This window comes from Mumia quercus (assembly GCF_025506335.1).
GTDB classification, from domain to species: domain Bacteria; phylum Actinomycetota; class Actinomycetes; order Propionibacteriales; family Nocardioidaceae; genus Mumia; species Mumia quercus.
Genome location: NZ_JANZYO010000002.1, coordinates 335,356 through 392,301, shown reverse-complemented (window position 1 = coordinate 392,301; position 56,946 = coordinate 335,356). Strand labels below are relative to the sequence as shown.

Here is a 56,946-nt window from a genome sequence, read left to right as displayed (position 1 = left end):
GCGCGTACGTCGGCATCGACGAGACCGGGGTCGACGGTCCGGCAGCCACCACGGTCACGTTCGTGCTCCGCGGCATCATGAGTCCGTTCGCCCACCCGATGTTCACGGCCGCCTTCGGGATCGCCGTCGGGCTGTCGGTCCACCAGCGCTCCAAGGCGCTGCGTGGACTGATCTGGGGGGTCGGTCTGTTCGGGAGCATGCTCCTGCACGGCATCTGGAACGGCGGCGTGAGCTATCTCGGCGGCACGGGCTTCCTCCTCGCCTACGGCTTCACGGGGCTGCTGCTCGCGGGCACGATCGTCCTCGCCGTGCTGGCCCGGCGCGACCAGGGCCGCTACCTCGTCCGTGCGCTGACCGACATCGCCCGGCGCGGCTGGCTGGTCGCCGACGAGATCCCCTACATCGCCTCCCTCGCGTACCGTCGCAAGGCGGTCAAGCACGCCAAGCTCCACGGCGGCAAGACCTCGGCGAAGGCGACGAAGCGCTACCAGCGCGACGCCATCACGATGGCCTTCCTGTACGCCGGGGTGATGGACCGCCAGCCGAAGCCGCAGGCCCCGCAGCGCGTCGACGCGTTCCTCGCGGAGATGCGGGTGCTGCGCCCGTACGTGGTGCTGCCGCCGCCGCTGCGCTTCTCGTACGCGGGTGCCAGCGCGTACGGAGGACCGCCCGGCGGCGCCCGCCCGTACGCCGGCGGCACCCCGTACGGGGCGTCGCCGCAGGCGCCCTCGGCGTACCCGCCCAACACCCCGTACGGCGCGCGCCCGCGTTACCCGGCGCCCCCGGCCGGCCCCTCGAGCCCCGACATCCCGCCCCACGCCCCGCGGCAGCAACCCCCACCAGGGCCGCGCTCTCCGGAGCCCCGCGGGTGACCGCCGACACGTCCTCGGGGGTGCGCTGCGATCACGGTGCGTGATCCCTTCCCCTCTCCATTACGCTGAGGTCGGGCAACTACACCCCTTCTTCGGAGGTTCGAGTGTCGACGGACGGCTCCACTGCGACTCTGCTCGCTGCGCTGCTCAAGCTGCGCACCGAGCTGAGCGGTGCTGCCCTCGGGCTGGACATCCCCGGGGCGGCAGACGGACGTGACGCCCAGCGGGCGTTGCTGGCTCAGCTCGACGACTACGTGCTGCCGCGGCTGGTCCAGCTCGATGCGCCTCTCCTGACGGTCGTGGGCGGCTCCACGGGGGCCGGCAAGTCCACCCTCGTCAACTCGCTCGTCGGTCGTCGGGTGACCGAGTCAGGCGTCCTGCGGCCCACGACCCGCTCGGCGGTGCTCGTGCACAACCCCGCCGACGCGGACTGGTTCCAGCCCGACCGGATCCTTCCCGACCTGGCCCGCGCGAGCACCCAGTCGCACGACACCCGCTCGCTGACGCTGGTGGCCGCGCACACGGTGCCCAAGGGCCTCGCCCTCCTCGACGCGCCTGACGTCGACTCCATCGAGACCGAGAACCGCCGCCTCGCCACCGAGCTGCTCGCCGCGGCCGACCTGTGGCTCTTCGTGACGTCGGCCGCCCGCTATGCCGACCAGGTGCCGTGGGACTACCTGCGCGAGGCTGCCGACCGCAGCGCCGCGGTCGCGATCGTCCTCGACCGGACCCCTGACTCGTCGATGGGGGAGGTCCGCGGCCACCTCGCGCGGATGCTGACCGCCCGCGGCCTGAAGGACTCCCCGCTCTTCACGGTGCTCGAGTCCGAGATCGACGACGACGGCCTGCTGCCGCCGAGCGCGGTCGCCCCCATCCTCAACTGGCTGCACGACCTCGCCGCCGACCCGGAGGTCCGGTCCGCGATCGTGACCCAGACGCTCGATGGCGCGGTCCGCAAGATCGTGTTCGGGGCCTTCGACGTCGCGGACGCGGTCGCCGACCAGGGAGCGGTGATGAGCGCGCTGGTCGAGGACGTCGACCGTGCCTACACCGGCGCCGAGGCGGCGTTCGCCAAGGCCGTGTCCGACGGCACGCTCATGCACGGCGAGCTGACCGCCCGCTGGCGCGACTTCGCGGGATCCGGCGACCTGCTCCGCGGGGCCGACGACCGCATCGGCCGCATCCGCGACCGCATCGTCGACAGCGTCCGCGGCCGCCGCGCACGGGTCGCCGAGGTCCAGGAGAGCCTGGCGCGCAACGTCGAGCTGCTCCTGCTCGAGCAGGCCGAGGCCGGCGCCCACGGCGCGTACCAGGCCTGGGAGCAGAACCCCGCCGGCTCCCGCCTCATCGACGGGCCGGGCCGTGAGCTCGACCGGGCGACCCGCACGCTGCGCTCGCGCGCGGAGCGGATCGCCTCCGACTGGATCGAGGCGTGCACCGAGATCGTGCGCGCCGAGGGCGCCGACCGCCGGATGACGGCACGCTTCCTCGCGCTGGGCACGACGGGCTCGGCCGTGACGCTCGGCGTGTGCGTGGTCAACGAGCTCGCCCCTCGCGATGACGAGGCGGTCACCGGTGCTGCGACCGCCCGCCAGCTGCTCGTCGACGTGTTCGCAGACGCCACCGCGCGACGTCTCGTCGAGCTCGCCAAGGAAGACCTCCTCCGTCGGGCGGGCACGGTCCTGCGCGACGAGCGCCAGCGGTTCTATGACGTGCTCGCACGGACTGCCGCTGCACCCTCTGCAGCCGATAGCATTCGAGCCGCCGCTCGCGCAGCAGAGGACGCGCGGCACACCGACCTGATCCCCGAGGACTGGGACTGACGTGACTGACACCCCTCCCGCACCGCTGTTCAGCACGAGCGGCGGTGACGTCGCCGCACGTGTCGACGGACTCGCCCGCGCCGTCGAGGCGTCCGCCGGCAGGCTCGACCCCGCACTCGTCGAGGAGGGAGCGGCTGTCGTCCAACGTGCCAGCGCGCGCCTGCGCCTCGCCAGCGACCGTACGGTCGTCGCGCTCGCCGGCGCGACGGGCTCCGGCAAGTCGTCGCTCTTCAACGCCGTCGCCGGCGTCGAGCTCTCGGCGGTCGGCGTCCGTCGACCGACGACGTCGTGGGCGATGGCGGTGGCCTGGGGAGACGACGGCGGCCGCCCGCTGCTGGAGTGGATCGGCATCCCCGAGCGCCAGCAGATGTCTCTCGGGAGCCCGCTCGGGCTCGTCCCCGACGACACGAACCTCGACGGACTCGTCCTCCTCGACCTGCCGGACCACGACTCGACCGAGGTCGCGCACCACCTCGAGGTCGACCGCCTCGTGAAGTACGCCGACGTGCTGGTGTGGGTCCTCGACCCGCAGAAGTACGCGGACGCCGCCGTGCACGAGCGCTACCTGCGCCCGCTCTCGCGGCACGCCGAGGTGACCATGGTCGTCCTCAACCAGATCGACAAGCTGCCTCCTGAGCAGTGGGACGGCACGCTCCAGGACGTACGCCGACTCCTCGCGGAAGATGGCCTGGCGGGTGTTCCCGTCCTCGCGGTCTCCGCCCTGCGCGGCGACGGCGTCGACGACTTCAAGCGCGCGCTGGTGCGCCGGATCCGCGACAAGCAGGCCGCCGGGCTCCGTACGGGTGCCGACGTCGAGCACCTCGCGAAGGCCTTCGAGCAGCTCAGCGGCGACGCTCCCGCGATCGGGCTGACCGACTCCGACCGCGAGCAGTTCATCGACACGCTCGCGCACGCGGCCGGGGTCTCCGCGGTGGCGGACGCCACGGAGAAGACGCTCGTGTCGCGTGCGGTGTCGGCGACGACGTGGCCCCCGCTGCGGCTGATCGGCCGCTCCAAGTCCACGACCAACGGTCCCGCGCTGCAGGCCCTGGGAGGCGAGGGGAGTGCGGCGCGCGTCCAGCGCCCGGCCGTCGACGTCGCCGTCCGTGACGTCGCCGAGAAGGCCGCCATCGGCCTCACCCCGTCGTGGGTGCAGTCGATGCGACGTGCCGTGGTCCTGCCCAACCGTGACCTGGCCGACGTCCTCGACCTCGCGATCGCGCGTACGGGGTTGGGCACCGACAAGACGCCGGCGTGGTGGTCGTTCGTCAAGCTCGTCCAGTGGGTGGCGCTCGGTGTCACCATCGCCGGTGTCCTGTGGCTGCTCGCGCTCACCGGCGCCGAGCTCACCGGCTCGGCGTCCGCGCCGACGGTGGCGGGCGTGTGGCTTCCCGCCTACCTCGCCGGTGGCGGTCTGCTCGTCGGGCTGCTCCTCGCCCTCGTGACGACGGTGATGGCGAAGTCGTCGGCCTCACGTCGCGCCCATGGCGCGGAGGACCGCCTGCGCGCGACCATCGCCGACGTCGCCCGCGAACGCGTGCTCGCCCCGGTCGACAACGAGCTCGCGGCGTACGAGCAGGCGCGGCGCGGCATCGCTGCCGCGCTCGGCCGCAACGTCTGACCTCGGCTCGCTGCTCTTCGCTCGTCCACAGCGTCCGGTCGTCCTCAGGGCGACCGGACGTCGTGCGTCCACGGGCTCGTCGGACACACGCTGTTGGTGTCCCCGACGAGACAGGAGCAACCGATGAGCGACAACCAGATGATCGTGTACGGCAACCTCGGCACGGAGGTCGACTACCGGGAGAGCAAGGGCTTCGGGTGGGCGATGTTCAGGCTCGGGTCGACCCCGCGCATCTTCGACCGCAACCTGGGCCGCTGGCGCGATCTCGAGACCGTCTGGATCACCGTCAAGGCCAGCCGCACCTTGGGTCAGAACGTCGCGTCCTCGCTCAAGGTGGGCGATCCCGTGGTCGTGATCGGCCGGCTGCGCAGCCACACCTGGGAGGACAAGGACACCCGGGAGCAGCACCAGCGGCAGGTCCTCGAGGCGACGGTCGTGAGCCACGACCTCAACCGCGGCACCGCGGCGTTCACGCGCAACGAGCCGGCCCCGTCCCAGGAGCAGTCCACCTCCGACGGCGAGGCGGTCGCGGAGTTCGAGAGCAGCCATGCAGCCCCTCTGCCGGGGGCGCGAGCAGAGACGGTCCCGGCATAGCGGGGCGTCCGATTCACGCACAGCGTGGTCGAGCGCCTAGGCTTGAGTCACCATGGCTGACTACGTCTTCACCCTGCACAACGTCCGCAAGTCGCTCGGCGACAAGGTCGTTCTCGACAACGTGACGCTGTCGTTCCTGCACGGCGCCAAGATCGGTGTCGTCGGCCCGAACGGCACCGGTAAGTCCACGCTCCTCAAGTTGATGGCGGGCATGGAGCAGCCCAACAACGGCGACACCTACCGGGATCCCGAGGCCACCGTCGGGATCCTCCTGCAGGAGCCGCCGCTGACGGAGGGCAAGACCGTCCTCGAGAACGTCGAGGAGGCTGTCGCCGACATCAAGGGCAAGCTCGACCGCTTCAACGCGATCAGCGAGGAGCTGGCGAGCCCCGATGCCGACTACGACGCCCTCCTGGCGGAGATGGGCGACCTGCAGACCGATCTCGACCACGCCAACGCGTGGGACCTCGACTCGCGGCTCGAGCAGGCCATGGACGCGCTGCGCTGCCCGCCGCCGGACGCGATCGTCGACCACCTGTCTGGTGGTGAGCGGCGCCGCGTCGCGCTGTGCAAGCTGCTCCTCCAGCAGCCCGACCTGCTGCTGCTCGACGAGCCCACCAACCACCTGGACGCCGAGAGCGTGCTGTGGCTGGAGCAGCACCTCGCGAAGTACCCCGGCTGCGTCCTCGCCGTGACGCACGACCGCTACTTCCTCGACAACGTCGCGCAGTGGATCCTCGAGCTCGACCGCGGCAAGACGCACCCGTACGAGGGCAACTACTCGACCTACCTCGACACCAAGAAGGAACGCCTCGTCGTCGAGGGCAAGAAGGACGCCAAGCGCCAGAAGATCCTGGAGCGCGAGCTCGAGTGGGTCCGCTCGAACCCGAAGGCCCGCCAGGCGAAGAGCAAGTCCCGTCTCGCCCGCTACGAGGAGCTCGCCGCCGAGGCCGAGCGTCGTCGTTCCGTCGACCTGTCCGAGATCAACATCCCGGCCGGTCCGCGTCTCGGTGACGTCGTCCTGGATGCCAAGAACCTCACCAAGGGCTTCGGCGACCGGACGCTCATCAACGACCTCAGCTTCTCGCTGCCGCGCGCCGGCATCGTCGGCATCGTGGGACCGAACGGCGTCGGCAAGACCACGCTGTTCAAGATGATCGTGGGGGAGGAGGAGCCCGACGCCGGCAGCCTGACCGTCGGCAGCACGGTCAAGATCTCTTACGTCGACCAGTCGCGCGGCGGGATCGACCCGTCCAAGAACGTGTGGGAGGTCGTCTCCGACGGTCTGGACCACATCAAGGTCGCGAACTTCGAGATGCCCAGCCGGGCGTACGTCGCGTCGTTCGGCTTCAAGGGGCCCGACCAGCAGAAGCGTGCCGGCATCCTCTCCGGTGGCGAGCGCAACCGCCTCAACCTGGCGCTGACGCTCAAGATGGGCGGCAACCTGCTGCTGCTCGACGAGCCGACCAACGACCTGGACGTCGAGACGCTGCAGTCCCTGGAGGACGCGCTGCTCGAGTTCCCGGGCTGTGCCGTGGTGATCTCCCACGACCGGTGGTTCCTCGACCGTGTCGCCACGCACATCCTCGCGTGGGAGGGCGACGCCGAGAACCAGGCCAACTGGTATTGGTACGAGGGCAACTTCGCCGACTACGAGGCCAACAAGGTCGAGCGGCTCGGCCCGGAGGCGGCTCGCCCGCACGCCCTCACGTACCGCCGCCTCACCCGCGACTGAGCGGACGCAGGACCCGACGAAAGAACCCGACGTTCCACCCCCAGATCCGGGGTGGAACGCCGGGTTCTTCTGTCGGGTCGTACGTCAGCCCGTGGCGCCCGCGGGCAGCACCCTGATCGCGTCGACCACGAAGTCACCGGTGCCGGCGATCGGGTCGAGCCGGAGCTGGGTGAGCGACGCGTCCTGGCGGGGGATCGGGACCTGGTAGGTCCGTGTCCCGCCCGACTCGACCGTGAACCGGCCGCTGCGCGCCTCGGCGAAGCCGCCGTCGGTCGTCGCCCAGAACACCTGACCGCCGCCACCGGTCGTCGACGACATCACGACCTCGACGACGGCGCCGTCACCGAGCGGGACCGACACCTGCGGGCCCACGAGGTACGGGTCGCCGCCCACCGACGAGAACCGCAAGGCCCCGTCCGACGCCTCGAGTCCGTCGATGTGGTTCGCGCCGACCCAGCCCTCGGTGTCGCCGGCGGCCTCGAACTCCCACGCGGCGTACGACTGGACGACCTTCACCTCTGCCGTACGGACGATGCTGCGCCCGTCCGGCCCGTCGAGCGTGATCGTGACCTCGTGCACGCCTTCCGCAGCGTCGGCGGGCGGCGTGACCTCCAGGCCGACGCTGGTCCGCACCTGCGCCCCCGACGACGGCTCGGACACCTCGACGACCGCCGGGTCGGCCGACCAGCCTTCCGGGACCGCCGTGCGCAGCGTGGCCGTCAGGTCCTCGGGCGCGATGCCGGTCACCGTGGCGGTGAACCGGACAGCACGCCCCGGGGTGACGGACGCAGTGCCGGGCACCACGGCAAGGTCCATCGAGGTGACCTGCGTGCCGCGGGTGAGCGCGAGCTCGACGACCTTCTGCGGGCGCAGCGCCACGGGACCGAGCAGGCCGGAGGGCGCAGCGCTCCCGTCGACCGCGTTCGCCGAGGCGTTGGTCACCCGCACGGCGATCACGTTCTCCCCGTCGCGGAGGAGATCGGTGACGTCGACGGTGTACGGCGACCAGTCGAGCGAGCCCGCCGTACTGCCGTTGACCGTCACCTCGGCCAGCTCCCGGACGCGGCCGAGGTCGAGCTGGATCCGACGGTCGTCCGTACGGAACCCGTCGGGCAACGTGAACCTCTTCGTGTACGTGCCCGACCCGGAGTAGTCCCGATCGAGGTCCGTCCACGAGCCGAGGGGTCGCGTCACGGTCTGGGCGCCGTCCCGGTCGAACCGGAACGCCCAGTCACCTCCGAGCGCCAGCGGCTCGAGCGGGTCGTCGACGGTGGTCACCGCGCCGTACTCCTGCCCGCGGAACGCGCCGCGGGCGTAGACCTCGCCCGGGCGGTCGGCCACGAGCGTGGCACGCAGCTCGCCGCCGCGGAACGCGACGTCCTCTGTGTGGGCGTTCGTCGCGGTGAGGTGGGCAACCTTGCCGGTCGGGTGCGCCCCGGGACGGAAGGTGATCCAGCGCGCCTCGTACGGCTCCATCGTCAGCGGGACGACCGTACGGCCGCCGTCGCGGCGGAAGACCGGCGCGACCTCGGTGTCCCCGGTCTCGGGGTCCCAGTGCTCGGGCGTGCCGGCCACGTCGAAGCGTGCGGTGGTGCTGACCTCGCGACCGGACAGGTTCACGACCAGGAACGCGTCGTCGGCCTTGCGCTTCACGTGGCGGACGCGCAGGTCCGGTGCCGAGTCCAGGGTCACGCCCGGCGTCACCCGCGACGCGACCACCTCGGCCAGCCTGCTGCGGTCGGGCAGGTACGCCGCGAGCCCGCCGCCGCGGTGCTTCTTCGTCGAGGCCACGGGTGCTGCCGGATCGGTTCCGAACAGCGCCGTCAGACGCCGCTGGAGGGCAGCGTCGCGACCGGACGCCTCGCGGGTGGCCAGGCCGTCGACGGCGACGACGGTGCCGCCGTCGGCGACCAGGCGTTCCAGGGTCCGTACGGCGTCGAGCGAGAGCACCGTGGTCCGGGGGAGGACGAGCGCCTGCCACCGCTGGCGGTGCAGGGCCAGCTCGCCGTCGCGTACCTTTACCTCGACGCCGAGGTCCTCGTCACCGGCCAGCGCCAGCTCGTCGAGGTAGTCGAAGTCCAGCTGAGCACGCAACAGGTCGTTCGACGTGCCCTTCCACGAGTCGTCGACCGGTCCCAGCGCCGGCCCGTTGCCGGCGAACCCGCGGACGTCCCACGGCGTCCCCGTCGCCATCACCGACGAGCTCGGGTAGAGGACCCCGACCGGGTTCATGGCCACCGCGCCGCGCGCAGGCTCGGTGAGGCGCCCGACCATCTCGGCGTACTGGGAGAAGCGGGGCCAGAAGGTGTTCTGGAAGAACTGGCTCGGCGGGGACTCCGACGCGCGCTCGCCGTCGGTGGAGTAGTAGAACGCGTGGTTGTCGATGAGGTCGACCCCTCCCGCGGCTTCCCACGCGACGGTCCGCTTCATCTCCTCCATCGTCAAGTCCCAGCCGAACGCGCCGAACGTCTCGGCGAGGTTGCGCTTGCGGTCGAAGAGGTGCGCCACCGAGGAGTTGAGCTTCGGTGTGATCGCCGAGGTGTCGAGCCCGCTGATCAGGTCCATGCCCGGCAGCTGGTAGTGGCGGCTCATCTCGAACCAGCTCCCGCCCTCGATCAGCTTGTGGCTGCCGAGGTCCTCCTCCACGAGCGGGTTGGAGATCAGGGCGATGTCGTGGTCGGCCGCCCAGTCGGCGAGGGGCTTGGTGTGCGCCTCGTTGTAGCGGTCGGAGAGCGCGTCGTAGTAGTCGACCCGGGCGCGCGTCGTCGACGCACCGGCGTCGTACCAGATCCCGAGCAGGTCCTGCGTCAGGTCGTACCCGGCGTTCTCCTCGAGGTAGTCGCGGAAGCCGGGCGTCCAGGGGATCGACCCACGCGAGTCCAGCCCGCCGCGGTTGTCCGGGAAGTTGTTGTAGAACCCCGGCTCGTCGTTGAAGATCCCGGGGATCGTGGTCCCGAAGTGGGGCCCGAACCGCTTGGCGTACGTCTCGTGCGTGATGTCGATGAACTTCTCGGTCACGTCGGGGTTGAGCATGTCGACGTACGGCTCATCCGGCTCGAGGTCGGGGTGGTAGTTCTCGAGCGGACGCTGGACGAGGTGCACGACGCACCACGCTCCGGCGGGCGCCTCCCACGTCAGCCGGCCGTCCTTGATCCTGTCGGTCAGCTCGATCGTCGAGTCGCCGTCGAGCTGCGCGCCCCGGGCCTCACCATTGGTGGTGCAGGTCCCGTCGCCGGCCTTGCGCGCCGCCAGCGTCGCGACCAGCTCCGGCTGGGGAGCGTCCGTGCCGTCGCCCTGGCCCGGGACCTCCGCGTCGTACGTGGTCCCGCCTTCGACCTCGACCGCGCTCGGCGACAGGTACCACGGCACGTACGAGGGGTCGGCCTCGATGGTGCGCCCGTCGACGTCACCGCCACGGACGGTCCGCCCGCCAGCGAAGCCGCTCGGCCAGTTGAGGTCGTCGTACAGCCACGCCTTCATCCCGCGGCTGCGCGCCTCCTCGAGCACGAAGCCGACCTTGTCGAAGTAGTCGGTCGAGAGGTAGTACGCGTTCTCGGTCTTGCCGAACTCGCCGCCCAGACCCTGGCGGGGATGGATGAAGAACTCCTCCACGCCGTTGCCCTGCATCTCGTCGAGCTGGCGTTCGAGCTCGGCCTCGGTCAGCTTGCCGTTCCAGAACCAGAACGCGTGCGGGCGACTCGTGGACGGCGGGTCGGCGAACGCCGCCGGGTCGAGCCGGCCGGTCGCGTCGTCCCAGGCCGGCGGCGTGGGGGAGCGGTCGGTCGCGCTCGAGGCGCCGGTCAGCCCGAGCGTGAGTGCGGCGGCCGCGAGCCCGGCCGCTGCGGTGCGCGCGCGACGGCGCCAGACGGTGGAGTGCGGACTCATGCGTCCTCCTTCACGGTGAAGCGGTAGGTGCCCGAGCCGAGCTCTGCGACGACCTGTCCGTCCTCGACGCGGGCGTCGCTGATGCCGACGGCCTTGGTCAGCGGCCGGCCGCGCTCGGTGACCGCACGCAGGTCGGACGCCGAGAGCTTGACGGTGGCGGTGGTGTTCACCGGGACGGTCACCTCGAGCGTCAGGCGGCCGTGCTTGCGCTCCCACCGCGAGCGGATCTCGCCGTAGCCGGACTCGTACCGCGCGTCGGCGTGGTCCAGGCCGCCACCGGGCTGCGGGGCTACGGTGAAGTGCCGGTAGCCCGGCTGCTCCGGATCAGGCTGGATGCCGCCGATCGTCTGGTACATCCAGTTGCCGACCGCGCCGTAGGCGTAGTGGTTGAACGAGTTCATGCTGACGTCGCCGAAGCTGCCGTCGGGCATGATCGAGTTCCAGCGCTCCCAGATCGTCGTCGCGCCCTTCTCGACCTCGTAGCCCCAGGACGGGTACGTCCGCTGGTTGACGAGCTTGTAGGCCACGTCCGTGTGTCCGGTCCGGGTGAGCACCGGCAGCAGGTCCGGCGTCCCGAGGAAACCGGTCGCCAGGTGCCAGTCGTGCCGTTCGAGGTTGGCGACCAGACGGTCGGCGGCCGCGTCGACGAGCTCGTCCGGGATCAGACCGAAGGACAGCGCGAGCACGTAACCGGCCTGGGCGTCACCCGGGAGCGCGCCGTCGTCACCGACGTACTTCGCGACGAAGGCGTCGCGCACGGCGGCAGCGAGGTCGGCGTAGCGGTCGGCGTCGGCGTCCTTGCCGATCGCGTCGGCCATCTCCGAGACGAGCCTGGCGACGTGGGCGAAGTACGCGGTGCCGATCAGGTCGCGCGGCGTGTTGTCGTCGAGGTTCAGCCAGTCGCCGTACCCGGCGTCGGGTCGGATGTAGCCCTCGCTGTTCTTCTCGAGGTAGTCGATCCAGGCCGTCATCGACCCGTAGCTCTCCTCGATCACGGCTCGGTCGCCGTACGTCTGCCAGACGGTGTACGGCACCGTGACCGCCGCGTCGCCCCAGCCTGCGTTGCCCGCGCCGACCACCGGCACGTACGGGACGACGTCCGTGACGGCGCCGTCGGGTCGCTGGGCGTCGCGGAGGTCCTGCAGCCACTTGTCGCCGAGGAACGTCGAGACGTCCATGTTGAACGCGGCCGTCGGGGCGAAGACGTTGATGTCGCCAGTCCACCCCATGCGCTCGTCGCGCTGCGGGCAGTCGGTCGGCACGCTGAGGAAGTTGCCGCGCTGCGACCACACGATGTTGCTCTGGAGCTGGTTGAGCATGGGGTCGGAGGTCTCGAAGTGCCCGGTGATCGGGGCATCCGTGCCGAGCACCTTGCCCACCAGGTCCCGCTTGCCGGGCTTCTTCGAGAGCCCGGTGATCTCGACGTAGCGGAAGCCGTGGAAGGTGTAGCGCGGCTCGTACGTCTCGACGCGGTCGCCGCGGGCGGTGTAGTAGTCGATGACCCGGGCGCTGCGCATGTTCTCCGTGTAGAGCGTGCCGTCCGGGTTGATCTCCTCGCCGTACCGCAGCCGCACCTTCTGGCCCTCGGCGAGCCCGCGCAGCGTGACGGCCACCGTGCCGACCATGTTCTGGCCGAGGTCGAGCACGTACGCGTCCGGCGTGGGCTCGGTGATCTTCTGGACCGGCAGCTCCTGCGTGACACGGACCGGGGGAGCCGACTCCGCGACGAGCGCGGTCTCGACGTCGGTCTTCTCGACCACCGGGGCCCACGAGCGGTCGTCGAACCCGGGACGCGTCCAGCCGGGCGTCTCGCGGCGGGCGTCGTACTCCTCGCCGTCGAGGATGTCGGCGTGGGTCACCGGACCCGCGGTGCTCTTCCAGGAGGTGTCGGAGACGACGCGCTCGGTCGTGCCGTCGGTGTAGGTGATCTCCAGCTGGCTGAGCAGGCCGGGCAGCTTGCCGTACAGGTTCGGCCCGTAGATCGCGATCTTGCCGGCGTACCAGCCGGTCGACAGGCGGGCGCCGAGCGCGTTGGCGCCCCGCTTCACGAGCGAGGTGACGTCGTAGGTCTGGTACGGGGTGCGCTTGGCGTAGTCGGTCCATCCCGGCGCCCAGCGGTCGTCGGAGACCTCACGGCCGTTGAGCTGGAGGTCGTAGATGCCGAGCGCGGTCGAGTAGATCCGTGCGGACTTCACGTCCTTGCGTGCGGTGAACGTCGTACGCAGCTGGGAGGTCAGCTCCGCCGCGGCTTCGGTCGTCGGGTTCCAGCGGATGGTCCGGTCGCCCGTCGCGGGCTCGCCGTCGGCGTACGCGCGGCCTTCGGAGAACACGTCGTCGGTGTGGCTCCACCAGCCGGCGACGCCTTCGAGGTCGGACATCTCGAGGTAGTACTCGCCGGGCTCTGCCGGGGTCGCGAGGGTGATCTCGGCCCAGCTGTTGTCGGCGTGGTCGACGAACCGCTTCTCGGCGACGGCCTCACCGGTCGGCCCTCCGCGGCGGAGCGTCAGGGTGAAGTCGGAGTCGGCGGTGCCCCACGTCGGGAAGCTGCCCCCGATGCGGTCGAACGGCCGGTCCGTGGTGACGGACTGGCCGAGGGTCTTGCCCGCTCGGAGCGAGGCAGGCGTGTTCTGCTGCGAGTTGGACGTGGGCAGCGGGAGGTCGGTGTCGTGCGCGATCCACTGCGCGGACCAGTCCGTGGCATCGAGGAGGCCGGTCTCGAACCAGGTCGGCGCGCTCCAGGGGCCGGCGTGGCCGGTCACGTCCCAGGCCATCACCTTCCAGTGGTAGCGGGTCCGCGACTCCAGCGGCGGACCGCCGTACGGGACCTGCCGGGACTCGGTGGAGTCGACCTTGCCCGAGTCCCAGACGTCGCCCTTCCCGCGGGCGAGGAGCGCGGGACTGGAAGCCACCAGCACGCGGTAGGCGGACTGGGACTGGGCGCGCTCGCGCGACGTCAGCTGCCAACCGAAGGCCGGGAGGCGTTCACCGACGCCGAGCGGGCGGGTCTGGTGGTCGGTGGTGAGGGTCTGGGGGCGTACCTCGCCCGGCGGGGACGCCTGGGCGGGTGCGAACGGGAGGAGGAAGGCGGCGACCGTGAGTGCGACCGCAAGCTTGAACAGGCGTGAGCTCATCGAGCGGGATCCCTTCGGCGCGTGAGCGCGGAGACGAATCGGAGCCGAGCATGACGGTGTGACGGTGTTGAATCGTTTCACTGTGACCTTCGCAACACTTGGATGCGAAGGTCAACCACCGCGTCCGCTTTCGGCCACGCCGCAGGGATGTCGGGTCGGACGTCAGAAGCGCGCGCCCTCGAGGCTGGTCCGGATGCGCTCGAAGACGCGTCCGACCACCTCGAACTCCTCGTCCGTCGCGTTGTCGAGGAGGTAGCGGCGCACTCCGCCCACGTGGGTGTGGGCCGCCTCGCGGAGCTTCTCCATGCCCTCGTCGGTGAGCAGCGCGTTGACCCCTCGGCCGTCCGACGCGCACGAGCGGCGCTCGACCAGGCCGGCGCGTTCGAGCCGCGCGACCGTGTGGGTGATGCGGCTGCGGGAGTGGGCGACCTGGTTCGCGACCTCGGCCATGCGAAGGGTGTGGTCGGGTGCTTCCGAGAGCCGGACGAGGATCTCGTACTCGGGCATCGACAGGTCGTGCTCGCGTCGGAGGTCGCGGTCGAGCTGGTCGAAGAACACCGTCGAGCCGCCCAGGAACGACCGCCAGAGCGCCTGTTGGCGGTCGTCGAGCCAGCGCGTGTCCGGGGAGGCCTGAGTGGTCGAGGTCATACCAGAAGTGTACCGAGGGAATAGTTGTGAATTCAATTAGTTATGGCTAGGGTGTGGGGAGTTGGTTGAAAGCGCAACGACATGCGGCGCCAGCTCATCGACCTGCACGACATCCACCGATCACCTGGAGGGCATACAGCCATGGCACAGATCACCGCGGGAACCTGGAACTTCGACCCGACGCACACGGAGGTCGGCTTCACCGTCCGTCACCTCATGAGCAAGGTGCGCGGCAAGTTCGAGAAGTTCGAGGCCAGCCTCACCACCGCGCCGGACATCACGCAGTCCACGACCACGGCGACGATCGACCTCTCCTCGATCAACACCGGTACGCCGGACCGTGACGCGCACCTGCGCTCGGCGGACTTCTTCTCCGTCGAGAGCCACCCGACGATGACCTTCGTGTCGACCGGGGTCGTCCAGAAGTCCGACACCGAGTTCGTCGTCACCGGTGACCTCACCATCAAGGACGTCACCAAGCCCGTCGAGCTCGCGGTCGAGTTCCTGGGCGAGGGCGGCGACCCGTGGGGCGGCACCCGCGTGGGCGTCGAGGCCACGACGACGATCAGCCGCAAGGCGTTCGGCATCGACTTCAACATCCCGCTCGAGGGCGACAAGGTCATGATCGGCGACAAGATCAACGTCATCATCGCCGGCGAGGCCGTCCTCGCTCAGTGACCTCTCCGCGCTGAGGCGTCACCTGCGTCGATGCAAAGAAGTGGCCGCCCAGGAGCAGAAGCTCCGGGGCGGCCGCTCTGCGTCGTGGGTCAGCTCGTACGGGCCCCGACGGCGCGCAGAGCGAGATCGGCGTAGAGGCGTCCCACCGACTCCGGAGTCCGCGGCCCGTCCGGCTGGTACCAGCGGACGAGGTCGATCGCCATCGAGATGAGCGCCAGCGCGGTCCCCGGGACGTCGTCGACCTCGAAGACGCCCTTCGCGACCCCCTCGGCGACGGCGTCGCGGTAGATGCGCTCGATGTCGCGCCGGTAGCCCGCGACCTCCCGCCGGTGCTCGGGGGAGAGGGCCGCGAACTCGTACTGGACGACCCGTGCCTTGCGGCTGTGCACGGCGTGCCACTTGGTGAACTCGTACTGCATGGTGGCCAGGCGTGCGACCGGGTCGGCGGTCGAGGCGTACGCGTCGGCGATCATGTCGCGCGTCGAGCGGTGGCCGTCCGAGCTGATCTCGTACAGCAGCTCCTCTTTGGAGGAGTGGTGGACGTAGAGTGCGGCAGGACTCATGCCCGCCCGCGTCGAGATGTCACGGGTGGTGGTGGCGTGGAAGCCGCGGCTGGCGAAAGCCTCGACGGCGGCGTCCATCAACCGCTGGGGAGCGGGTACCTCGGTCATGGTCTCTCCTGCACGACGAGCCAGCGGAGGGCGAGGACCCTCCTCAACGCTAAGCGAGCGCTTAGTACACTCTAGGTGATCGCGACCCCTCACCCGGAGGCACTCCCATGAAGCGAGCCATCTTCGACGAGGACCACGAGGCCTTCCGCGGGTCCGTCCGTGAGTTCGTCGAGCGTAGCGTGCTCCCTCACGTCGAGCAGTACGCAGAAGACAAGGGACTCCCGCGCGAGTACTGGCTCGAGGCCGGCAAGCAGGGCCTCCTCGGGCTCGAGGTGCCCGAGGCCTTCGGCGGGTCCGGTGCTGAGGACTTCCGCTTCAACGCCGTGCTCGCCGAGGAGCTGTCGAAGGTCAACGCCGCGCTGCCGTCGTGCACGGGCATCCACTCGGACATCGTCGCTCCGTACCTCGTCGAGCTGACGACGGACGAGCAGAAGGAGCGGTGGCTCCCGCGGTTCGTCACCGGCGAGCTGCTCACGGCGATCGCCATGACCGAGCCGTCCGGCGGCTCCGACCTCGCCGCGCTCAAGACGACGGCGGTCCGCGACGGCGACGAGTGGGTCCTCAACGGCTCCAAGACGTTCATCACCAACGGCTGGTCGGCCGACCTGGTGGTCGTCGCCGCCCGCACCAGCCCGGAGAAGGGCGCGAAGGGCATCACGCTCTTCGCCGTCGAGACCGGGATGGACGGCTTCACCCGCGGACGCAAGCTCGACAAGGTCGGCCAGGCGGAGTCCGACACGGCGGAGCTCTTCTTCAGCGACGTGCGCGTCGGCGACGACCAGGTGATCGGCGAGATCGACCGCGGCTTCATCGCGATGATGGAGCGTCTCCCGCAGGAGCGGCTGACCTGCGCCGTCGCCAACGTGGCCCACGCCAAGCAGATCCTGCTGGAGACGATCGACTACGCGAAGGAGCGCCACGCGTTCAAGCAGCCGATCGGCGCCTTCCAGCACAACAAGTTCCTCCTCGCCGAGCTCGTCACCCGCATCGAGTCGGTGGAGGCGTACGTCGATGCGGCGGTGCTCGCCCACACCCGGCGCGAGCTCACCGCGATCGACGCAGCCAAGGTGAAGTGGTTGTCGTCCCAGGTCCAGAACGAGGTCCTGGACCACTGCGTCCAGCTGCACGGCGGGTACGGGTTCATGAACGAGTACCGCGTCGCCCGCGCGTGGCGCGACGCCCGTGTGACCAAGATCTGGGCCGGCTCGAACGAGATCATGAAGGAGCTCATCGGCCGCGACCTCGGTCTCTGACCTCGTCGGAGCCACCGCTCACCGCGCTGCACCTCTCGGGACACTGCCGTCGGAACGCCTCTCCAACCAGAAGGAAAGCTCATGACTGAAGCTGTCATCGTCTCCACCGCGCGGTCGCCGATCGGGCGCGCGTTCAAGGGCTCGCTCAAGGACATGCGTCCGGACGACCTCACCGCGCAGATGGTGCGGGCGGCGCTCGACAAGGTCCCCGAGCTCGACCCCCGCGACATCAACGACCTGATCCTGGGCTGCGGTCTGCCCGGCGGCGAGCAGGGCATGAACATGGGCCGCGTCGTCTCGGTGCTGCTCGGGTACGACTTCCTCCCCGGCACGACCGTCACGCGCTACTGCTCCTCGAGCCTGCAGACGACCCGCATGGCCTTCCACGCCATCAAGGCAGGGGAGGGGGACGCGTACATCTCCGCCGGCGTGGAGACCGTCAGCCGCTTCGTGAAGGGCAACAGCGACGCGATCCCCGGGCAGGAGCTCACCAACCCCGTCTTCACCGACGCGATGCAGCGGACGGAGGCGTTCACCGAGGGCGGCCAGAAGTGGAGCGACCCCCGTGAGGACGACCACCTCCCGGACGTCTACATCGCGATGGGCCAGACCGCGGAGAACGTCCAGCAGGTCCTCGGGATGAGCCGCGAGGAGCAGGACCGCTTCGCCGTCCGCAGCCAGAACCTCGCCGAGCAGCGCATCAAGGACGGCTTCTGGGCACGCGAGATCACGCCCGTCACGCTTCCCGACGGCACGCAGGTCACGGCCGACGACGGCCCGCGGCCAGGCACCACGTACGAGGCGGTGTCCCAGCTCAAGCCGGTCTTCCGCCCCGACGGGACGGTGACGGCCGGCAACGCGTGCCCGCTGAACGACGGTGCGGCCGCGCTGGTCATCATGAGCGACCAGAAGGCCAAGGACCTCGGCCTGACCCCGCTCGCGCGCATCGTCTCCACCGGCGTCACCGGTCTGTCGCCCGAGATCATGGGCCTGGGCCCGGTCGAGGCGATCCCGCAGGCGCTCAAGCACGCTGGCATGTCGCTCGACGACATCGACCTGTTCGAGATCAACGAGGCGTTCGCCGTGCAGTCGCTCGGGTCCGCGCAGCAGCTCGGCATCCCCGAGGACAAGCTCAACGTGAACGGCGGCGCGATCGCCGTCGGCCACCCGTTCGGCATGACCGGTGCCCGCATCACCGCGACGCTGATCAACTCGCTGCAGTGGCACGACAAGCAGTTCGGTGTCGAGTCCATGTGCGTCGGCGGCGGCATGGGCATGGCGATGGTCATCGAGCGTCTCTCGTGAGCGGGGACGCGAAGCGGTTCGAGGGTCGTACGGCGATCGTCACCGGCGCCAGCCGGGGGATCGGCCTCGGTATCGCCCAGCGCATCGTCGACGAGGGCGGGCGGGTCTGCCTCACCGCCCGCAACGACGAAGCGCTGCAGGAGGCGGTCATCCACCTCGGCGGCCCCGAGGTGGCGATCGGCGTCGCCGGCAAGGGCGACGACCCCGAGCACCAGGACGAGGCGGTCGCGAGGACGCTCGAGGCGTTCGGCTCGATCGACCACCTGGTCAACAACACCGGGATCAACCCCGTGTACGGCCGCATGATCGACATCGACCTCGCGGCGGCGCACAAGATCTTCGCCGTCAACGTGCTGAGCGCGCTGGCGTGGACCCAGAAGGTCTTCCGCACCTGGATGGACGAGCACGGCGGCACGGTGGTCAACGTCGCGTCGGTCGCGGGCATCAAGCCGGCGCCGGGCATCGGCTTCTACGGGGCCAGCAAGGCGATGCTGATCCACGTGACCGAGGAGCTCGCGGTCGAGCTCGGCCCGAAGGTGCGGGTCAACGCGGTCGCTCCGGCGGTCGTCAAGACGAAGTTCGCGACGGCGCTGTACGAGGGCCGCGAGGACGAGGTCGCCTCGGCGTACCCGATGAAGCGGCTCGGCGTGCCTGCCGACATCGCCTCCGTCGTCGCGTTCCTGCTGTCGGACGACTCGGGCTGGCTCACGGGGCAGAACCTGGTCGTTGACGGCGGGCTCACGCTCACCGGCGGGGTCTGACGTGCTGCCCGATCGTGCGGGTGTCGTCGTCACCGGCGGCGGCAACGGGATCGGACGGGCGATCGCTCACCGGTTGTACGCGACCGGTGCGCGGGTCGTCGTCAACGACCTCGATGCAGAGGCGGCCGAGCGGGTCGCCAACGAGGTCGGCGGTCTCGCCGTGCCGGGTGACGCGGCCACCGACGAGGGCGTACGCGCGCTGGTGGACGCCGCGCGCGGCCACCTCGGGTCGATCGACGTGTTCTTCGCGAACGCGGGCATCGCGCGCGGTGACGCCGCATCGGCGACGGACGCGGACTTCGAGGCGTCGTGGCAGGTCAACGTCATGGCCCACGTACGGGCCGCGCGGGCGTTGCTGCCCGAGTGGCTCGAGCGTGGTGAGGGTCGGTTCGTCGCGACCGCGTCGGCTGCTGGGTTGCTGATGATGCTCGGCTCGGCGCCGTACACGCTGTCGAAGCACGCGGCCGTCGCGCACGCCGAGTGGCTGTCGGCCACGTACCGGCACCGCGGGATCGTCGTGCAGGCGCTCTGCCCGCAGGGCGTGCGTACGGCGATGCTCGACGACACGGGGCCGGCCGGCGACGTGACGCTGAAGGACGCGGCGATCACGCCGGAGCAGGTGGCGGAGGTCGTGTTCGACGCGCTGCAGGACGACCGGTTCCTGATCCTGCCGCACCCCGAGGTCGCCGACTACGTCCGCGCGAAGGCGACCGACCCCGACCGCTGGCTGGGCGGCATGAACCGCCTCCAGCGCCGCATCGAAGAGCTCCGCTGACGCCGAGAGTTTGCCACGCCGGCGTGGGACGCTGCGGTTGGCGCGGCGAGCACGCCGCGCCAACCGCAGTCGTCCACGCTGGCGTGGCAAACCTCAGGGCAGGAGAGGGAGCCGAGGCTCAGAGGTGCTTGCGCAGCTCGGCCTTGGCGAGCGAGTTCTTGTGGACCTCGTCGGGGCCGTCGGCGAAGCGGAGCGTACGGATGCCCGCGAACGCCGCAGCGAGCGGGAAGTCCTGCGACAGGCCGCCAGCGCCGTGGACCTGGATCGCCTTGTCGAGGATCCACTCGACCGTACGCGGGGTGGCGATCTTGATCGCCTGGATCTCCGAGTGCGCACCCTTGTTGCCGACGGTGTCCATGAGCCATGCCGTCTTGAGCGTCAGCAGGCGCAGCTGCTCGACCTTGACCCGCGACTCCGCGATCCAGTCGCGGATCACGCCCTGCTCGGCGAGGGGTCGGCCGAACGCGACCCGCTCGTTCGCGCGCTTGCACATGAGCTCGATCGCACGCTCCGCGATCCCGATGGAGCGCATGCAGTGGTGGATGCGCCCCGGCCCCAGGCGCGCCTGCGCGATCGCGAACCCGTCGCCCTCGTGGGCGATGAGGTTCGAGGCGGGGACCCGTACGTCGGTGAACTCGATCTCGGCGTGCCCGCCGTGGTCGCGGTCGTCGTAGCCGAGCACGTGCATGCCGCGCTTGACGTTCACGCCCGGTGTGTCACGGGGGACCAGGATCTGCGACTGCTGGCGGTGCCGCGTGGCGGTCGGATCGGTCTTGCCCATCACGATGAAGATCTTGGCGGCGGGGTTCATCGCGCCGGTGATCCACCACTTGCGGCCGTTGATGACGTAGTCGTCGCCGTCGCGCACGATCGACGTGCCGATGTTCGTCGCGTCGGACGAGGCGACGTCGGGCTCGGTCATCGCGAACGACGACCGGATCTCGCCGGCGAGCAACGGCTCGAGCCACTGCTTCTTCTGCTCCTCGGTGCCGAAGTCGTGCAGCACCTCCATGTTGCCGGTGTCGGGGGCGGCGCAGTTGAGGGCGACCGGGGCGATCGCGCCGCTGCGGCCGGTGATCTCCGCCAGGGGCGCGTACTGGAGGTTGGTGAGACCCGCGCCCTCCTTGCTGGGGAGGAAGAGGTTCCAGAGGCCCTGCCTGCGCGCCTCCTCCTTCAGCCCCTCGATCATCGGCGGCGGACCCCAGCGGTCAGGGTTCGCCTCGACCTCGGCGTGGAACTGCGCCTCCGCGGGGTAGACGTGCTCGTCCATGAACGCGAGGAGCTTGTCGCGCAGCTCCTCCGTACGGGCGTCGAGTGCGAAGTCCATCGGTGCTCCGTTCTGGGGGTGAGGGAGAGGTCAGCGGCGCGCAGCCTCGAGGCCGAGGGCGATGAGCGGCTCGGTGACCTGGCCCATCCGGTCGAAGCCCTCGCCCACGGTCTGGCCCTGGGTGTAGCGGAAGTGGATGCCTTCGGTGATGATCGCGAGCTTGAAGAACCCGAGCGCGAGGTGGAAGCCGATGTCGGAGACGTCGCGCCCGCTGCGCGCCGAGTAGCGCTGGAGCACCTCGTCGACCGACGGGTATCCCGCCGCACGGGTCGCGTCGGAGACGGCGGCGGCACCGGCCGTACGTCCCATCTCCTGGTAGACGATCGACAGCGCGATGTCGGACAGCGGGTCGCCGAGCGTGGCCATCTCCCAGTCGAGGACGGCCGTGATGCGGTCGGCGCCCTCCTCCGTGGTGTCGACCAGGACGTTGTCGAGGCGGAAGTCGCCGTGCACGATCGCCGCGTCGGAGTGGGGCGGGACGTGCGAGCCGAGGTAGTCGCGCAGCTCGTGGTACCCCGCGAGCTCGCGGCTCTTGGACGCCTCGGCCTGCTTCGTCCAGCGCCGCACCTGACGTTCGAGGTAGCCGTCCGGGCGCCCGAACTCGCTGAGCCCGACGGACGCGGGGTCGACCGCGTGGAGGTCGGCGAGGGTGTCGATCAGACGGCCGACGAGGGCAGCGGTCCGCTCGGCACCGAGCGCGTCGAGCTCGGTGGCCTGCCGGATCGCGCGGCCCCTGGCCTTGCTCATCACGTAGAACGGCGCGCCGATCACGTCGGTGTCCTGGCACAGGGCGTAGACCCGGGGGACAGGGACGTCGGTCGGCGCGAGCGCGTCGATGACCGTGTGCTCACGGCCCATGTCGTGCGCGGTGGCGAGCACGTGGCCGAGCGGCGGGCGGCGGACGATCAGGTGCGTCTCGCCGTCGGTCACGTCGTACGTGAGGTTCGAGCGTCCGCCGGGGATGACCACCCCGGTGAGCGGACCGGTGACCAGGCCGGGCACGTCCTTGTCGAGGAAGGCGCCCAGCCGGTCGAGGTCGAGGCCCGGCAGGTCGTCGGCCACGGTCAGTCCTTCGGTCCGCCGGCGACGTAGATGACCTGGCCCGACACGAAGCCCGACTCCTCGCTGGTGAGGAAGGAGGCCGTCGCGGCGATGTCCTCGGGCTGGCCGACGCGCGCGACCGGGATCTGCTGGGCGCTGAACTTCTTGAAGTCCTCGTAGTCGACGCCGAGACGCTTGGCCGTCTCTGCCGTCATCTCGGTCTCGATGAAGCCCGGCGCGATCGCGTTGGCGGTCACGCCGAACTTGCCCAGCTCGATCGCCAGGGTCTTGGTGAAGCCCTGCATGCCGGCCTTGGCGGCCGAGTAGTTGGCCTGGCCCCGGTTGCCCAGCGCCGAGGTCGACGAGAGGTTGACGATGCGGCCGAACTTCGCCTCGACCATGAACTGCTGGGCGGCGCGCGTCATGAGGAAGGCGCCACGCAGGTGGACGTTCATCACCGCGTCCCAGTCGGCGACCGACATCTTGAAGAGCATGTTGTCGCGGATGATGCCCGCGTTGTTGACCAGGATGGTGGGGCCGCCGAGCTCGGCGACGATGCGCTCGAACGCGGTCGCGACCGCCTGCTCGTCCGAGACGTCCGCCCCGACGGCGAGCGCCTTGCCGCCGGCCTCGGTGATGGCGTCGACGGTCGCCGCGCAGGCGGCCTCGTCGAGGTCGATCACGGCGACGCTGTGGCCGTCGGCCGCGAGCCTCTTGGCGACCGCGGCGCCGATCCCGCGGGCCGCGCCGGTGACGATGGCAGTTCGCTGCTGGCTCACACGTACTCCTCGATGCTCTGCTGATGCTCTTCCTCGCCGCTAAGCGATCGCTTAGCAACGTACCGCATCGACCGTGAGCAAGGACACAGGGGAGCGGGTCGAGAAAAGTGTCACCTCGTTCTGCCACGATCGCCCGGTGCGACACACCTACGCCTGTGCGATGCGCTGGGCCGACATGGACGCCCTCAACCACGTCAACAACGTCGCGTACGCCGACTACCTGCGCGAGGCGCGTCTGGCGTACGCGGAGGAGGCGGGCGTACGGGCGCGTCCGATGACCGCCTTGGCGATCGACTATCGCGCGCCCCTCGTCTTCCGCCCGGAGCCGGTGCTGGTCACCACCACGGTCGAGGACGACGTGCTGGTCCAAGAGATCTCCGACCGGCGCGAGGACGGCACGACGACCGTGTACGTGCAGGCGCGGACGACCCTGGCCGACGGTGCACCGCCCGCGCCGCTCCGTCCCGACGAGGCGCTGACCGGGCGGCTCCCGGTAGCCGGGCGGGCGCGTGACCTCGGCGTCGACGGCGACGTCGACCAGGTGGCAACGCTCGAGCTTCTGCAGGAGGCCCGGGTCGCGTACGCCACGGTGGTCGGTGCACGCGGCCTCCCGTGGGTGGTCGTGCGCAGCGAGACGACCTTCGTACGGCCGCTGCCGCGCCGGGCGACGTACGCGGTGCACGCCGGGATCGGGAAGATCGGCCGTTCGTCCTTCGAGATCGTCGCGCAGCTCGTCGACGACGCGCAGGTGTTCGCCTCGTCCCGCAACGTGATGATCGGGTTCGACCCCGAGGCGGGGCGCGCGCGCCCGCTGACCGACGGCGAGCGCACGCAGCTGGAGCCTCACGTGGTCGCCGGTTGAGCCGACCAGGAGAATGGACGTGTGAGCCAGGACCAGGCGGAGCAGCAGCAGACCTTCTACGACGCGATCGGCGGGTACGACACGATCGCGGCGATCGTCGCGGCCTTCTACGAGGGGGTCGCCGAGGACCCGGTGCTGCGGCCGATGTACCCCGAGGAGGACCTCGGGCCGGCCGAGGAGCGGTTCACGCTCTTCCTCGTCCAGTACTGGGGCGGCCCGACGACCTACTCGGAGCGCCGCGGCCACCCGCGCCTGCGGATGCGCCACGCGCCGTTCGCGGTCACGCCGACCGCCGCGCAGCACTGGCTCACGCACTTCCGCGCCGCCCTCGACCGGGTCGGGCTCTCCCCGGAGCACGACCGTGAGTTCTGGGCGTACGTGACCCACGCGGCGCAGTTCATGATCAACACGCCCGAGGACCTCGGCTAACGCTCGTCCTCCGGCTCGCCCGCCTGCTGCGGGGGAGCGCCGTACGCCGCCGCGTGGGCGTACGGGATCTCGATGTGGAGCGCGTCGAAGCGGTCCTTGATCAGCTCGCGCATCTCGCGCGCGACCTCCCACTGCTTGAGCGGGGCCGTCTTGAGGACGACACGGACGACGACGCCCTCCGGCGTCCAGCGCTCGACGCCCCACACCTCCGGCTCCTCGAGGATCGCGCCGCTCCACTCCGGGTCCTGCCAGAGCGCGTGCGCGACCTCGTGCAGCACCTCGCGGACGCGTGCGAGGTCGACGTCGTACCCGACGGGGACGTCGAGCACCGTGCGTGCCCAGTTCTGGGACTGGTTGCCCACCCGCAGGATCTCGCCGTTGCGGACGTACCAGACCGTGCCGTTGACGTCGCGCAGCCGGGTGACGCGCATGCTGACGGCCTCGACCGTGCCGACCGCGTCGCCGAGGTCGACGACGTCGCCGACGCCGTACTGGTCCTCGAGGATCATGAAGATGCCCGAGATGAAGTCCTTCACCAGGCTCTGGGCGCCGAAGCCGAGGGCGACGCCGAGGATGCCGGCCGAGGCCAGCAGCGGCGCGATGTTGTAGCCGAGCGTCGCGATCACCATGAACGTGACGACCGTGAAGATGACGATCGTCGCGATGTTCTTGAGCAGCGAGCCCATGCTCTTCGCGCGCTGCTCGCGGCGGGCGTGCAGCATCGGGGACATCGCCTCCGCGGCGCGGGCGCCGGGGACGGTGCCGGCAGCCGCCGTGCGGGTGATGCGGTCGATCAGGCGGTTGACCAGCCAGCGGGCGAGGAGGCCGCCGAGGACCAGCGCCAGGATCGCCAGCGGCTTGGCCAGCAGGAGGTCGGCGAGCTCGGCGGCGGTGTCGTTGCCGGTCCACTTGTGGACGAGGCGGCACACCTCGTGGTCGGCGTCCTCCCAGCACTTCTGGCTCAGGACCTCGTCGAGGACCAGCCCGTTGTCGGAGGAGGGGGCGATGACGGACATGCCCCTGACGTTAGCGGGCGCCCACCAGCGTCTGCGGGCGCCTCCAGGGGTTGCCGGGTGCCGAGGCGGCGTCCTCGACCTGGGCCGCGAGGCTCATCAGGAGCGCGTCCGCGCCCGGTGCTGCAGCGAGCATCGTGCCGATCGGCAGTCCGTCGCGGCTCCACCCGGTCGGGAGCGAGACAGCGGGGGCGCCGGCGATGTTCCAGATCGAGGTGTAGGGGGTGAAGTCCTTCTGGGCGGCGAAGTCGGCCGCGGGGTCGGCGTCGTTGCGCAGCGACCCGACCGGGGCCGGCAGCTGGCCGAGGGTGGGGGTGAGGACGACGTCGTACGGCGCGTACGCCTCGAGGGTGCGCTGCTCGGCCTGCCGCATCGCGAGCAGCGCCGCGGCGTACTCGGTCCCGGTCGCGGCGCGTCCGCGCTCGCGCTCCCACCGGGTCAACGGGCGCAGCAGCTCCTCGCGCTCCGGCGGCACCACCGCCGACGCCGCGCCGACGAACCACACGGTCTCGAAAGCCGCGACCGTCTCCGGCCCGAACGGTGGCGGCACGTCGACGACGTCGTGGCCGAGGGCGGTGAGGAGGCGGCTGACGTCCTCGTACGCGGCGAGGACCTCCGGGTCCGGCGGGAGCTCACCGATCACCGGGTCGGCGAAGCGTGCGACGCGCAGGCGTCCCGGCGCCCGGCCGCACGCGTCGGCGAAGCGGTGTCCCGTCAGCGCGAGGACGTCGAGCAGGGCGGCGGCGTCGGCGACGGTACGCGCGAGCGGGCCCGTCACCACGAGTCCGGAGACGTCGATCTCGTCCGGCGTGCCGGGGACCAGGCCCCGGCTCGGCTTGAACCCCACGAGCCCGCAGGAGGACGCGGGGATGCGGATCGACCCTCCGCCGTCCGAGCCGACGGCGAGCGGCACGAGCCCGGCCGCCACCGCCGCAGCCGCGCCGCCCGAGGAACCGCCCGCGCCTCGACCGAGGTCGTACGGCGTGCGGGCGGGCGGGGCGACGTCCGGCTCGGTGTAGCAGGGGAGCCCGAGCTCCGGAGTGCTCGTCTTGCCCAGGCTGATCATGCCGGCGGCGGCGACCCGAACGGCGGCGGTGCCGTCGGCGTCAGGGACGAAGTCGGCGAACGCGGCGGACCCGAAGGTCGTCCGCACCCCCGCGGTGGGGGTGAGGTCCTTGAGCGCCGTCGGTACACCGAACAGCGGCGGCAGCGCGTCCGCCCCCGGCCCGCGCAGCGCCTCGCGCGCCGCCGCGGCGGAGGCCCGCGCCTCGTCGGCCGTGAGGGTCACGAACGCGCCGACCTCCGCGTCGAGGGCCTCGACCCGTCCCAGGAGCGTCTCCACGACCTCGACGGGGTCGGTCTCGCCCTGTCGATAGGCGGTGGCGAGCTCGAGCGCGGACGCGGGGACACCGTCGGTCTCGGAAGGCATACCGCCGAGACTAGGTCAGAGAAGCGCTCGGTTAGAATGACCGCCATGCTGAGCCGGAGCCGTACCGCAGTCCGTTCCGCCGTCGCCGGCGCTCTCGTCGCCTCGCCTCTGGTCGCCGTCGCCACCGCGACGCCGGCCTCCGCCGCGGTGCCGATCGGGTGGGAGGAGGGCTCGTCGATGTCGACCCTCGACGCCCTGCTCATCTTCGGCGGGATCCCGCTGGCGATCGCCCTCGTGCTCACGGTCTTCGGCATCATCCTCGCGCGTCGCACGACGCCGAGCTACCTTCCTTACGTGGCGGCACCCGGCGCGGCGATCACGTCGCAGGCGGAGCGCGCGGAGATCACCGAGCACTGATCCGTCCCCAGACTTCGACACCCGAGGAGACCCGACGATGAGCTTCTCGCGTCCTGGCGCCATCGACCTGTCGGCGCTCAAGAAGCCAGCCTCCGCGGCTGGTGCTCCCGCCGGCGGCCCCGCGCCTGCCGGTGCGTCCTGGGTGCTCGACGTCGGCGAGCAGAACTTCCAGCAGGTCCTGCAGGCGTCGGTCGACCACGTGGTCGTCCTGTCGCTGTGGTCCTCGCGCTCGCCGCAGAGCAGCACGTTCAACCAGGTCCTCGCCGACGCCGTCAACGCGTACGCGGGCCGCATGCTCCTCGCGCAGATCGACGTCGACACCAACGCCCAGATCGCGCAGATGCTCGGCGCGCAGGGTGTCCCCTTCGTCCTCGGCGTGGTCAAGGGTCAGCCGGTCCCGCTCTTCCAGGGCACGGCTGACGAGGCGCAGGTCCGTCAGTACTTCGACGAGCTGCTCCGGGTCGCCGAGGCGAACGGCGTGACGGGCACCGCCGCGCCCGTCAGCAGCGCGGCCGGTGCCGAGGAGGAGCCCGCCGACGACCCGCGCTTCGCCGCCGCCGACGACGCGTACGCCGAGGGTGACTACGCCAAGGCGGTCGCCGAGTACGAGAAGCTCCTCGCCGCGAACCCGGCCGACAGCGAGGCCGCCGAGCGGCTCGCCGGCGCCAAGCTGCTGCAGCGGACCGACGGCGCCGAGCTCACCGCGGCGCGCGACGCGGCCGCGCAGAACCCCGACGACGTCGACGCTCAGCTGCTCGTCGCCGACCTCGACCTCTCGGGCGGCCACGTCGACGACGCCTTCGGACGCCTCATCGACGTGGTGCGCCGCACCGCCGGTGACGAGCGTGAGCGGGTGCGGGCGCGGCTCGTCGAGTACTTCACGATCGTCGGCAACGACGACCCGCGTGTCGGCCAAGCCCGCCGGGCACTCGCCACCGCGCTCTTCTGACGGTCGCACAGACACGCGTCCGGACGCGTCGCACGGTCCTGGGAACGGCCCGGCATACTGGCCCCATGCGACGGGGGGCGGGGATCGGGCTGCTCGCGCTCGGGATCATCCTCGTGCTGGCCGGTACGGCCGTCGCGGTCGCGATGGGCCCGGACGACCGGCTGACGACAGGTCCGCACGACGTGCGGACAGACGGGCGCGCCGTCGTGACGAAGCCTGCGGTCCTGGCACGGTACGGGCCTCAGGTGAGCGTCCTCGTCGAGGTCCCCGACGAGAAGCCGGTGTTCGTCGGTCTCGGGCACACGGTCGACGTCGAGGACTACGTGTCCTCCACCGCGCGCGTGGAGGTGACGCGCTACCGGGTCCCGTGGTCGCTGGAGAGGCGGGACGCGACCGGGGAGCCCCAGCTGCGGGCCGCGCCGACCGCGCTCGACTGGTGGCTGGCACAGTCGTCGGGCATCGGCGGCGCCCAGCTGCGGTTCACGCTGCCCGACGACGCGGTCTCCCTCGCCGTGCTCGCGGTGGGTGACTTCGACCTCCGAGGCCTGCGCGTGACGGCGTCGTACGAGGTCCCCGGCGCCTTCGGCGTCGGTGTCGGCACCGCGGCCACCGGCCTAGGGGTGGTCCTGCTGGCCCTCGTCGCCCTGAAGTGGGTGCCCGGCGTGCGGCGGACGGCGCCGGCGGTCGACGCGGTCGGGTTCGTCGACGACGAGTGGGACGTACCCTGGCCCGAGACCGATCCGGCCGATGCCGACACATGGGACGACTTCCTCTCCGAAGACAGCACCCCGCCTGCGACGAAGGCCGGGTCCGGCGCGGCCGGCCCGCGGGCAGGCGGCGGGCGCTGGTCGCGGTGGCGTCGCCGCAAGGGCGGCGTGACGAGGCCGAAGGCCGCGGCGGACAAGCAGAAGGTGGCCAGATGAGTGCGCGAGCGACCTGCCGTACGCTCGGCGCGGTGGCACTGGCGGCCGCGCTCGCGGGCTGCGGTGTCGTCCCGCTGGAGAAGACGAGCGCCGACGTCTCCAAGCCCGCGGCGGACCCGTCGACCGTCCAGCGGACGTACGACAACTACGAGAAGGCCCGGGGCGCCGCCTTCGCCGCCCTGGACCCCGAGGTCCTCGCGCTCGTCGAGACGGGCCCCGTCCTCGCGGTCGACAGCGGAGCGATCGACGTCGCGAAGCGGCTGCACGGCAACGCCTCGACCGGCCAGGAGTCGGCACCCGCAGAGATCGAGGACGTCTACGTCCCCCGGCTCGACGCCTATCCGTTGTGGTTCGTCGCCACGGCGCGCGACGAGGCCCGCGGGGTGCGCCGAATCCAGGTGTTCGAGCGGGCGTCGTCGACCGAGCGCTGGGAGCTGACGGCTTCCCCGGAGGCGCTGCTCAGCACCGTGCTGCCGGTGCCGGAGACCACCGACGGTGTCCTCGAGACCGTCGCTCCTGACGACGCCGACGGACTCGTGAGCGCGCCCTCGCAGACGCTCACGGCGTACGCGGCGGTGCTCGGCGACCCGAGCTCGCCGCGTGCGAGCGAGGTGGCGGCAGACTCCTTCGTGTCCCAGATGCGGGCCCAGGCCGCAGGCCTCGCGCAGCCCGGCACGACGTTCCAGCGCACCTGGTCGGCCCAGCCGGTCCAGTACGCGCTGCGCACGAAGGACGGCGGTGCGCTCGTGTTCGGCACGCTCATGCGGCAGGACGGCTGGGTGCTGACCCCCGGTGCGACCGTGCGATGGCCGGCGGGCTCGGAGCAGAAGGCGTACTTCGGGGACCCGATGGCACGCTCGGGAGTGCTGCGCTACTACCACCAGGTGCTGATGTACATCCCGCCGACCGGCGGCGTCGGGCTGCCGCGTGTGCTCGCGCAGTACGGGGGCGTGATCGGCGCCGAGGACACCGGACCGATCGCCGCCCCGTGAGCACTCAGTGGGTCCCGCGGAACACCTGCCCGGCCTCGCGGTAGGCGTCCGAGGGGTCGTCGTCGAGGCTGTCGAGCAGCTCGATCGTCGCTGCCGTCGCGCGTTCGCGGACGAGGTCGCGGTCGCACCAGTGGACGGCCGCGATCTCCGTCGGCTGCAGCTCCAGCGGTGTCGCGGGGTCCCATGCCTCGACGTCGAAGACGAACAGCACCGCGTCGTCCCACGCGCTCCACGGCGGGAGCCAGTTGACCGTACGGAGGCCCCGGACGCGCGCGTCGACGCCGAGCTCCTCGCGCAGCTCGCGCACCACCGCGTCGGCAGGGGACTCACCGGGGTCGACGACGCCGCCGGGGAGGTCCCACTCGCGCTTGTACGTGAGCTCGCACAGCAGCACCCGGCCCTCGGAGTCGCACACGAGCGCCTGCGCGATCGCACGCTTCTTGGGGAGCGCCGCGTTGAGCATCGCGACGAAGCCTTCGCGCGTCTGCGGTTGGGGGTCGTCGGCCAGGCGTGAGAGGAGCTCCTGGTCCGGCCCGTCGACATGCCGGAGCATGCCGTCGCGCCGCATCCCGGCGCGGGCCGCGGCGCGGCGGTCACCGACGGCGTCCTCGTCGACGAAGGTCTGCACGCGGGTCACGCCGAGCTCCTCGAGCGCGAACGTCACCGCGAGGTTGACCACCTGCGAGCGGCGCGGCTCCTCGGTCTCCCCGAGGTCCCACGCCAGCGTCGCCGTGCGGGCGTCGTCGCGGCGCAGTGCGACCGTGCCGAGGAGCACGTCGCCGTCGCGGACCTCGTACGCGTCACCGACCGGGCGCATCGTCAGGTCAGCCATCGGCCGGCTCCAGCCACGTCACCGAGAGCGGGGGCAGCGTCAGCGCGGCCGAGCACTGCTGGCCGTGCCACGGCTGCGGCTCGGCCACCACCGCGCGTACGGGCGTGCTCGTGCCTCCGTACGCTGCGTCGTCGGTGCACAGGACGACGTCCCACGCGCCGGGCGTCGGCAGCCCGACACGGTAGAGGTCCCAGGTCGCTCCGGACATGTTGGCCACGCAGACGAGACTACGACCGTCGCTTCGCCGGACGAAGGCGTAGACGTTGTGCGTCGTGTCGTCGGCCTCCAACCACGTGAACCCGTCGGGGGAGTGGTCACCCGCCCACAGCGCCGGGTTGGCCGCATAGCGCGCGTTGAGTTCGGTGACCAGACGCTGCACACCGGCGTGCTCGACGGCGTCCGGCCGGCCCGGGTCGAGCAGCTCCCAGTCGAGCGACCGCTCGTCGGACCACTCCCGCTCCTGGGCGATCTCGCCTCCCATGAAGAGCAGCTGCTTGCCAGGATGGGCCCACTGGTACGCCAGCAGCGCGCGCAACGACGCGAACCGCTGCGGGCCCTCGCCTGCCATCTTGGTCAGCAGCGAGCCCTTGCCGTGCACGACCTCGTCGTGGGAGAGCGGCAGGACGAAGTTCTCGGCGTGGTGGTACATCATCGCGAACGTCAGCCGGTGATGGTCGGCCCCGCGGGACAGCGGGTCGGTCGCCAGGTAGCCGAGCGTGTCGTGCATCCAGCCCAGGTCCCACTTGAACCCGAACCCGAGACCGCCGTGGCGGACGTCGCGCGTCACCCCGTCGTACGCGGTGGACTCCTCGGCGACCATCGCGATCCCGGGGAACCTGCCGTAGCAGGAGGCGTTGAGCTCCTGGAAGAACGAGACCGCGTCCAGGTCGATGTTGCCGCCGTGCAGGTTCGGGACCCAGTCGCCGGGGCCGCGGGAGTAGTCGAGGTAGAGCATCGACGCGACGGCGTCCACGCGCAGGCCGTCGACGTGGAACTCCTCCATCCACCAGAACGCGTTCGCCAGCAGGAACTCGCGCACCTCGGGCTTCGAGAGGTCGAAGACGAACGTCCCCCAGTCCGGGTGCTCGCCGCGACGCGGGTCGGGGTGCTCGTACAACGGCGTGCCGTCGAAGCGCCCGAGCGCCCACTCGTCGCGCGGGAAGTGGGCAGGCACCCAGTCGAGGATCACCCCGATGCCGGCGGCGTGGAAGGCGTCGACGAGCGCACGGAAACCGTCCGGGTCGCCGAAGCGCGACGTGGGCGCGTAGTAGCCGGTGACCTGGTAGCCCCACGAGCCGCCGTACGGGTGCTCCATGACCGGCATGAGCTCGACGTGGGTGAAGCCGCGCTCGGCGACGTACGGGACCAGGGTCGTCGCGAGCTCCGCGTACGAGAGGCCGCGCCGCCACGAGCCGAGGTGCACCTCGTACACGCTCATCGGCTCGGCCCACGGCCTGCCGTCGGGCCGAGCACGCATCCATGCGTCGTCGCTCCACACGTGCCGCGAGGTGAACACGCGCGAGGCGTTGGCCGGCGGGACCTCCGCCCAGGTGGCGAACGGGTCGGCCTTCTGGCGCCACACCCCGTCGGCGCCGTGGACCGCATACTTGTAGAGCGCGCCGTCACCGATCCCGTCGACGCGGCCGCGCCACACGCCCTCGGCGTCGCGGACGAGGTCGTGCCCCGCGCCGTCCCAGCCGTTGAAGTCCCCGAGGACCTGCACGTCGAGGGCGTTCGGAGCCCACACGGCGAACTCCACGCCGCCGTCACGGACATGAGCACCGAGGTCGCGCCACAGGTCTCGCGTCATGCGGTGGAGTCTTTCATGGGTGCTGCGAGGCCAGGTCTCAGCCACCCAGCATGCGCTCGAGCGCGGCGTGCGGGATCGCCGCCCAGTCGGGCCGGTGGTCGCGCTCGTAGACGTACTCGTACAGAGCCTTGTCCATCTCGTACGCCGCGAGCAGGTCCGAGACGGGCTCCGTGGAGGTGTCGGCGGAGTCTGGGCCGTCGTACCCGCGAAGGAACGCCTGCCGGTTGCGGTCCACCCAGGCCTGCGCACGGGTGACCTGGTCACCCTCACCGCCACCGGTCTGGACGAGGTAGGAGTGCGCGGCGTAGTCGAACGAGCGGAGCATGCCCGCGACGTCGCGCCACGCCGAGTCCAGCGCGACGCGGGCCGCCAGCGGCGCCGTCGGCTCGCCCTCGAAGTCGATGAGCTTCCAACCCGCCGTCGTCCGCAGCGTCTGCCCGAGGTGCAGGTCGCCGTGGACGCGCTGCGCGAGCACCGGGACCGGCGCGGAGCGGAGCCGGTCGTAGCGCGCACGCGCCGCGTCGGCGTACGGCTCCAGGTCGGGCGTGCGGGAGAGGACGTCGGCGAGACGGGCGTCGAGCTTGTCCGCGAGCGCGACCAGGTCGGCCTCGCCCCACGTCGCGGTCTCGAGGTGCTCTGCCATCAGGGCATGGACGAGCCGGACGGTCTCACCCAGCCGTTCGGACTCGCCGGCGAAGTCGCCGCCCGCGTCCTCGGGTGCCAGCTCGGGCTCGGCCAGGAGGTCGCGCACGCTCGCCCGCGCGCTGTCCCAGCCGTTGCTCGCCGTCCGCAGGAACCGCTGCAGCATGGCGAGGTCGTACGAGGTGGCGTCGGGCCCGTCGGTGGTCGTGCTGATGACGCCCCACAGCGTCGCGATCGCCTCGTCGCCGGGCCCCGCGAGGGCGTCGTGCACCTCAACGTCGGGGTTGCGCCCGGCCACGACCTTGCGGAAGACCTTCATCAGCGCTGTCTCGTCGATCACCATCGAGGTGTTGGACTGCTCCACGGCCAGCAGGACCGACCCCGACTCGGGGCCGATCACGGGCTCGCCGTCGTCGTCGGACGGCAGCAGCGAGGTGTACGTGGTGTCGTCGGGCGTCTCGCCGAAGAACCCTCGTACGAGGACCTGCCGCGCGTCGGGGTCGTGGAGGGCGTCGTAGACGTACAGCTCGTCCGCCATCTCGCCCGCCCCCGGCGCGTACACGCCGAGGAGCCCGTACGCGTTCGCCTCGACCGGCTCCTGGCGGTAGGCCAGCGGCATGTTGTACGTCTGCGTGCCGCCGCCAGGACCTCGTACGGTCACGAGCTCGAAGCGCACCCCGAGCCCCGTCGACGGGCGCTGGAGCCACCCCCGCGGCGCGATCGCGGCCAGCTCCCACCCCTCGCCGTCGCCGGCGAACCACCGCTGGCGGACCAGGTAGTCGAGAACCTCGCGCCGGCCCTGGACAGTGCGCTCGTTGCTCATCTGGCCTCCTCGGTGTCGACCGTACGGCCCAGGCGGAACCAGTAGAAGCCGTGGCCGGCCAGCGTCAGCAGGTACGGCAGCTCGCCGATCGCGGGGAACTCGACGCCGCCGAACATCTCGACCGGCCGGATGCCCTCGTACGCGTGCAGGTCGAGCTCGACCGGCTGCGGGAACCGCGACAGGTTGTTGACGCACAGCATCACGTCGCCGTCGTGCTCGCGGACGAACGAGAACACCGACGGGTTCGAGCCGCCGAGGTCACGGAACGTCCCGACGCCGAAGGCACGGTGCTGCTTGCGGATGTGGATCATGCGGCGCGTCCAGTGCAGCAGCGAGGAGGTGTTCTCCTGCTGCGCCTCCACGTTGACGGCCTGGTAGCCGAAGACCGGATCCATGATCACCGGAAGGCTGAGCTTGCCCGGGGTCGCCACGGAGAAGCCGGCGTTGCGGTCCGGCGTCCACTGCATCGGCGTACGGACGCCGTCGCGGTCACCGAGCCAGATGTTGTCGCCCATCCCGATCTCGTCGCCGTAGTAGAGCACCGGCGAGCCCGGGAGGCTCAGCAGCAGCGCCGTGAACAGCTCCATGCGGTTGGTGTCGTTGTCGAGCAGCGGGGCGAGGCGCCGACGGATGCCGATGTTGGCCTTCATCCGCGGGTCGGTGGCGTACTCGCGCCACATGTAGTCGCGGTCCTCGTCGGTCACCATCTCGAGGGTCAGCTCGTCGTGGTTGCGGAGGAAGATGCCCCACTGGCAGCCGTCGGGGATGTCGGGCGTCTGCTCCATGATCTCGCTGATCGGGTAGCGCGACTCCCTACGCACGCCCATGAACAGGCGCGGCATCACCGGGAAGTGGAAGCACATGTGGCACTCGTCGCCGCCGACCTCGGGGTCACCGAAGTAGTCCACCACGTCGGAGGGCCACTGGTTCGCCTCGGCGAGCAGCACGCGGCCGGGGTAGTGGTCGTCGACGTAGCGGCGGACCTTCTTGAGGAACTCGTGGGTCCGGGGGAGGTTCTCGCAGTTCGTGCCCTCCTCCTCGTACAGGTACGGGACCGCGTCGAGCCGGAACCCGTCGACTCCCAGGTCGAGCCAGAACCGCAGCGCCTCCATCATCGCCTCGTGGACGGCGGGGTTCTCGAAGTTGAGGTCGGGCTGGTGCCCGTAGAAGCGGTGCCAGTAGTACTGCCCGCGCACCGGGTCGTACGTCCAGTTGGACGCCTCGGTGTCGACGAAGATGATGCGGGTGTCGGCGTACGCCTCGTCGGTGTCGCGCCAGACGTAGAAGTCGCCGTACGGGCCGTCCGGGTCGGTGCGCGACGCCTGGAACCACGGGTGCGCGTCCGAGGTGTGGTTCATGACGACGTCGATGATGATGCGGATGCCGCGGGCGTGGGCGGCGTCGAGGAGCTCCTTGAAGTCCTCGACGGTGCCGAGCTCGGGCGAGACCGAGGTGTAGTCGGCGACGTCGTAGCCGCCGTCGCGCAGCGGCGAGGGGAAGAACGGGGGCAGCCACAGGCAGTCCACGCCGAGCCACGCCAGGTAGTCCAGCTTGCTCGTCAGGCCGGCCAGGTCGCCGATGCCGTCGCCGGTCGAGTCGTGGAACGAGCGGACGAGCACTTCGTAGAAGACGGCGCGCTGGAACCACAGCGGGTCGTCGTCACGCCGGTCGGGGAGGGACGCCGGCGTAGGGGCGGGGGCGTTCATGCGCGCCACGATAACCCCCTGCCTCGTGTCCGCCTCCACGGTCGGGCGCCTGCGCGCCACTAGGCTGTGCCCATGCTCCTGGCCGCGCTCGCCGCCCTGCTCTGCGGGATCGCCATCGGTGCCGTCGTGGTGTGGTGGGCGAGCCGCCGCGACCCGCCCGAGCCCGTCACGGGCCGTGTGCTGATCCCCGTAGCGCCGGAGCTGGAGAAGGCACACCTCCAGACCCGCGGCAACCGGCCCCTGGACAACGTGACACGTTCGGAGATCACCCGGCTGCTCCAGACCGGGCGCAGGATGGAGGCCGTCCGTCTCCTGCACGCGAGCACGGACATGTCGCTGCTGCAGGCCAAGGCCCGGATCGAGGAGTGGGCCGAGGCGGTCGAGCAGCGGATGATCGCGCAGGCCTACGCCGACGCCGCGAACCTCGAGCACGACGAGGTCGACGACGCCTTGGCCGACGAGCTGCGCGAGATGCTCCAGCGGCGGTTCGGTCGCCCGCGTGCGCTCAAGCTGCTGCGCCGCCGGACCACGATGCGTCTCGCGGACGCGTACGACTACCTCGACATGCTCCGCCGCGGATCCCTGGTCGACTAGCGGCGCTCAGCGCACGACGGTCAGCACGTGCGCGACGGGGGAGTCGCCGCCGAGCTTCACGTAGTCGTCCTCGCCCCACTCGAACACCTCACCGGTCAGCTCGTCGCGGACGGTGAACCGTTCACCCCACCCGATCCCGAGCGCCGGGAGGTCGAGGTGGACGGTCGTCTCGTGGGTGAGCGACGGCTCCAGGTTGGCGACCACGATCACCACGTCGTCGCGCACCTCCGGACCGCTCTCGTCGAGGTGTCGCCGGGAGAAGCACAGGATCTGGTCCGACTCCGTCTCGTGCACGCGCAGCCGGTGCAGCTGGCGCAGCGCCGGGTGCTCGCGCCGGATCTCGTTGAGCCGGGCGACGAACGGTGCCAGCGACTGCGGGACGTCGAAGTCACGGTGCTTGACCTCGTACTTCTCCGAGTCGAGATACTCCTCCGACCCCGGGCGCAGCGGGGTGTGCTCGAGGATCTCGAAGCCCGAGTACATGCCCCACGTCGGTGCCCCGGTCGCGGCCAGCACGGCACGCAGCCGGAACATCGCCGGATCGCCGGTCTGGAGGTGCACGGGGAGGATGTCGGGCGTGTTCACCCAGAACGCGGGACGCATCACCGCCGCCTTGCGGCCGGAGACCTCTTCGAGGTACGCCTCGAGCTCCTCCTTGGTCTCGCGCCACGTGAAGTACGTGTACGACTGGTGGAAGCCGACCGTGCCGAGCGCGCGCATCATCGCCGGCCGGGTGAACGCCTCGGCGAGGAACACGACGTCGGGGTCGGTGCGGCGCACCTCGGCGAGGAGCCGCTCCCAGAACGGCACCGGTTTGGTGTGCGGGTTGTCGACGCGGAAGATCCGGATCCCGTGCGCCATCCAGTGACGCACGACCCGCAGCACCTCCTCGTACAGGCCGTCGGGGTCGGTGTCGAAGTTGAGCGGGTAGATGTCCTGGTACTTCTTCGGCGGGTTCTCCGCGTACGCGATCGTGCCGTCGGCGCGGTGGGTGAACCACTCGGGGTGCGCCTTGACCCAGGGGTGGTCGGGCGCGCACTGCAGCGCCAGGTCGAGCGCCACCTCCATCCCGCGCTCGCGGGTCGCGGCGACGAACGCGTCGAGGTCCTCGAGGGTGCCGAGCTCGGGGTGCACGGCGTCGTGGCCTCCCTCCGCAGCGCCGATCGCCCACGGCGAGCCAGGGTCGCCCGGCTCGGCGACGAGCGCGTTGTTGCGCCCCTTGCGGTTGACCCGTCCGATCGGGTGGATCGGCGGCAGGTAGACGACGTCGAACCCCATCGCGGCCACGCGGTCCAGCTCGCCGACCGCCGCGCGCAACCCGCCGTACGAGCGGGGGAACAGCTCGTACCAGGCGCCCGCGAGGGCGCGCTCCCGGTCGGCGAAGAGCGGGTACGCCGCCGTGCTGCCGAGCAGGTCGCGCAGCGGGAACCGGCTCATCACCTCTAGCACCTCAGGCGTGGTCGCGGCCTCCAGGCGCTCGGCGGGAGGACGGTTCTTGTCACGCAGGATCTTGGCGGCCGTGCGCAACGTCGCGCGCTCGGCGGTCCGCCCGCGGGGGAGAGCCGTGGCGGCGCGCTCGAGCAGCAGCGCGCCCTCGACCGGCATCAGCTCGGCGTCGACGTCGGCGGCGACCTTGATCGGCGCGTCGTGCAGCCACGTGCCGTACGGGTCCGACCAGGTCTCGATGCGGTACGACCAGGGGCCGACCTCGTCGAGGGTCACCCACAGCTCGTGGTGGTCGTTGTCGAGGTGGGGGAGCGCGAGCAGCGGCCGCTCCTTGCCGTCCGGGCCGGTCAGCACGACGCCGGCGCCGAGGTCGTCGTGGCCCTCGCGGAAGATGCGCGCACGGATCGGGAACGGCTCGCCGACCGTCGCCTTCGCGGCGTACTCCCCGTGCTCGACGACCGGGCACACGTCCATCACTGGGATACGCAGCATGCGCGCCACGCTATCCGACCTGGCCCCCGCCCCTCTCGCCCGGACGTCATACGTCCTGCGGGCGGGGACCACCGATTCGTATGACGTCCTGGCGTCGTCCACAGGTGGTGGCGTAGACGAGCCCGCAGGGTCTTGGCGGACACACGCTCACGGCATGCACCAGCAGATGACGAGGGACGAGGTACGGCGCGCGCGGCGCCGTCGGGTAGGGCGCGAGGCGCAGACGCAGGACGGGGTTCTGTCCCGCCGACAGCTGTACGGGATGGGGCTCAGTCGTTGGGAGGTCGACGCGGAGCTGAGGGCGCAGCGGTGGAGGTTGCACGGGCGCCAGACCATCGCTGTCCACACCGGTGACCTCGCAGGCGACGCGATGCTGTGGCACGCGGTCATCGAGGCCGGAGCACGCGGCGTCCTCGACGGGGTCAGCGCCCTCGTCGCCGCGGGGCTCACGGGGTTCACGATCCCCGCCGTACGGGTGTCGGTGCCGCGTGGGGCCCGGGTCGTGAAGATCGCGGGGATCGACATCCGGCAGACGAGGCGGCTGCGTCCGTCCGACCGTGTCGGCGCCGGGATTCCGCGCGTCTGGCCCTGGATCGCCGCCGTACGGGGAGCGTTGTGGGCGCGCACGGATCGGGAGGCGGCGACGCTGCTCGCGATGGTCGTCCAGCAGCGGCTCACGACGGCCGAACGGATCGGGGCCGCGCTGCTCGACGTGCGACGCGACCGCCGTCGACGCTTCGTGGAGATGATCGTGCTGGACCTCATCGGCGGGGCGCAGTCGCTCGGTGAGCTCGACTTCGCCGGGATGGCGCGCCGGCGCGGTCTGCCCGAGCCGGATCGACAGGTCGTACGGCGGGGACGCGACGGCCGGATCTACCTCGACGTCGTCTGGGAGGCGTTCGCGGTCGTCGTCGAGATCGACGGCATCCACCACGCGTTCGCGCAGAACCTCGTCAACGACGCGCTGCGCCACAACGCGGTGACGCTGCGCGACGCGACGGTGCTCCGGCTCCCTCTGCTCGGCCTGCGCGTGGCGGTGGACGCCTTCTTCGGGCAGATCGTCGAGGCGCTCGTCGCCGGCGGGTGGACCCCTCCGGACGTCATACGTCCTGCGGGCTCCGACCCTCAGAACGCATGACGTTACGGGAGGGGCGTGGGGGTCGCGGAGAGCAGGACCACGAGGGAGTGCGGGGCGACCTCGCCGTCGAACGGGCCGCAGCGGTCCAGGTCGGCGGTGTCGAGCACGACCTCGTACGCGTCCGGCCACGGGGCGCCGGGCAACGTCCAGGACAGCGCCTCGCCACCGGCGTTGAGCAGCAGGACGGCGCACCGCTCGTCCGGTCCGCCGTCGAGCGCCATGCCGAGCCGGTGCAGCGACGTGTCGTGCCAGTCGTGCTCCTCCCAGTCGCGCCCGTCGGGATGCAACCAGCGGACGTCCTGCCGGCCGGTCAGCTCCGAGACCTCGCCGGTGAAGAACCGGGTCGTCCGCAGCGCCGGGTGCTCCGCCCGCAGCGCCGTCAGCCGGGTGACGACGCCGCGGAGGTGCTCCCACCCCACGTCCGGGATCCACGGGACCCACGTGAGCGGGCTGTCGTGGCAGTACGCGTTGTTGTTGCCGTCCTGCGTCTGACCATGCTCGTCACCGGCGCGCAGCATCGGCACCCCGGCGGCGAGCAGCGTGGTGGCGATGAGGTTCGCGGACTGGCGCCGGCGCAGCGAGAGGACGCCGACGTCGTCGGTCTCGCCCTCGACCCCGCAGTTCCACGAGCGGTTGTCGGTGTGGCCGTCGCGGTTGTCCTCGCGGTTGGCCTCGTTGTGCTTCTCGTCGTACGAGACGAGGTCGCGCAGCGAGAACCCGTCGTGCGCCGTCACGAAGCTCACCGAGGCCTGCGGCGGTCGTCCGCTCGGCTCGAACTCCTGCGACGACCCCGCCAGGCGTCGCGCGATCCCTGCGACACCGCCGATCCCGTGCGCGGCGCCGCGCCAGAAGTCGCGCACGTCGTCGCGGAAGCGGTCGTTCCACTCCGCCCAGCCGTGCGGGTAGCCGCCGACCAGGTAGCCGTCCATGCTCGCGTCCCACGGCTCGGCGATCAGCTTCACCCCACGCAGCACCGGGTCGCGCCCGATCGTCGCGATCAGCGACTGCGCGACGTCCACACGCCCCCGTCCCACCCGCGCCAGCGCGGACGCGAGGTCGAACCGGAACCCGTCCACATGCATCTCGCGCACCCAGTAGCGCAGCGACTCCACGATCAGCGCCGAGGCGGCGGCGGAGTCGGCGCGCACGGTGTTGCCGCAGCCTGTGACGTCGAAGTAGTGCCCCTGGGCGTGGCGGTAGTAGCCGGTTTCGTCCAGCGCCCGCAGGTGGATCCGCGGACCGTCCTGGCCACCCTCCGCGGTGTGGTTGTAGACGACGTCGAGGACGACCTCGAGCCCGCGCGCGTGCAGGGCCTGCACCATCTCCTTGAACTCGCCGACGGGGTCGTCGCCGGCGGCGTACGGGGCGTGCGGGGCGAGGAAGGAGACGGAGTTGTAGCCCCAGTAGTTCACGAGGCCGCGCTCGGCGATCGTCGGCTCGGTGACGAAGTGGTGCACCGGGAGCAGCTCGACGGTGGTCACGCCGAGCGAGACGAGGTGGTCCAGGACCGCCGGGTGCGCCAGCCCGGCGTACGTGCCACGGAGCTCCTCGGGCACGTCGGGATGACGCATCGTCAGACCGCGCACGTGCGCCTCGTACAGGACGGTGCGGTCCCAGGGCACCCGCGGCGCGACGTCGGCGCCCCAGTCGAACGCCGTCTCGGCGACGAACGCCCGCAGCCGCGAGGTGTTGCCGTCGAGCCCGCCGGTCACGTGCAGGGCGTACGGGTCGAGCACGGAGACCCCGTCGACGACGAAGCCGTACTCCTGCCCGGGCCCCACCCCGAGGACCTCGACGTGCCAGACCGACCCGGTCCGCGACTCGACCTCGAACTCCCCGACGCCCGGGAGGTCGAGCACGACCTGACGGGCGCGAGGAGCGTGGATCGCGAAGTTGACTCCCGAGACGACCTGACGGGCGCCGAGGGGGTGCGGGCTCCCCGGCGCACTCGGATGACGCTCGTACGCCCAGGTCTCGGCCATGCCCTCCATCATCGGGTACCGCCGGTGGCGCACGCGCTCGGTCCCGCCCGTACGGTGTTCGCTACCCTCGGTAGCCACGACGTCGACAGCAGGACTGTCACGACAGGCACCACACGGAAGGCACGCGCATGGGTGAGCTCGTCAGGCTCGAGGTGGCCGACGGCGTCGGCACGATCCGTCTCGACCGACCCAAGATGAACGCGATCAGCGCCCAGCTCCAGGACGAGCTGCGCGCGTGCGCCGAGGAGGCGACGGCACGCGAGGACGTCGCCGCGGTGGTCGTCTACGGCGGCGAGCGCGTCTTCGCGGCCGGTGCGGACATCAAGGAGATGGCCGACCTGTCGTTCCCGGCGATGAACGTCCGCGCCCAGGCGCTGCAGGCCGCCCTCAACGCGGTCGCCGCGATCCCGAAGCCGACCGTCTCCGCGATCACGGGCTACGCGCTCGGTGGTGGCTGCGAGCTCGCGATGTGCACCGACGTGCGCTTCGCCGCCGACAACGCCAAGCTCGGCCAGCCCGAGATCCTGCTGGGCATCATCCCCGGCGCGGGCGGGACGCAGCGGCTGTCGCGGCTGGTCGGGCCCGCCAAGGCGAAGGACCTCATGTTCACCGGTCGCCAGGTCGACGCCGCCGAGGCGCTCGCGATCGGGCTCGTGGACCGTGTCGTGCCGGCGGAGTCGGTGTACGAGGAGGCGCTCGCATGGGCGCGCCAGTTCGTCGGTGCCGCCTCGCTCGCGCTGCGCGGCATCAAGGAGGCGGTCGACCGTGGTCTCGAGGTGGACCTCGTGACCGGGCTCGAGATCGAGCGTCACCTCTTCGCGGCGCTGTTCGCGACCGAGGACCAGGCGACGGGCATGCGCTCGTTCGTCGAGAACGGGCCTGGCAAGGCCACCTTCGAGGGGAAGTAGCACCACCATGAGCACGATCGACACCCCCAACCCGCACGCGAGCGCGGACGAGGTCGAGGCCGCCTGGTCCGACACGAAGCTGGCCCAGGTGCTGTACCACGACTGGGAAGCGCAGACGTACGACGAGAAGTGGTCGATCTCCTTCGACGAGCGCTGCATCAGCTACGCCCGCGACCGCTTCACCGCTGTCGCCGGCGAGAGCGGCTGGCCGTACGGGCGCAGCCTCGAGATCGGTGCGGGCACTGGGTTCTTCACGCTCAACCTCATGCTCGCGGGCGTGATCGACAAGGGCACGGTCACCGACATCTCGCCCGGCATGGTCGAGGTCGCCAAGCGCAACGCCGACAACCTCGGCTTCTCCCTCGACGGGCAGGCTGCCGACGCCGAGGAGCTGCCGTTCCCCGACGAGTCGTTCGATCTCGTCATCGGTCACGCGGTCATCCACCACATCCCGGACGTGGAGAAGGCGTTCCGCGAGATGTTCCGCGTGCTGCGTCCCGGCGGTCGCGTCGTGATCTGCGGCGAGCCGACCAAGCGGGGCGACTTCGTCGCGCGTCGTCTGTCGCGGCTCACCTGGTGGGCCACCACGAACGCCACTAAGCTCGGCCCGCTGCGCGCCTGGTCGCGTCCGGCCGAGGAGCTCGACGAGTCCTCGCGCGCGGCGGCGCTGGAGGCGGTCGTCGACCTCCACACGTTCGAGCCGTCCGAGCTCGAGCGCACGGTCCTGCGCGCCGGCGGCGTCAACGTCCGTACGGCGACCGAGGAGCTGACGGCGTCGTGGTTCGGCTGGCCCGTCCGGACGTTCGAGGCAGCGGTGCCGGAGGAGAAGCTCGGGCTGCGCTGGCGCATGTTCGCGTACAAGTCCTGGCTGCGGCTGTCCGCGCTCGACAAGGCGCTGACCCCGGTGGTGCCGAAGGGCCTCTACTACAACGTCTCCGTCTCGGCGACGAAGCCCTGACACCGACGCGCCTGCGATGACCGCTCCCCGCCAGGCCCGCTTCCTCACCGTCGACTCCCTGCGGTGGGTGCGGCGTCACCGTGCGTGGTCGCGCTACCACCTGGTGCGCTACTGGCGGTTCTGGCGGTTCAAGCGGCGCCACCCCGACGTGATCACCGAGGGGTTCGTCTTCCTCGGCCGCGGGGTGCAGATCGAGACGAAGCCTCCGTACGGGCGGGTGGTCCTCGGCAAGTTCGTGCACCTCGGCGACCGTACGGCGCTGCGGGCACACAACGGCACGCTGCGCCTCGGCGACAAGGTCGTCATGGGGTCCGACAACACGGTCAACGCGCACCTCGACATCGAGATCGGGGCGGCGACGATCATCTCGGACTGGACCTACATCTGCGACTTCGACCACGTGACGCTCGACCTCGCGAAGCCGATCAAGGACCAGGGGCTCGTCGTCTCGCCGGTCCGGATCGGGCCCGACTCGTGGATCGGTGTGAAGGCCACGGTGCTCCGCGGCACCCGTACGGGTCGGGGTGTCGTGCTCGCCGCGCACACCGTCGCGCGCGGCGAGTACCCGGACTTCGCGATCGTCGCCGGGCTGCCCGGGCGGGTCGTCAAGAGCCGCCGCGACGACCTCGCGGAGTGGGCCGAGATCCAGCGCTACACCACCGAGGTCGCCGAGGAGCAGCGCGAGGCCCGCGGCACCTGACGTACGGCCCCCTCCGGGGAGCCGTTCTGCGCTGGGCAGAACGGGTGTACCTGGAGGAGTCGGCGGTCCTAGCATCGCGGCATGGGTGACCTGATCCGCTTCCCTGCACCGCACGAGCACGAGCACGAGCCGCGCACGCCGCGCGAGCCCGAGCCGCTCTGGCGGGAGGTGCTCGGCGCCCGGATGCGCCGGCGCCGTACCGACCTGGGACTCCGGCTGGTCGACGTCGCCGACGTCGCTGGCATCTCGGTCCAGTACCTGTCCGAGGTCGAGCGCGGCCGCAAGGAGCCGTCGAGCGAGATCATCGCCGCGGTCGCCGGTGCGCTGCAGACCAGCCTGCGCGAGCTCACCGGCACCGTTCATCGCGACCTCACCACCCGTACGCTCGCCCCCTCGCCGATCCGGGGTCCGAAGGCGCTCGCCGCCTGAGCCCGCAGGTCAGCGCGCCCGTGGCTCCATGACCACGTCGACGAGCCCGTACGCCCGCGCGGCCTCGGCGGAGAACACCCGGTCCCGGTCGGTGTCGTGCCGCAGCCTCTCGACGCTCTGACCGGTGTGCGTCGACAGGATCGCCTCCATGCCGTTGCGCACCCGCACCACCTCGTCGGCCTGAAGGATGAGGTCGGGGATCGTCCCCTGGCCCCGGGCCGCCGGCTGGTGGAGCACGAAACGTGCGTGGGGCAACGCCGCGCGCTTGCCGGGAGCACCGCCCGCCACGAGCACCGCGCCGGGGCCGATCGCCTGCCCGACGCAGAACGTCGCGATCGGTGAGCGGACGTGCTGCATCGTGTCGTAGACCGCGAGCATCGCCGTCTCGTCGCCGCCCTCGCAGTTGACGTAGAGGCTGATCTCGGAGTCGGGGTTGTCCGCCTCGAGGTGGAGCAGCTGGGCGATGAGCGCGTTGGCGACCCCGGCGTCGATGCCGGTGCCCAGGTAGACGATGCGTTCGGCGAGCAGGTGCGAGTAGACGTCCATCACGCGTTCGCCGCGCGGGTGGCTCGCGATGACGTTGGGGATCGTGTAGGTGCTCATCCCGCCACCCCGATCCCGACCGTACGGCGCCGGTTGGGCATGACGTCGTCGAACGACCCGACGACGTGGTCGACGAACCCGTACGCGCGCGCCTCCTCGGCGGTGTACCACCGGTCGTGCAGCGAGTCCTCGAAGACCCGCTCGATCGGCTGGCCGGTGTCCTCGGCGATGAGGGCGAGGACGGTGTCGCGGGTGTGGCGCAGGTCGTCGGCCTGGACCTCGATCTCGACGGCGCTCCCGCCGATGCCTGCCGAGCCCTGGTGCATGAGCACCCGCGCATGGGGGAGGGCGTAGCGCCGGCCCGGCGTCCCCGCCGACAGCAGGAACTGCCCGGCGCTGCAGGCGAGGCCGAGGGCGAGCGTCGACACGGCGCACGGGACGAGCCGTACGGTGTCGCGCAGCGCGAGCATCGCGGGGACCGACCCGCCGGGGGAGTGGATCCACAAGGCGATGTCGGCGGCCGGGTCGTCCGCGGCCAGGGAGAGGAGCTGCGTCGTGAGCAGCGTGCCGTTGTCGTCGTCGAGGACACCGTCGAGGACGAGGATGCGTCGGCCGAGCAGCTGCTGGCGGGTCGCGGTGTCGAACTGTGGTGGTGCTCCGTCGTGTGCCATGCCTCCCACGCTGGCGCGCGGCGACGACCGGATCCAGCGATTCCTCCCGGGGCGGATCTGCTGGCGGCAGAGCGTCAGACGCGCGCGGTGACGACCAGGTCGAGGGAGGCCGCCAGGTCGGCGTCGTCACCCTCGCGCACGACGAAGTCGGCGGTCTCCACCGACCGGACCACGTCGGCGACGTGCGCCGGCCACTCCTCGTACGGTCCGGCGATCTGCGCGTCGACGAGCGAGCCGTGCTGCTCCTCCCAGGCGGCCAGCCGCGCGCCGTGGTGGAGGCCGGCCAGCGACGCGACGCGTGCGTGCGTGCCGACGAGGTCGCGCAGCTCGGCCGGCTCGAGCTCCTTCGGGTGGTAGATGTTGCCGGGAGGGAACGTGAGCGTGTTGGGCGTGCTCACGACCAGCGTGCCGCCGGGACGCAGCGCACGGACGCACTCGGCGAGGAACGCGTCCTGGTCCCACAGGTGCTCGATCGTCTGCAGGCTCACGACGACGTCGAAGGAGGCGTCGGCGTACGGGAGAGCGACGAGGTTGCCCCGGACCACCGGGACCTGCGGGTACGCGCTGCGGACGTGCCCGGTCGCGTACGCGTCGTAGTCCAGCGCGACCAGCGAACGCGCCTCGCGGCTCAGGAGGTCCGCGCCGTACCCCTCGCCGCAGCCCGCCTCCAGCACGAGCTTGTCGCGGACGACGTCGCGCAGCGCCTCGTAGACGACCTCGTGGCGGCGGAACCAGTAGTTCTCGTGCCAGATCCCCGGCACGGTCCGCTCCCCGGTGATCACCATCTGCGGCTTCTCGCCGCCGCCCGTGCCCTCGCTGCTCACGCCCGCAGCGTACGGGCGTGTGCGCGACGCGCTCAGGCGCGGGGGGCGTTGCGGACCGCGCGGTCGGCGGTGCCGGAGACCAGCGAGCCGATGATCACCGCGAGGAGGACGCCGACCACGGCGCTGGCGATCTGCTCCTCCAGCGGGATGTCGACGGTGAAGGGGAGCACGCCGATCAGGACGGCGATGAGCACCACGATCCACCCGAAGAAGAGGCGTGGTCGTGGCGTCGTGAGCAGCAGCAGGTGCATCAGCGCGGTCGCGAGCAGCGCGGCACCGGCGGCGAGGAACGCGTACGGCAGCGTCGAGGCGACGTCCCACCGCCCGCCGCCGCTCGGCACGAGGACCGCGATGTCGAAGACGCCGCGGCAGACGAGCAGGCCGACGGCGGCGCCCAGCGCGGCGACGACCGCCGTCGCGACACCGCCCGCCCACAGCTTGCCGGCGTCCACGGACAGGCCGCTGGGGGTGTCGGGATCGCGGTCGGGCTCGGGGGAGCCGGCGGGAGGTTGCTGGTAGGACATCGTGCCTCCTAGCTCGCGGTGGCCGTCACGCTACCGGTTCTCGGCCGGCGATGAGGGGCGACATCCAACGGGCGTCGGGGTCGCTGTCGACGAGGAGCTTCTTGACGAGGAGCGTCGCCGGGATCGCGAGGATCGCGCCCCACGCGCCGAGGATGAGGGTCCAGAAGATCAGCGACAGCATGCTGATCGTCGCGGAGAGCCCGACCGAGTCGCCGACGATCTTGGGCTGGAAGATCGACTGGACGACGAAGTTGATCACGCAGTAGCCGACGATCACCCACAGCGCCGTCTCCCACCCGGAGTCGAAGAGCGCCAGCATGGCCGGCGGCACGAGGCCGAGGACGAAGCCGATGTTGGGGATGTAGCCGGTGATCAGCGAGAGCACGCCCCACAACCACGGCTCGGGGACGCCGAGGGCGTAGAGCAGGATCACGTCGCCGACCGCGACGATCAGTCCGAAGACCGTCGCGACCACGAAGTAGCGGCGCGTCCCGCTCGCGAAGTCGGCCAGCGCGTCGACGGTGGCGCGGTGGCGGTCGGGGACCTTGTCCACCAGACGGGGGACCACCGAGCCGTCGAGGGCCATGAAGAGGAGCAGCACCAAGATGAGGAGCAGGTTGCCGGTGACGGTGGTCGCGCTCGACACGGCGTCGGCGACGTAGGGGGCGAGGGACTTGATGTCGAGGTGCTGGAAGATCTGGTCCAGGTCGCTCTGCTGGACGCCCAGGTTGTTCAGCAGCGACTTCACGTCGGCGAGCCACCGCTGGAACTCGTCCTCGTACGTGGTGAGCAGCTCGCCGAACCGTGCTCCTGCGAGCACCAGGGCGCCGGCCAGCAGCAGGAGGATCGCGTAGACGGCGACGACGCACGCGACAGTCCCGGCCCAGGTGGGCAGTCCCACGCGCTCGACCAGGTGCCGCAGCGGGTGCACGGTCACGGTGAGGCAGACCGCGAGGAACGTCGGTCCGATGATGCCGTTGATGTTCATGACGCCTGCCACCACGACGACGAACGCGGCGGACCCGACCAGGATGGTGAACGTGCGTTGACGTGCCCTAGGCTCGGTCATGTGGCTCAGTGTCGCAGCGTGTCGTGCGCTCGACCTCTCAAGAAGGCCCTCGGCGTACGAGCCACCGACGCGGGAGCGCCGTGGGTGAGCGGTTCGCCGTGTGACCCACGCCACCCAAGACGACCTCGTCATGATGGTTACCAGTCGGTAACATCAGGGTTGCGGGGACGTCTCACGGCTCCGCAACGCAGTCGCCCGCGGCTGCCGCGACGCGCGTCCCGTGCGAGCGCCGTGTACGAAGTCGACTCCACAGGAGGGGCCGAGAAGGCCATGAACATCGTCGTCTGTGTGAAGTACGTACCGGACGCTACGGCGGACCGGTCCTTTGACTCGTCGGACAACACCGTGGACCGCGAAGGCGTCGACGGTCTGCTCTCGGAGCTCGACGAGTACGCCGTCGAGCAGGCCCTGCAGGTCGCCGAGAACAACGACGGCGAGGTGACCGTCCTGACGGTCGGCCCGGCCGACGCTGCCGACGCCGTCCGCAAGGCGCTCCAGATGGGGGCGGACAAGGGTGTCCACGTCGAGGACGACGACATCGCGGGCTCCGACGCCGTCGCGACGTCGCTGATCCTCGCCAAGGCGCTGGGGACCCTCGAGTACGACCTCGTGTTCTTCGGCATGAGCTCGACCGACGGCACGATGGGTGTCGTCCCGACCATGGTCGCCGAGCGCCTCGGCCTCCCCGCGGTCACCTACGGCTCGGAGATCACCGTCGACGGCTCGACGGTCACCGTCCGCCGTGACGGCGACGTCGCGACCGAGACCATCACCGCCACCGCCCCGGCGGTCGTATCGGTGACGGACCAGTCGGGCGAGCCCCGCTACCCGTCCTTCAAGGGCATCATGGCGGCGAAGAAGAAGCCGGTCGAGGACCTCACCCTCTCCGACCTCGGCATCGAGTCGTCCGAGGTCGGCCTCGACGCCGCCTGGACCAAGGTCCTCTCGTTCGCGCCGCGCCCGCCGCGGACCGCCGGCGAGATCGTCACCGACGAGGGAGACGGCGGCGTCAAGCTGGCCGAGTTCCTCGCGTCGAAGAAGTTCGTCTGAGGAGCAGCGACAGATGAGTGAGATTTTCGTTCTCGTCGACCACGTCGACGGCACCGTCCGCAAGACCACCGGCGAGCTCCTGACGCTCGCCCGTCGTCTGGGCACCCCGTCGGCCGTCTTCATCGGCTCCGGCGCGGACACGGCGCAGTCCTACCTCGCCGAGTACGGCGCGGAGAAGGTCTACGTCCTCGACGCCCCCGAGCTGACCGAGTACCTCGTCGCCCCCAAGGCCGAGGCGCTCGCCCAGCTCGTCGCCGACAAGCAGCCCGGCGCGGTCCTCGTCTCCTCCTCGGCCGAGGGCAAGGAGATCGCGGGCCGTCTCGCGATCAAGACCGAGTCCGGCCTGCTCACCGACGCCGTCGACGTCCGTGCAGGCGGCGAGGGCGTGGAGACCACGCAGTCGGTCTTCGCGGGCAACTTCACCGTCGAGGCGACCGTCACCAAGGGCACCCCGATCGTCGCCGTCAAGCCGAACTCGGCGACCCCGGAGAAGGCTCCTGCCGCTGCGGCCCTCGAGGCGGTGTCCGTCACCGTCTCCGACGCCGCCAAGGGCGCCAAGATCACCGACTCCAAGCCGCGTGAGGCCACCGGCCGTCCGGAGCTGACCGAGGCCGCGATCGTCGTCTCCGGCGGCCGTGGCACCGGTGGTGACTTCAGCCAGGTGGAGGCGTTCGCCGATGCTCTCGGCGCTGCCGTGGGCGCCTCGCGCGCGGCCGTCGACTCGGGCTGGTACCCGCACAGCTTCCAGGTCGGCCAGACCGGCAAGACGGTCTCGCCGCAGCTGTACGTCGCCAACGGCATCTCCGGTGCGATCCAGCACCGCGCCGGCATGCAGACCTCCAAGACGATCGTCGCCGTCAACAAGGACGAGGAGGCGCCGATCTTCGAGCTCGTCGACTTCGGCGTCGTCGGCGACCTCAAGGAGGTCCTGCCGCAGGCGACCGACGAGGTCAACAAGCGCAAGGGCTGACGCCACGTCGTCCGCGTCTTGAGGCCGTCACACCCCGTCCCGCGGGGTGTGACGGCCTTGCCGTGTTTCAGGGTCGGACAAAAGCCCCCAAAAGGGGCCCGTCGAAACTCGGCTTGCCAGGGTCTGATAAGAATGCTGTCACGATCAGGGGGCCTGGTGGTTGTAACACTTCGGTAAGTGTCCGGCCCCCGACCTGTTCTGGTCGATTGATCCGGAGTAACCATGGGTGTGCGGAAGTTTTTCTGCGCGTTCCCAACACAACAGGAGGATTCCAATGCGACTCTCCCGGCGTACTCGCCTCGGAGGCGTGGCGCTGCTCGCTGCTATCGGACTCACCGTGTCCGCGTGCGGCGGCGGCGGGGGAGATGACGACAACGGTTCGAGCGACTCGACCGACGCCGTCATCACCGCTCGTACCACCGAGCCTCAGAACCCGCTGGTTCCGCAGGCCACCAACGAGGTCGGCGGCGGCAACGTCATCGACCTGCTCTACGCGGGTCTCATCACGTACAAGGAAGACGGGTCGCAGGAGCTCGAGGTCGCCGAGTCGATCACCTCCGACGACAACCAGACGTGGACCGTCAAGCTGAAGGACTGGAAGTTCAGCGACGGCACCCCCGTCACCTCCAAGTCCTTCGTCGACGCCTGGAACTACGGCGCCCTGAGCACGAACGCGCAGAACGCCTCGTACTTCTACTACCCGATCAAGGGTTACGACGAGGTCCAGAAGGAGAACCCGACCGTCAAGACGATGTCGGGTCTGAAGGTCGTCGACGACAAGACCTTCACCATCGAGCTGAACCAGCCCGAGTCGGACTTCCCGCTGCGTCTCGGCTACTCGGCCTACTACCCGCTGCCTGAGTCGGCCTACTCCGACATCAAGGCGTACGGCGAGTCGCCGATCGGCAACGGCCCGTACAAGCTCGAGGCCTGGGAGCACAACAAGGAGCTCCGTCTCGTCCCGAACGAGGAGTACGACGGCGCCCGCAAGGCTCAGAACGGCGGCGTGACCTTCGTGGTCTACACCGACACCGAGGCTGCGTACACCGACATCCAGGCCGGCAACCTCGACGTCCTGGACACCGTCCCGGACAGCGCGCTGCAGACCTTCGCGAACGACTCGAGCATCACGCCCATCGAGGCGCCGGGCTCGGTCAACGGCTCGTTCCAGTTCCCGGTCGACCTCCCGGGCTTCACCGGCGAGGCCGGCAAGCTCCGCCGCCAGGCGGTCTCGATGGCCCTCAACCGTGAGGAGCTCACCGAGAAGCTGTTCTTCGGCACGCGTACGCCTGCCAAGGACTTCAGCGCCCCGCCGATGCCGGGCTGGACCGACGAGATCCCCGGCAACGAGGTTCTCGAGTTCAACGCCGACGAGGCCAAGAAGCGCTGGGCCGAGGCCGAGAAGATCGAGCCTTGGGGCGACAAGAAGCTGCTGATCGCCACCAACACCGATGGCGCCGGCAACAAGGCTTCGGTCGACGCGATGGCCAACCAGATCAAGAACACCCTGGGCATCAACGCCGAGCCGAAGTACTACGCCACGTTCGACGAGTTCCTCGACGCGCGTGACAACAACAAGACCGGCGCTCTGTTCCGTGCCGGATGGCAGCCGGACTACCCGTCGATCTCGAACTACCTCGGCCCGATCTACGGCACCGGCGCGGCTTCGAACGACGCCCGCTGGTCCAACAAGGAGTTCGACGCCCTGATCGCCAAGGCGGCAGGCGCGGAGAGCGACGAGGATCGCTACCAGGCGTTCGTCGACGCGCAGGCCATCCTCATGGAGGAGCTGCCGGGTCTGTCGATGTGGTACACCGACTCCACCGGTGCTGCTGCCAAGGGCGTGAAGAACGTCAAGTTCAACTGGCAGGGTGTGCCGATCTACCAGAACATCACGAAGTAGTAGGTTCCACACCACCGCATGCGGGGCGCGCGGGGGTGCAGCTCACCGGCTGCCCCCCGCGCGACCTGCGCGGGCTCCCGGTGCCTACCGGTGCCGACGGGCCTGAATCCACCGCTCTCCTCGGGAGGAGAGCCCATCCCGTAGGAGGCCACTGATGTGGTGGTACACCGCGCGGCGAATCCTGCAGACGATCCCCGTCCTCCTCGGGTCGACGCTGCTGATCTACGCGCTCGTCTTCCTTCGCCCAGGTGATCCTGTCCGTGCCTTGTTCGGCGACAAGCCGGTCTCCGAGGCCACCATCGCCCAGGTGCGCGAGCAGTACAACCTCGACGAACCCTTCCTGATCCAGTGGCTCCTCTTCCTCAAGGGCGCGCTCACTGGTGACTTCGGGCAGTCGTTCACCGGCCGTCCCGTCATCGACCTGATCGCCGAGGCGTTCCCGGTCACGATCAAGCTCGCCCTGATGGCGCTCGTGATCGAGGCCGTCCTCGGCATCATCGCCGGCACGATCGCAGGGCTTCGCAAGGGCAAGCTCTTCGACTCGACGATGCTCGTCGTCTCGCTCCTCGTGATCGCCGTCCCGATCTTCGTCTTCGGCTTCGTCTTCCAGCTCATCTTCGGTGTGAAGCTGGAGTGGTTCCCACCGACCGTCGGCGGCAACACCTCGTTCTACAACCTCTTGCTCCCCGCGATCGTGCTCGGACTCGTCTCGTTCGCGTACGTTCTCCGGTTGACGAGAACCTCGGTCGCCGGGAACCTCAGCGCCGACCACGTGCGCACCGCCCGTGCGAAGGGCCTTGCCGAGGGTGTCGTCGTCCGCCGGCACGTCCTCCGCAACTCGCTCATCCCGGTCGTCACCTACCTCGGTGTCGACATCGGAGCCTTGATGGCAGGAGCGATCGTGACCGAGGGCATCTTCAACATCCCTGGCGTCGGCAACCTCGCCTACCAGGCGGTTGTGCGCGGCGAGACGCCGACGATCGTCTCGGTCGTGACGATCATGGTGCTCGTGTACATCTTGGCGGCGCTGCTCGTCGACCTTCTGTACGCCCTTCTCGACCCAAGGATCCGTTATGCCTAAGCCGACGCTCCCGGGCCAGGAGCGCTACGTGGCCCCGGCCGAGGAGACGCCCCTCGCGGCGGTGGACTCGGTCCAGGTGGACGAGACTCCTGCCAGCCAGTGGCGCGAGGCGTGGAAGCAGCTCCGCCGCAACCCGTTGTTCCTCGCGTCGGCCGTGCTGCTCACCATCCTCGCGGTGGTCATCGCGTTTCCCGGGCTCTTCACGAACGCCGACCCGCGCTTCTGCGAGCTGTCGCGCAGCCTCGACCCCGCCGAGCCGGGACACCCGTTCGGCTTCAACTTCCAGGGCTGCGACGTGTGGTCGCGCACCTTGTACGGAGCGCGAGCATCGGTCACCGTCGGTGTCCTGACGACGCTTCTCGTGGTCCTCGTCGGTGGCATCACCGGCGCGGTCGCCGGATTCAAGGGCGGCTGGGCCGACGCGCTCATCTCACGCGTCGGGGACATCTTCTTCGCGATCCCGCTGATCCTCGCCGCGATCGTCACCCTGTCGTCGGTCAAGAACTGGTTCCCTGACCGCGGATTCTGGGGCGGCATCATGGCGGTCGTCCTGACGCTGGCGTTGTTCGGCTGGCCGCAGATCGCGCGCATCATGCGAGGGTCGGTCATCGAGGTGAAGAACTACGAGTTCGTCGACGCCGCCCGTGCGATCGGGGCGAGCAACCGCCGCAACCTCTGGCGGCACATCGTTCCGAACGCCATCTCCCCGGTGATCGTGACCGCGACCGTGTCGCTCGGTGTCTTCATCGTCGCCGAGGCCACGCTGTCGTTCCTCGGCCTCGGCCTGCCGTTCTCGGTGGTCTCCTGGGGCAACGACATCGCCGAGGCTCAGCGGCTCGTCCGTTCCGGCACCCGGCTCGGCGTGATGTTCGTGCCCGCGGCCGCGCTCGCGCTCACCGTGCTGAGCTTCATCCTGCTCGGTGACGCCGTCCGTGATGCCCTCGACCCGAAGGCGAAGAAGCGATGAGCACTCAGCAGCCCCTCCTCGAGGTCCGCGACCTCGACGTCGCGTTCTACGCCGACAAGAAGGCGATCCCTGCGGTGCAGGGCGCCAACCTCACCGTGTACCCGGGACAGACCGTCGCCATCGTCGGCGAGTCCGGGTCGGGCAAGTCGACGACCGCGCACGCGATCATCGGCCTCCTCCCGGGCACCGGCAAGGTGACCGGCGGCCAGATCGTCTTCGACGGCGAGGACGTCGCACGCTCGGGCAAGAAGGAGTTCCAGGCCCTGCGCGGTGACCAGATCGGCCTGGTCCCGCAGGACCCGATGTCGAACCTCAACCCGCTGTGGCGCGTCGGGACGCAGATCAAGGAGTCCTTGATCGCCAACGACGTCGCCAAGGGCAAGGACGCCGACCGGCGTGTGCACGAGCTGCTCGCCGAGGCCGGCCTCAACGACGTCGAGCGTCGCGCACGCCAGTACCCGCACGAGTTCTCGGGCGGCATGCGGCAGCGTGCGCTGATCGCGATGGGTCTCGCGGCACGCCCGAAGCTCCTGATCGCCGACGAGCCGACCTCGGCTCTCGACGTGACGGTGCAGAAGCAGATCCTCGACCACCTCGACGGTCTCACCGACGAGCTCGGCACCGCGGTCCTGCTCATCACCCACGACCTGGGTCTGGCCGCCGAGCGCGCCGACCACATCGTGGTGATGTACAAGGGGCGGGTCGTCGAGTCGGGTCCTGCGCTGGAGATCCTCAAGAATCCCGAGCACCCCTACACGCAGCGTCTCGTGTCGTCGGCCCCGTCGATCGCGTCGCAGCGCCTCTCGTCGGTCAAGGAGCGCGAGAAGGTCCGCGAGCGCGCCATCCAGACCGCCGGTGAGATCGCGGCGGAGATCGCGACGACCGAGGGCGTGGTCGGCAAGGGCGAGGACAACATCATCGTCGTCGAGAACCTCACGAAGATCTTCCGCCTGCCGGGTGACCGCCCGTGGCGGAAGACCGAGCTGCGTGCGGTCGACGACGTCAGCTTCGCGCTTCCCCGCGGCACCACCACCGCGATCGTGGGGGAGTCGGGCTCGGGCAAGTCGACGGTTGCGCGGATGGTGCTCGGCCTGCTCGAGCCCACCGAGGGCACCGTGAAGTTCGACGGGTACGACACCGCGAAGCTCAAGGGCAAGCGTGCGATGGCGCTGCGTCGGCAGATGCAGCCGGTCTTCCAGAACCCGTACGCGTCGCTGGACCCGATGTACACCGTGTTCAAGTCGATCGCCGAGCCGCTCGACACCCACGGCATCGGGACGTCCAAGGAGCGCGAGGGGAAGGTCCGTGACCTGCTCGACAAGGTCTCGCTGCCGACCTCGGTGATGCGCCGCTACCCGAACGAGCTGTCTGGTGGTCAGCGTCAGCGTGTCGCCATCGCGCGCGCCCTGGCGCTGGAGCCCGAGGTCGTCGTCCTCGACGAGGCAGTCTCCGCACTCGACGTGCTGGTCCAGGCGCAGATCCTGGAGCTGCTCAACGACCTGCAGGCCGAGATGGGTCTGAGCTACCTCTTCATCACGCACGACCTCGCGGTGGTCCGTCAGATCGCCGACGACGTGCTGGTGATGCAGGACGGCAGGGTGGTCGAGACGGCGAGCGTGACCGAGGTGTTCGACTCGCCGCGCGAGCAGTACACACGCAAGCTGCTGGACGCGATCCCCGGTCGGGACCTGCTCACCACCGCCTGAGCAGCGTCTCCGCGACGAACGACGAGGCCGTCGCTCCCGGCAAGGGGGCGACGGCCTCGTCGTTCGTCCGTACGCGGTAGCGGCGTCAGACCGGCACGTTGAACCCGAGCAGCGCCCAGCGCCTGCCGTCGGTCCGCAGCGTCGTCAGCGCCCCGTTGGTCACCGACGGCATGACGGTGCGATAGCGGTCGGGGTCGATCCCGAGCAGGTCGCAGAGGACGAGCCGCAGGAGCGTGGAGTGCATGACGACGAGCACCCGCCCGTCCGGGTGCTCGTTCACGAGGGCGTCGAGCGCGGTGCGGGCACGCGCGATGGCGATGGTCCCGGGCTCGCCGGACGGGAGCGGCTGCCGCGCAGGTGCGGCGAGGAACGCCTCCAGCGCGTCCGGGAAGCGCGCGGCCATCTCCGTACGTGTCAGGCCTTCGCCCTCGCCGAAGTCGACCTCGCAGAGCCGCGCGTCGGTGCGCAGGGGCAGGCCGAGCGCGTCGGCGGCCGGCTGCGCGGTGAGCCGAGCCCGCGACAGCGTCGAGGCGACGACCGCGTCGACGGGGTGTGCGGCGGCCCAGCGGCCGAGGGCCTCGCCCTGCGCAGCACCGCGGTCGGTGAGCCCGACGTCGGAGACGCCCGCGTAGCGGTTCTCCGCGTGCCACACGGTCTCGCCGTGCCGGACGAGGATCAGGTCGGTCACGTCAGCCACCCTTTCGTCTGGAACGCGACTCCGAGCTCGGCGGCGGCCGCCTGCATCCTCGAGACATCCTCGCTGCGCGGCTCGACGAGCGCGGTCACGGGGTTGGCGGCACGCGCCAGGTCGCCGAGCGACTCGCTGCCCCCGCCGACACCCCAGCGTGCCAGGACGGCCATGCCGGTGGCCGGCTCGGCCGAGGTGAGCAAGGAGAGCGGCCGGTCGAGCGCCGCCGCGCGCAGCTCGTTCCAGAGGCGGCTGCGGCTTCCGCCGCCTGAGGTGCTGAGCCGGCCGCCTGCCTGGGCGCCGCGGCGTACGAGGACCTCGAGGCACAGCCGCTCCACGCAGGCGACACCCACCATCGTCCCGAGGAGCACAGCCGCCTCGTCGACACCCGCGAGCGCCGACAGCGGACGGACCTGGCCGTCGACCAAGGCGAAGCCGGTGGCGTCCGGCCGGACGAAGGGGAACCGCTCGCCGGTGCCGGTCAGGGGGTAGAGAAGCGGGAACGGTGCACCGCTGTCCCACAGCCGGCGCGCGGCCTCCTCGTACGTCCCGGGCGCCGCGGCGAGCAACGATGTGAGCGCGCCGGCGCCGATGCTCGAGGCGCCGCCGGGCAGCCACGTGCCCGGCTCCGGGCCGC

General features: G+C 70.7%; 50 protein-coding genes (2 of these 50 cut by a window edge). 28 read left to right on the top strand and 22 right to left on the bottom strand.

Going from position 1 to position 56,946, the window contains the following annotated elements; genetic code table 11:
• From NYZ95_RS05215 to ettA, 5 genes are all read left to right on the top strand, one after another.
• Nucleotides 1-872: the 3' portion of a PrsW family intramembrane metalloprotease gene (locus tag NYZ95_RS05215; protein WP_262849414.1), read on the top strand. 556 nt of this gene lie to the left of the window's left edge; 872 of the gene's 1,428 nt are visible here — the last part of the coding sequence; the start codon falls outside the window, past its left edge; its stop codon occupies nt 870-872.
• A 104-nt stretch (nt 873-976) separates the two neighbouring features.
• The gene (locus NYZ95_RS05210; RefSeq protein ID WP_262849411.1) at nt 977-2,695 is read left to right on the top strand and encodes a dynamin family protein; all 1,719 of its coding nucleotides are present in this window, start codon (nt 977-979) and stop codon (nt 2,693-2,695) included.
• 1 nt (nt 2,696) lies between these two features.
• Nucleotides 2,697-4,316, top strand: coding sequence for a GTPase (locus NYZ95_RS05205; protein WP_262849410.1), 1,620 nt, complete (start codon nt 2,697-2,699; stop codon nt 4,314-4,316).
• Nucleotides 4,317-4,439: 123 nt separating this feature from the next.
• Nucleotides 4,440-4,910 (top strand): single-stranded DNA-binding protein, encoded by a 471-nt coding sequence (locus NYZ95_RS05200; protein ID WP_262849409.1) that lies wholly within the window; start codon nt 4,440-4,442, stop codon nt 4,908-4,910.
• A 52-nt stretch (nt 4,911-4,962) separates the two neighbouring features.
• Entirely contained in the window at nt 4,963-6,645 is a 1,683-nt protein-coding gene (gene ettA / locus NYZ95_RS05195; RefSeq protein ID WP_262849408.1) for an energy-dependent translational throttle protein EttA, read from the top strand.
• Between the two features lie 84 nt (nt 6,646-6,729).
• Here ettA and NYZ95_RS05190 read toward each other — a convergent pair whose 3' ends face one another.
• The 3 genes from NYZ95_RS05190 to NYZ95_RS05180 form a co-directional block, all read right to left on the bottom strand.
• On the bottom strand, nt 6,730-10,530 hold the full coding sequence (locus tag NYZ95_RS05190) for a glycosyl hydrolase (RefSeq protein WP_262849407.1): 3,801 nt from the start codon (nt 10,528-10,530) through the stop codon (nt 6,730-6,732).
• A complete protein-coding gene (locus tag NYZ95_RS05185; protein WP_262849405.1) occupies nt 10,527-13,661 on the bottom strand; it encodes a family 78 glycoside hydrolase catalytic domain in 3,135 nt (1,044 codons plus the stop codon). Before NYZ95_RS05185 ends, NYZ95_RS05190 begins: the two co-directional genes overlap by 4 nt.
• Nucleotides 13,662-13,823: 162 nt before the next feature.
• On the bottom strand, nt 13,824-14,309 hold the full coding sequence (locus NYZ95_RS05180) for a MarR family winged helix-turn-helix transcriptional regulator (protein WP_262849403.1): 486 nt from the start codon (nt 14,307-14,309) through the stop codon (nt 13,824-13,826).
• A gap of 141 nt (nt 14,310-14,450) precedes the next feature.
• Here NYZ95_RS05180 and NYZ95_RS05175 point away from each other — a divergent pair, with 141 nt between their 5' ends.
• A complete protein-coding gene (locus tag NYZ95_RS05175; RefSeq protein ID WP_262849401.1) occupies nt 14,451-14,987 on the top strand; it encodes a YceI family protein in 537 nt (178 codons plus the stop codon).
• 89 nt (nt 14,988-15,076) lie between these two features.
• Here the strand turns inward: NYZ95_RS05175 and NYZ95_RS05170 are convergent, their stop codons facing one another.
• On the bottom strand, nt 15,077-15,658 hold the full coding sequence (locus tag NYZ95_RS05170) for a TetR/AcrR family transcriptional regulator (protein ID WP_262849399.1): 582 nt from the start codon (nt 15,656-15,658) through the stop codon (nt 15,077-15,079).
• 107 nt (nt 15,659-15,765) lie between these two features.
• Here NYZ95_RS05170 and NYZ95_RS05165 point away from each other — a divergent pair, with 107 nt between their 5' ends.
• The 4 genes from NYZ95_RS05165 to NYZ95_RS05150 all read left to right on the top strand — a co-directional run bounded on the left by NYZ95_RS05165 (nt 15,766) and on the right by NYZ95_RS05150 (nt 19,752).
• Nucleotides 15,766-16,911, top strand: a complete 1,146-nt coding sequence (locus tag NYZ95_RS05165; protein WP_262849396.1) for an acyl-CoA dehydrogenase family protein — start codon at nt 15,766-15,768, stop codon at nt 16,909-16,911.
• A gap of 81 nt (nt 16,912-16,992) precedes the next feature.
• Nucleotides 16,993-18,216: an acetyl-CoA C-acetyltransferase gene (locus tag NYZ95_RS05160; RefSeq protein ID WP_262849394.1), complete on the top strand. Its 1,224-nt coding sequence runs from the start codon at nt 16,993-16,995 to the stop codon at nt 18,214-18,216.
• Nucleotides 18,213-18,977: an SDR family oxidoreductase gene (locus tag NYZ95_RS05155; protein WP_262849392.1), complete on the top strand. Its 765-nt coding sequence runs from the start codon at nt 18,213-18,215 to the stop codon at nt 18,975-18,977. Before NYZ95_RS05160 ends, NYZ95_RS05155 begins: the two co-directional genes overlap by 4 nt.
• A 1-nt stretch (nt 18,978) precedes the next feature.
• Nucleotides 18,979-19,752 (top strand): SDR family oxidoreductase, encoded by a 774-nt coding sequence (locus NYZ95_RS05150; protein ID WP_262849390.1) that lies wholly within the window; start codon nt 18,979-18,981, stop codon nt 19,750-19,752.
• A gap of 118 nt (nt 19,753-19,870) precedes the next feature.
• Here the strand turns inward: NYZ95_RS05150 and NYZ95_RS05145 are convergent, their stop codons facing one another.
• Genes NYZ95_RS05145 through fabG form a run of 3 tightly spaced genes read right to left on the bottom strand, consistent with a single transcriptional unit; the run spans nt 19,871 to nt 22,899 of the window.
• Nucleotides 19,871-21,079: an acyl-CoA dehydrogenase family protein gene (locus tag NYZ95_RS05145; protein ID WP_262849388.1), complete on the bottom strand. Its 1,209-nt coding sequence runs from the start codon at nt 21,077-21,079 to the stop codon at nt 19,871-19,873.
• A 30-nt stretch (nt 21,080-21,109) separates the two neighbouring features.
• Nucleotides 21,110-22,141 (bottom strand): phosphotransferase family protein, encoded by a 1,032-nt coding sequence (locus NYZ95_RS05140; RefSeq protein ID WP_262849386.1) that lies wholly within the window; start codon nt 22,139-22,141, stop codon nt 21,110-21,112.
• Between the two features lie 2 nt (nt 22,142-22,143).
• Complete coding sequence (gene fabG / locus NYZ95_RS05135; protein ID WP_262849384.1) at nt 22,144-22,899, bottom strand: 3-oxoacyl-ACP reductase FabG; 756 nt, start codon at nt 22,897-22,899, stop codon at nt 22,144-22,146.
• A 136-nt stretch (nt 22,900-23,035) separates the two neighbouring features.
• Here fabG and NYZ95_RS05130 point away from each other — a divergent pair, with 136 nt between their 5' ends.
• Both NYZ95_RS05130 and NYZ95_RS05125 read left to right on the top strand, forming a co-directional pair.
• Complete coding sequence (locus tag NYZ95_RS05130; protein WP_262849382.1) at nt 23,036-23,761, top strand: acyl-CoA thioesterase; 726 nt, start codon at nt 23,036-23,038, stop codon at nt 23,759-23,761.
• Nucleotides 23,762-23,782: 21 nt separating this feature from the next.
• Nucleotides 23,783-24,190: a globin gene (locus NYZ95_RS05125; RefSeq protein WP_262849380.1), complete on the top strand. Its 408-nt coding sequence runs from the start codon at nt 23,783-23,785 to the stop codon at nt 24,188-24,190.
• Here NYZ95_RS05125 and NYZ95_RS05120 read toward each other — a convergent pair.
• Together NYZ95_RS05120 and NYZ95_RS05115 are read right to left on the bottom strand one after the other, a co-directional pair.
• Nucleotides 24,187-25,206: a mechanosensitive ion channel family protein gene (locus NYZ95_RS05120; RefSeq protein WP_262849378.1), complete on the bottom strand. Its 1,020-nt coding sequence runs from the start codon at nt 25,204-25,206 to the stop codon at nt 24,187-24,189. The genes NYZ95_RS05125 and NYZ95_RS05120 overlap by 4 nt on opposite strands.
• A 10-nt stretch (nt 25,207-25,216) precedes the next feature.
• The gene (locus NYZ95_RS05115; RefSeq protein ID WP_262849376.1) at nt 25,217-26,632 is read right to left on the bottom strand and encodes an amidase; all 1,416 of its coding nucleotides are present in this window, start codon (nt 26,630-26,632) and stop codon (nt 25,217-25,219) included.
• Nucleotides 26,633-26,677: 45 nt separating this feature from the next.
• Between NYZ95_RS05115 and NYZ95_RS05110 the strand changes: the two genes are divergently transcribed.
• From NYZ95_RS05110 to NYZ95_RS05095, 4 genes are all read left to right on the top strand, one after another.
• On the top strand, nt 26,678-26,989 hold the full coding sequence (locus tag NYZ95_RS05110) for a hypothetical protein (protein ID WP_262849374.1): 312 nt from the start codon (nt 26,678-26,680) through the stop codon (nt 26,987-26,989).
• Between the two features lie 37 nt (nt 26,990-27,026).
• The gene (locus tag NYZ95_RS05105) at nt 27,027-27,938 is read left to right on the top strand and encodes a tetratricopeptide repeat protein (protein WP_262849372.1); all 912 of its coding nucleotides are present in this window, start codon (nt 27,027-27,029) and stop codon (nt 27,936-27,938) included.
• A 65-nt stretch (nt 27,939-28,003) separates the two neighbouring features.
• Nucleotides 28,004-28,861: a hypothetical protein gene (locus tag NYZ95_RS05100; protein WP_262849371.1), complete on the top strand. Its 858-nt coding sequence runs from the start codon at nt 28,004-28,006 to the stop codon at nt 28,859-28,861.
• Nucleotides 28,858-29,853: a DUF8094 domain-containing protein gene (locus NYZ95_RS05095; RefSeq protein WP_262849369.1), complete on the top strand. Its 996-nt coding sequence runs from the start codon at nt 28,858-28,860 to the stop codon at nt 29,851-29,853. The genes NYZ95_RS05100 and NYZ95_RS05095 overlap by 4 nt, the downstream gene beginning before the upstream one ends.
• A gap of 4 nt (nt 29,854-29,857) precedes the next feature.
• Here NYZ95_RS05095 and NYZ95_RS19905 read toward each other — a convergent pair whose 3' ends face one another.
• The 4 genes from NYZ95_RS19905 to treS are packed head-to-tail and all read right to left on the bottom strand — an operon-like array spanning nt 29,858 to nt 35,666.
• Entirely contained in the window at nt 29,858-30,685 is an 828-nt protein-coding gene (locus tag NYZ95_RS19905; protein WP_279307332.1) for an NUDIX domain-containing protein, read from the bottom strand.
• A complete protein-coding gene (gene glgB, locus NYZ95_RS05085) occupies nt 30,678-32,495 on the bottom strand; it encodes a 1,4-alpha-glucan branching protein GlgB (protein WP_262849367.1) in 1,818 nt (605 codons plus the stop codon). The genes NYZ95_RS19905 and glgB overlap by 8 nt, the downstream gene beginning before the upstream one ends.
• 37 nt (nt 32,496-32,532) lie before the next feature.
• Entirely contained in the window at nt 32,533-33,960 is a 1,428-nt protein-coding gene (locus NYZ95_RS05080; RefSeq protein WP_262849364.1) for a maltokinase N-terminal cap-like domain-containing protein, read from the bottom strand.
• A complete protein-coding gene (gene treS, locus NYZ95_RS05075; protein ID WP_262849362.1) occupies nt 33,957-35,666 on the bottom strand; it encodes a maltose alpha-D-glucosyltransferase in 1,710 nt (569 codons plus the stop codon). The genes NYZ95_RS05080 and treS overlap by 4 nt, the downstream gene beginning before the upstream one ends.
• Nucleotides 35,667-35,738: 72 nt before the next feature.
• Here treS and NYZ95_RS05070 point away from each other — a divergent pair, with 72 nt between their 5' ends.
• A complete protein-coding gene (locus NYZ95_RS05070; RefSeq protein ID WP_262849360.1) occupies nt 35,739-36,260 on the top strand; it encodes a hypothetical protein in 522 nt (173 codons plus the stop codon).
• 6 nt (nt 36,261-36,266) lie between these two features.
• On the opposite strand, the gene NYZ95_RS05065 is transcribed toward NYZ95_RS05070, so the two are convergent.
• Nucleotides 36,267-38,198, bottom strand: a complete 1,932-nt coding sequence (locus tag NYZ95_RS05065; RefSeq protein ID WP_262849358.1) for an alpha-1,4-glucan--maltose-1-phosphate maltosyltransferase — start codon at nt 38,196-38,198, stop codon at nt 36,267-36,269.
• Between the two features lie 154 nt (nt 38,199-38,352).
• Between NYZ95_RS05065 and NYZ95_RS05060 the strand changes: the two genes are divergently transcribed.
• Nucleotides 38,353-39,336 (top strand): putative endonuclease domain-containing protein, encoded by a 984-nt coding sequence (locus NYZ95_RS05060; RefSeq protein ID WP_262849356.1) that lies wholly within the window; start codon nt 38,353-38,355, stop codon nt 39,334-39,336.
• A 2-nt stretch (nt 39,337-39,338) separates the two neighbouring features.
• On the opposite strand, the gene glgX is transcribed toward NYZ95_RS05060, so the two are convergent.
• On the bottom strand, nt 39,339-41,318 hold the full coding sequence (glgX, locus tag NYZ95_RS05055) for a glycogen debranching protein GlgX (protein WP_262849354.1): 1,980 nt from the start codon (nt 41,316-41,318) through the stop codon (nt 39,339-39,341).
• Between the two features lie 128 nt (nt 41,319-41,446).
• Between glgX and NYZ95_RS05050 the strand changes: the two genes are divergently transcribed.
• The 4 genes from NYZ95_RS05050 to NYZ95_RS05035 all read left to right on the top strand — a co-directional run bounded on the left by NYZ95_RS05050 (nt 41,447) and on the right by NYZ95_RS05035 (nt 44,313).
• Nucleotides 41,447-42,226: an enoyl-CoA hydratase/isomerase family protein gene (locus NYZ95_RS05050; RefSeq protein WP_262849351.1), complete on the top strand. Its 780-nt coding sequence runs from the start codon at nt 41,447-41,449 to the stop codon at nt 42,224-42,226.
• A 7-nt stretch (nt 42,227-42,233) separates the two neighbouring features.
• Nucleotides 42,234-43,184 (top strand): class I SAM-dependent methyltransferase, encoded by a 951-nt coding sequence (locus tag NYZ95_RS05045; RefSeq protein WP_262849349.1) that lies wholly within the window; start codon nt 42,234-42,236, stop codon nt 43,182-43,184.
• A 16-nt stretch (nt 43,185-43,200) separates the two neighbouring features.
• A complete protein-coding gene (locus tag NYZ95_RS05040; protein ID WP_262849346.1) occupies nt 43,201-43,884 on the top strand; it encodes an acyltransferase in 684 nt (227 codons plus the stop codon).
• Nucleotides 43,885-43,965: 81 nt separating this feature from the next.
• Nucleotides 43,966-44,313 (top strand): helix-turn-helix domain-containing protein, encoded by a 348-nt coding sequence (locus NYZ95_RS05035; RefSeq protein WP_262849344.1) that lies wholly within the window; start codon nt 43,966-43,968, stop codon nt 44,311-44,313.
• A gap of 9 nt (nt 44,314-44,322) precedes the next feature.
• Here the strand turns inward: NYZ95_RS05035 and NYZ95_RS05030 are convergent, their stop codons facing one another.
• The 5 genes from NYZ95_RS05030 to NYZ95_RS05010 form a co-directional block, all read right to left on the bottom strand.
• Nucleotides 44,323-44,916, bottom strand: a complete 594-nt coding sequence (locus NYZ95_RS05030; protein WP_262849341.1) for a ClpP family protease — start codon at nt 44,914-44,916, stop codon at nt 44,323-44,325.
• Nucleotides 44,913-45,527 carry a ClpP family protease gene (locus tag NYZ95_RS05025; RefSeq protein WP_262849338.1) on the bottom strand — a complete coding sequence of 205 codons (615 nt, stop codon included), beginning with the start codon at nt 45,525-45,527 and terminating at the stop codon, nt 44,913-44,915. Before NYZ95_RS05025 ends, NYZ95_RS05030 begins: the two co-directional genes overlap by 4 nt.
• A gap of 74 nt (nt 45,528-45,601) precedes the next feature.
• Entirely contained in the window at nt 45,602-46,351 is a 750-nt protein-coding gene (locus tag NYZ95_RS05020) for a class I SAM-dependent methyltransferase (RefSeq protein WP_262849336.1), read from the bottom strand.
• Nucleotides 46,352-46,383: 32 nt separating this feature from the next.
• On the bottom strand, nt 46,384-46,875 hold the full coding sequence (locus NYZ95_RS05015; RefSeq protein ID WP_262849334.1) for a DUF6069 family protein: 492 nt from the start codon (nt 46,873-46,875) through the stop codon (nt 46,384-46,386).
• Nucleotides 46,876-46,900: 25 nt separating this feature from the next.
• Nucleotides 46,901-47,944: an AI-2E family transporter gene (locus NYZ95_RS05010; protein ID WP_262849333.1), complete on the bottom strand. Its 1,044-nt coding sequence runs from the start codon at nt 47,942-47,944 to the stop codon at nt 46,901-46,903.
• A gap of 345 nt (nt 47,945-48,289) precedes the next feature.
• Here NYZ95_RS05010 and NYZ95_RS05005 point away from each other — a divergent pair, with 345 nt between their 5' ends.
• From NYZ95_RS05005 to NYZ95_RS04980, 6 genes are all read left to right on the top strand, one after another.
• Nucleotides 48,290-48,994 carry an electron transfer flavoprotein subunit beta/FixA family protein gene (locus tag NYZ95_RS05005; protein WP_262849331.1) on the top strand — a complete coding sequence of 235 codons (705 nt, stop codon included), beginning with the start codon at nt 48,290-48,292 and terminating at the stop codon, nt 48,992-48,994.
• A 13-nt stretch (nt 48,995-49,007) separates the two neighbouring features.
• Nucleotides 49,008-49,964, top strand: coding sequence for an electron transfer flavoprotein subunit alpha/FixB family protein (locus NYZ95_RS05000; protein WP_262849329.1), 957 nt, complete (start codon nt 49,008-49,010; stop codon nt 49,962-49,964).
• A 307-nt stretch (nt 49,965-50,271) separates the two neighbouring features.
• Nucleotides 50,272-51,867: a peptide ABC transporter substrate-binding protein gene (locus tag NYZ95_RS04995; protein ID WP_262849326.1), complete on the top strand. Its 1,596-nt coding sequence runs from the start codon at nt 50,272-50,274 to the stop codon at nt 51,865-51,867.
• Between the two features lie 154 nt (nt 51,868-52,021).
• A complete protein-coding gene (locus tag NYZ95_RS04990; protein WP_262849324.1) occupies nt 52,022-52,948 on the top strand; it encodes an ABC transporter permease in 927 nt (308 codons plus the stop codon).
• Nucleotides 52,941-53,915 (top strand): ABC transporter permease, encoded by a 975-nt coding sequence (locus tag NYZ95_RS04985; protein WP_262849322.1) that lies wholly within the window; start codon nt 52,941-52,943, stop codon nt 53,913-53,915. The genes NYZ95_RS04990 and NYZ95_RS04985 overlap by 8 nt, the downstream gene beginning before the upstream one ends.
• Nucleotides 53,912-55,621: a dipeptide ABC transporter ATP-binding protein gene (locus NYZ95_RS04980; RefSeq protein ID WP_262849320.1), complete on the top strand. Its 1,710-nt coding sequence runs from the start codon at nt 53,912-53,914 to the stop codon at nt 55,619-55,621. The genes NYZ95_RS04985 and NYZ95_RS04980 overlap by 4 nt, the downstream gene beginning before the upstream one ends.
• A gap of 85 nt (nt 55,622-55,706) precedes the next feature.
• Here NYZ95_RS04980 and NYZ95_RS04975 read toward each other — a convergent pair whose 3' ends face one another.
• Both NYZ95_RS04975 and NYZ95_RS04970 read right to left on the bottom strand, forming a co-directional pair.
• Nucleotides 55,707-56,309, bottom strand: a complete 603-nt coding sequence (locus NYZ95_RS04975; RefSeq protein ID WP_262849318.1) for a histidine phosphatase family protein — start codon at nt 56,307-56,309, stop codon at nt 55,707-55,709.
• Nucleotides 56,306-56,946 carry the 3' portion of an FGGY-family carbohydrate kinase gene (locus NYZ95_RS04970; protein WP_262849315.1) on the bottom strand. Its footprint extends 841 nt past the window's final position, so 641 of the gene's 1,482 nt are visible here — the last part of the coding sequence; its start codon lies off the right edge, out of view — the gene reads right to left on this strand; the stop codon is at nt 56,306-56,308. The genes NYZ95_RS04975 and NYZ95_RS04970 overlap by 4 nt, the downstream gene beginning before the upstream one ends.

Coding starts and splice junctions, on each gene's coding strand:
- NYZ95_RS05200 (WP_262849409.1), top strand. CDS start 4,440: ATGAGCGACAACCAGATGATCGTGTACGGCAACCTCGGCACGGAGGTC.
- ettA (WP_262849408.1), top strand. CDS start 4,963: ATGGCTGACTACGTCTTCACCCTGCACAACGTCCGCAAGTCGCTCGGC.
- NYZ95_RS05190 (WP_262849407.1), bottom strand. CDS start 10,530: ATGAGTCCGCACTCCACCGTCTGGCGCCGTCGCGCGCGCACCGCAGCG.
- NYZ95_RS05185 (WP_262849405.1), bottom strand. CDS start 13,661: ATGAGCTCACGCCTGTTCAAGCTTGCGGTCGCACTCACGGTCGCCGCC.
- NYZ95_RS05180 (WP_262849403.1), bottom strand. CDS start 14,309: ATGACCTCGACCACTCAGGCCTCCCCGGACACGCGCTGGCTCGACGAC.
- NYZ95_RS05175 (WP_262849401.1), top strand. CDS start 14,451: ATGGCACAGATCACCGCGGGAACCTGGAACTTCGACCCGACGCACACG.
- NYZ95_RS05170 (WP_262849399.1), bottom strand. CDS start 15,658: ATGACCGAGGTACCCGCTCCCCAGCGGTTGATGGACGCCGCCGTCGAG.
- NYZ95_RS05165 (WP_262849396.1), top strand. CDS start 15,766: ATGAAGCGAGCCATCTTCGACGAGGACCACGAGGCCTTCCGCGGGTCC.
- NYZ95_RS05160 (WP_262849394.1), top strand. CDS start 16,993: ATGACTGAAGCTGTCATCGTCTCCACCGCGCGGTCGCCGATCGGGCGC.
- NYZ95_RS05145 (WP_262849388.1), bottom strand. CDS start 21,079: ATGGACTTCGCACTCGACGCCCGTACGGAGGAGCTGCGCGACAAGCTC.
- NYZ95_RS05120 (WP_262849378.1), bottom strand. CDS start 25,206: ATGTCCGTCATCGCCCCCTCCTCCGACAACGGGCTGGTCCTCGACGAG.
- NYZ95_RS05115 (WP_262849376.1), bottom strand. CDS start 26,632: ATGCCTTCCGAGACCGACGGTGTCCCCGCGTCCGCGCTCGAGCTCGCC.
- NYZ95_RS05110 (WP_262849374.1), top strand. CDS start 26,678: ATGCTGAGCCGGAGCCGTACCGCAGTCCGTTCCGCCGTCGCCGGCGCT.
- NYZ95_RS05105 (WP_262849372.1), top strand. CDS start 27,027: ATGAGCTTCTCGCGTCCTGGCGCCATCGACCTGTCGGCGCTCAAGAAG.
- NYZ95_RS05100 (WP_262849371.1), top strand. CDS start 28,004: ATGCGACGGGGGGCGGGGATCGGGCTGCTCGCGCTCGGGATCATCCTC.
- NYZ95_RS05095 (WP_262849369.1), top strand. CDS start 28,858: ATGAGTGCGCGAGCGACCTGCCGTACGCTCGGCGCGGTGGCACTGGCG.
- NYZ95_RS19905 (WP_279307332.1), bottom strand. CDS start 30,685: ATGGCTGACCTGACGATGCGCCCGGTCGGTGACGCGTACGAGGTCCGC.
- glgB (WP_262849367.1), bottom strand. CDS start 32,495: ATGACGCGAGACCTGTGGCGCGACCTCGGTGCTCATGTCCGTGACGGC.
- NYZ95_RS05080 (WP_262849364.1), bottom strand. CDS start 33,960: ATGAGCAACGAGCGCACTGTCCAGGGCCGGCGCGAGGTTCTCGACTAC.
- treS (WP_262849362.1), bottom strand. CDS start 35,666: ATGAACGCCCCCGCCCCTACGCCGGCGTCCCTCCCCGACCGGCGTGAC.
- NYZ95_RS05070 (WP_262849360.1), top strand. CDS start 35,739: ATGCTCCTGGCCGCGCTCGCCGCCCTGCTCTGCGGGATCGCCATCGGT.
- NYZ95_RS05065 (WP_262849358.1), bottom strand. CDS start 38,198: ATGCTGCGTATCCCAGTGATGGACGTGTGCCCGGTCGTCGAGCACGGG.
- NYZ95_RS05060 (WP_262849356.1), top strand. CDS start 38,353: ATGCACCAGCAGATGACGAGGGACGAGGTACGGCGCGCGCGGCGCCGT.
- glgX (WP_262849354.1), bottom strand. CDS start 41,318: ATGGCCGAGACCTGGGCGTACGAGCGTCATCCGAGTGCGCCGGGGAGC.
- NYZ95_RS05050 (WP_262849351.1), top strand. CDS start 41,447: ATGGGTGAGCTCGTCAGGCTCGAGGTGGCCGACGGCGTCGGCACGATC.
- NYZ95_RS05045 (WP_262849349.1), top strand. CDS start 42,234: ATGAGCACGATCGACACCCCCAACCCGCACGCGAGCGCGGACGAGGTC.
- NYZ95_RS05040 (WP_262849346.1), top strand. CDS start 43,201: ATGACCGCTCCCCGCCAGGCCCGCTTCCTCACCGTCGACTCCCTGCGG.
- NYZ95_RS05035 (WP_262849344.1), top strand. CDS start 43,966: ATGGGTGACCTGATCCGCTTCCCTGCACCGCACGAGCACGAGCACGAG.
- NYZ95_RS05030 (WP_262849341.1), bottom strand. CDS start 44,916: ATGAGCACCTACACGATCCCCAACGTCATCGCGAGCCACCCGCGCGGC.
- NYZ95_RS05025 (WP_262849338.1), bottom strand. CDS start 45,527: ATGGCACACGACGGAGCACCACCACAGTTCGACACCGCGACCCGCCAG.
- NYZ95_RS05015 (WP_262849334.1), bottom strand. CDS start 46,875: ATGTCCTACCAGCAACCTCCCGCCGGCTCCCCCGAGCCCGACCGCGAT.
- NYZ95_RS05010 (WP_262849333.1), bottom strand. CDS start 47,944: ATGACCGAGCCTAGGGCACGTCAACGCACGTTCACCATCCTGGTCGGG.
- NYZ95_RS05000 (WP_262849329.1), top strand. CDS start 49,008: ATGAGTGAGATTTTCGTTCTCGTCGACCACGTCGACGGCACCGTCCGC.
- NYZ95_RS04990 (WP_262849324.1), top strand. CDS start 52,022: ATGTGGTGGTACACCGCGCGGCGAATCCTGCAGACGATCCCCGTCCTC.
- NYZ95_RS04985 (WP_262849322.1), top strand. CDS start 52,941: ATGCCTAAGCCGACGCTCCCGGGCCAGGAGCGCTACGTGGCCCCGGCC.
- NYZ95_RS04980 (WP_262849320.1), top strand. CDS start 53,912: ATGAGCACTCAGCAGCCCCTCCTCGAGGTCCGCGACCTCGACGTCGCG.